Genomic DNA, 56,162 nt, shown 5'->3' on the forward strand with positions numbered 1-56,162 from the left:
TGGCGGGCCACCCTGCTGGTCCGCGAAACCGCCTGCCTCACCGCCGAGGACCGACGGCTCGTCGACACCCGCCTCTGCGCCGACCCCGCCACCCTCACCGGCCAGGGCGACAGCACCGTCGCGGCGATGGCCGCACGGCTGGCCGCCGAACTCGACGCCGCCGCCGTGGTCCGCCGCAAGGCCCGCGCCCCCAAGAATCGCCGCGTCACCGTCCGCCCCGCCCCGGAGTTCATGGGCCACCTCGGCGCCCTGCTGCCGATGGACCGCGCCGTGTGCCTCTGGGCCACCCTGCGCCGGGATGCGGACACCATTGTCGCCACCGGCGACGCCGACGGCCGCACCCGCGATCAGGTCATGGCGGACCTGCTGGTCGAGCGGACCATCGGCCTCGCCCCTGTGACGAGCCCGCCCGTGGCGGTGCAGGTCGTCCTCTCCGACGAGACCCTGCTCGGCGGGAGCGACACTCCCGCCGAGGTGCCCGGGTACGGGCCGATCCCCGCCGCCGCAGCGCGGGAATGGATTGCGGGCGCCGTCGACTCCGACGCGACGGTCACGCTCCGCAAGCTCTACGCCACACCGGACACCGGACAACTCACTGCGGTCGAATCGGTGGCTCGCTGCTTCCCCACCGGCCTGGCCCGGCTGATCGACCTGCGGGACCGCACCTGCCGCACCCCCTGGTGCGACGCCCCCATCCGCCACCACGACCACATCCGACCGCACGAGGACGGCGGCCCCACCACCGCCGACAACGGCCTCGGGTTGTGCGCCGCGTGCAACCACGCCAAACAGGGCGACGGCTGGACCACCACCAGAACCGAGAACCCCGACGGGACCGACGTGCACACCGTCGAGTTCCGCACCCCGACGGGCCATACCTATCGATCCGTTCCTCCCGCGCTTCCGACGCCCTGGAAACGGGCGGGCTGAATGACGAAGGAAAACGTCCTGCCCGATTCCGCCGGATACTGCGCGCGACGGCGGGATGCCGTTCGGCGAGACGTCGGTCACATCCACCGACGGGCTACACTGGGTCTCGCTGCCGCGCTCTCGTTCGCGGCGTACGTCGTGGAATCAGCACGAACTTTTCTTACGGCGATCGATACTGCCCACCGGCAGTCTCGCCATTCTGTGCCCCGTCAGCGGGGCGCTCCGATGCCCGAAAGGCACTCGAACTCTTCATGACTGTCACTTTTGCCGACCTCGGCGTGAACGACCGCCTCGTCCGCGCCCTCACGGCCGCGGGTATCACCGCGCCGTTCCCCATCCAGGCCGACACCCTGCCCGACACCCTGCGTGGTCGCGACGTCCTCGGACGCGGAAAGACCGGCAGCGGAAAGACTCTCGCGTTCTCCATCCCCATGGTCGCGCGGCTGTCCGAGACCGCGTCGCGGTCGCGCACCCCCAACCGTCCGCGGGGCCTGATCCTCGCCCCCACCCGAGAGCTCGCCACCCAGATCGCGGCCACGCTCGAGCCGCTGGTGCTCGCGTCGAATCTTCGCGTCACCACCATCTTCGGTGGGGTGTCGCAGAACCGTCAGGTGACGGCCCTCGATCGCGGCGTGGACATCGTCGTCGCCTGCCCGGGCCGCCTCGAGGATCTGATGAAGCAGCGCCACGTGTTCCTCGACGAGGTCGAGATCACCGTGCTCGACGAGGCGGACCACATGGCCGATCTCGGCTTCCTGCCCGGCGTGACGCGCATCCTCAAGGCCACCCCGTCGCAGGGGCAGCGTCTGCTCTTCTCCGCGACGCTCGACAACGGCGTCGACAAGCTGGTCAAGCAGTTCCTGTCCAACCCGGTCCAGCACTCGGTGGACGAGGAGAACTCCCCCGTCGCGGCGATGACGCACCACATCTTCGAGGTCGGCGGCGCCGATGCGAAGAAGGTCCTGGTCCAGCGCCTCGCGTCCGGTGAGGGCCGCCGCATCCTGTTCATGCGTACCAAGCACCAGGCACGCAAGCTCGCGCGGCAACTCACCGAGGCCGGCATTCCGTCGGTCGATCTGCACGGCAACCTCTCGCAGGCCGCCCGCGACCGGAACCTCGCCGCCTTCTCGGTCGGCGACGCCCGCGTCCTCGTCGCCACCGACGTGGCCGCCCGCGGCGTGCACGTCGACAACGTCGAGTTGGTGGTCCACGTGGATCCGCCCGCCGAGCACAAGGCGTACCTGCATCGCAGCGGTCGTACGGCCCGCGCCGGCAGCGCCGGTGACGTGGTCACCGTCGTGCTCCCGGAGCAGCGTCGTGACGTGGCGGTGCTGCTGCGCAAGGCGAAGATCGACGCCGCACCGCAGCGCGTGACCGTCGACACCCCCGCCGTGGCGGAGCTCGTCGGCCCCCTGGCCGCGTACGTGGCACCGGCCCCCAAGGAGCCGGCCCCCGCGCCCAAGGCTCGCGGTCCGCGTACCGGCGGCGGCCAGCGGTCCGGTCAGCCGCGCACGGGACAGCAGCCGCGGTCGCGCTCCTCCCGCGGCGGGCATGCCGGCAACTCCGGTCGCCGCGGCGGACGTCCGACGTCGGCGCGCAGCGAATCAGCCGGTTACCGGGGCTGATCGCCGCGCGATTCCGACGCTGAGCACCGCCGCCACGGCGCAGAGCCCTGCGGCGCCGAACCAGGCGGCGGTGTACTCACCGGTGGTGTCGCGGATCGCGCCCGCAGCGACGGACGCGGCGCCCGCGCCGATCTGGTGCGCGGCGAAGACCCACCCGAACACCAGGGGCCCGCGGTCGCCGAACACCTCGCGACACAACGCGATGGTGGGCGGCACCGTGGCCACCCAGTCGAGCCCGTAGACCACGACGAAGACCACGATCGACGGGTGCAGCGCGTCCGACAGCAGGGTGGGCAGGAACAGCAGCGCCACCCCGCGGAACGCGTAGTACGCGCCGAGGAGCAGCCGCGGATCCACCCGATCGGTGAGCCATCCCGACGCAATGGTCCCCGCGATGTCGAAGATGCCGACCACCGCGAGCAACGTCGCCGCGGTGGTCTGCGGCATGCCGTGATCGTGCGCGGACGGCACGAAGTGCACGCCGACCAACCCGTTGGTGGTGGCCCCGCAGATCGCGAACCCGACGACCAACGCCCAGAACGTCCGCACCCGTGCGGCGTCGAGCAACGCCCGTACCGCGCGTCGGGCCGGGTTGCCGACGACGGCCCGCGCGGGCGGCTCCTCCGTCGCCCCGTACGGCAGCACCCCGACGTCCGACGGACGGTCGCGCAGGAACCGCGCGACGAGAGGAACGACGGCGAGCGCACCGCCGGCCACCACGAGCGAGGCGGTACGCCACCCCGCTCCCTCGGCGAGCCAGGCGACGACGGGCAGGAAGATCAGCTGGCCGGTCGCGCTGCCCGCGGTGAGGATGCCGGAGACCAACCCGCGCCGGGCGACGAACCATCGGTCGGTGACCATCGCCGCGAACACCAGAGCCATGGAGCCGGTGCCCAGCCCGATGAGCAGCCCCCAGGTCAGCAGAATCTGCCACGGCGAGGTGACCAGCACGCTCAGCGCGCTGCCCGCGGCGACGACCGTCAGGGCGATCGTCGTGACCCGGCGGATGCCGAAGCGCTCCATGAGGGCGGCCGCGAAGGGCGCCGTGAGCCCGAACAACAGCAGGTTGATACCGACCGCCGCGGACAGGACCGACCGCGACCACCCGAACTCGTCCGTGATCGGCACCATGAGCACGGACGGCGCCGCGCGGAAGCCGGCCGCACCGACCAGGGCGAGGAACGCGACGGCGGCGACGATCCACGCGGGATGGAGGCGTCGGTCGGTGCCTCGGCGGGCGACGACGGTCACACACCGCTCCTTCCAGCTCCGGCGATTCGGACACTCGGTGGCACACTCGACGGAGTGACGGTTCGGGCTGACAGGAGACTACATCCGGAAGAAACGGCCACCGGCTCGGTCATGACGGCCCTCGCCGTCGCGTTCACCGTCATCGGCGCCGTGATTCCGGTGGCGGGTGCCCTGCAGATCGTGGCCATCGTGCCGCTCGCCGTCGTCGCCCAACGCCATCGCCTGCGTGCGCTCGCCGTCGCGGGAACCGGCGGGGCGCTGGTGGCGTTCGTCGCCGGCGGGTTCTCCTCCGCGCTCACCATGACGGTCACCGCCGTCCTCGGCGGTGTGGTGGGCAGCGCCGTGCGTCGCCGTCGAGGATTCGGCACCGTGCTGCTGTGGTCCACGGTCACCGGCACGGTGGTCGGCGGGCTCTCCGTCCTCATGCTCCTCCTGCTGTCCGGACTGCGCGACCTCTTCCTCGGCGTCCTCGAGAACAGCATCCGGGGCACGGCCGACGTTCTCGGCCGGGTGCTGTCCGCCGACCGGGTGTCGCAGATCGTCGGCGACGCGGTCGCGGTCGGCATCGGCTACTGGTGGGCCTTCGTCTTCACCTCCGCGGTCTTCTCCACCGCCGTCAGCGGCGCCGTCGCGTGGTGGGTCCTGCGCGCCACCCTGACCCGACTCGGCGAGTTGGAATCCCGCGGCGTCCTGCCCGACGCCGCCACCGCGGAGTCCACGCCCGATCCCGTGCCGCTGCGCCTGACGGGAGCGACCTACCGCTATCCCGGCCACGACGTCGACGCGCTCGGTCCGCTCGATCTCACCGTGGTGCCGGGCCGCTTCTACGCGGTGGTGGGCGCCAACGGTTCCGGCAAGTCGACCCTGGCGCGCATCCTCGTCGGGGCCGCGCCCACCGGCGGCCGCGCCGATCGGCCGGGATCCACCGGGCTGGGCGCCGTCGGCGGGACGGCGATGATCCTGCAGCATCCCGAATCGCAGATCCTCGGCACACGCGTGGCGGACGACGTCGTGTGGGGACTCCCGCCGGCGTCCGCGCCGTCGCGCGAGCGTGTCGACGCCCTCCTCGCCGAGGTCGGTCTGGCCGGCTACGGCGATCGCGACACCTCCGGGCTGTCGGGCGGCGAACTCCAGCGACTCGCCGTCGCCGCGGCCCTGGCCCGTGAGCCGAAACTCCTCGTGGCCGACGAGGCCACCGCCATGATCGATCCCGCCGGCCAACGCGAGTTGGTCGCGCTCCTGGCCGAGCTGCCGCGGCGTCGACACCTCGCCGTCGTCCTGATCACCCATCGCGCCGGCGAGGCCGCATTGGCCGACGAGGTGGTGCGACTGCATCGCGGCCGCCGCGTCGTGCACGATCCGACCTGGATGTCCGGCACCGCACCCCCCTACGGCGCCGTTCCGGTTCTCGGCCCCGACGTGCTGGTCCTGCGCGGCGTCGGGCACGTCTACAACCGCGGAACCCCGTGGGAGCGCCGCGCGCTGGCGGGTGTCGACCTCACCGTGCGACGGGGCGAGGGCCTGGTCGTCGTGGGCGGCAACGGATCCGGCAAGTCGACGTTGGCGTGGATCCTGGCCGGCCTGACCACGCCCACCGAGGGCACGTGCGAGGTGAACGGCAAGGCCACGTCGAAGGCGGTGGGGACGGTGGCGCTGTCCTTCCAGCACGCGCGATTGCAGCTGCAGCGTCGCACGGTCGCCGAGGACATCGAGGCGGCGGGCGGCGCCGGCACCAGCGGGACCGACGTCTCGGCGGTGCTCGACACGGTGGGACTGCCGCGGGAGATCGCGGGCCGACGCGTCGACGAACTCAGCGGCGGTCAGATGCGGCGCGTCGCACTCGCCGGCCTGTTGGTGGGCAAGCCCGACGTGCTGGTTCTCGACGAGCCGCTGGCCGGACTGGATCCACCCGGCCGCCGCGAGATCACGTCGCTGCTGGCCCATCTGCGGTACCGCGGCCTGACTCTGGTGATCATCTCGCACGATCTGGAGATGCTGGACACCGTGCGCTCCCGCACGGTGGTCCTGGACCAGGGCGTGCTGCGATCCGCGGGTCAGGAGGCGCGTCGATGAAAGGCACGCTGCTGCGGGAGCTTCCGCTCTCGACTCCGATGCACCGACTCTGGGCGGGCACCAAACTGGTGGCCGTCGCCGTGATCTCGGTGTCGCTCCTGGTGTGGCCGACGTGGCCGATGGTGGGCGCGATCGCCGGACTGCTGCTGGTCGCCGCGGTGGTGGCACGGGTTCCGTTGCGCGCGGTACCGATTCCGCCGTGGTGGCTGTGGGGACTGGTCGCGTTCGGCGCGGCGGTGAACGCCGTCGTCTCCCCCGAGGCGGTGTGGCTCTACGCCCGCGGCATCCTGTTCGCGGTGGTCCTGCTGTGGGCGACGATCACGATGGCCTGGACGACGGCGATGGCCGACGTCGCTCCCGCGTTCGCGACCCTGCTCGCACCGCTCCGTAAACTCGGTGCGCCGGTGGACGATTGGGCCGTCTCGACGGCCCTGCTGCTGCGAGCCCTGCCGATGCTGCTCGACGACGTCCAGGTTCTGGTGGCCGCCCGACGCCTGCGTCCCCGGAAGGGAACGCGCAACGGCAAGGCCCAGGACACGTTCCTCGTCGACATCATGGCGGCGATCGTCTCGGTGGCGATCCGGCGGTCGGCGGACATGGGCGAGGCCATCGCGGTGCGCGGCGGCACGGGATCGATCACCGCGACCCGCGCACGGCCCGGTCTTCGCGACGCCGCGGCCACGGCGATCGTGATCGCGGTCTGCGTCGCGGGAGCGGTGTCGTCCTAGAGCCGGACCCTCCCGACGGCGGGTCAGGCGAACAGGCGCTCGAACGTGTCGAGCGACGAGTCGATGTCGCCCTTCAGCGCGCGTGCCACACCCGATCCGACGGGGCCGAACAGCGGTGCGCCGCCGAGGTCGATGCGCATGGCCAGTTCCGTACCCGCGCTCTTCTCCGCGACGGTCAGCGTGAGCGAGACCTTGACCCCGCCCTTGCCGGACCCCTTCAGCGCCAGTTCGCGAGGGGGCGCGTACTCCTGGACGGTCCACGCCACCCGGTTGCGCAGACCCTTCACCGAGACCACGGACGAGATCTGCGTGCCCTCACCCAACTCGTCGGGAATGTCGCTGCGCCAGCCGTCGTGAATGGAGAGCCACTCCTCGTACCGGGAGAGATCGGACGCCGCGGCCCAGGCCGCGTCGGGGGACAACGGAACGACGCGGACCACCTCGAGTTTCGCCACGGCCGCAACACTAGCCGGTGGGGAACTCGCGGTGGCCCGCGTCGCGAGAACTCGAGCTAGTGCGCCACGACCTTCTCCACACCGACACCGGTGAACGAGCGCACCTCCATCTCGGCGGCCTTTTCCTTGCTCTCGTTGTCCTTGCTCGTCAGCGTGCCGATGGCACCGAGCAGGAACGCGAGCGGGATGGACACGATGCCGGGGTTCGACAGCGGGAACCAGGCGAAGTCGGAGCCGGGGATCATCGCGGTCTTCGAGCCGGACACGGCCGGGGAGAAGACGATGAGCACGATCGTCGAGATCAGGCCGCCGTACATGCTCCACAGCGCGCCGCGGGTGGTGAAGCGTCGCCAGAAGAGCGAGTACAGGATGGTCGGCAGGTTCGCTGCCGCCGCCACCGCGAAGGCCAGGGCCACGAGGAACGCGATGTTCTGACCGTTGGCCAGGATGCCCAGGCCGATCGCGAGGAGGCCGATCACGACGGCGGTGATGCGCGAGACCTGGACCTGCTTGCGGTCGTCCACCTCGCCCTTCTTGATGACGCTCGCGTAGATGTCGTGCGCGAACGACGCCGAGGCGGTGATGGTGAGGCCGGCGACCACGGCGAGGATCGTCGCGAACGCGACGGCCGAGATGATGCCGAGCAGGATCACCCCGCCGAGCTCGAAGGCGAGCAGCGGTGCGGCGGAGTTCTGACCACCCGCCGCGGCGAGGATGCGGTCCGGGCCGACGATGGCCGCGGCGCCGTAGCCGAGGACGAGCGTGAACAGGTAGAAGGCACCGATGAGGGCAATGGCCCAGACCACGCTGCGTCGTGCTTCCTTGGCCGTGGGCACGGTGTAGAAGCGCATGAGCACGTGCGGCAGACCGGCGGTGCCGAGCACCAGGGCCAGGCCGAGCGAGATGAAGTTCAGCTTGGAGGTCTCGGATCCGCCGTACTGCGCACCGGGAGCAGCGACGTCGCGGGCGGCGACGGCCTCGCTCGCGGAGCCGGACACCATCTCCTGTGCACTGCCGATGATGGTCGAGATGTTGAAGCCGAACTTGGCCAGCACCAGGATCGTCATCAGTCCGGCGCCGGTGATGAGCAGCGCGGCCTTGATGATTTGCACCCAGGTGGTGCCCTTCATGCCGCCGACCAGGACGTACACGATCATGAGTACGCCGACGACGGCGATGACGATGGACTGACCGGTGCGGTCGGAGATGTCGAGCAGCAGTGCGACCAGACCGCCCGCGCCGGCCATCTGGGCCAGCAGGTAGAACAGCGAGACGGTCAGCGTCGACAGTGCGGCCGCGGTGCGGACCGGGCCTTGCTTCAGACGGAAGCTGAGCACGTCGGCCATGGTGAATCGGCCGGTGTTGCGGAGCATCTCGGCGACCAGGAGCAGGGCCACGAGCCACGCGACGAGGAAGCCGATGGAGTAGAGGAAGCCGTCGTACCCGTAGACGGCGATGGCGCCGGCAATACCGAGGAAGCTCGCCGCCGAGAGGTAGTCACCGGCGATGGCGACGCCGTTCTGCGGGCCGGAGAATCCGCCGCCGGCGGTGAAGAACTCGGCGGAAGTGGAGTTCTTCTTGCTGGCCCGGATGACCACGACCATCGTGACGATCACGAAGACCGAGAAGATGGAGATGTTGACCAGGGGGCTGCCGACGGTCTCGGCGGCCGGCGCCTGCGCGAGCAGACCCACGCGATCGGAGAGTGTCACTGGGGGGTTCCTTCGAGTTCGGCGCGGATGGCGGCCGCCTTGGGATCGATCTCACGGTTGGCGAACCGGACGTAGATGCCGGTGATCACGAACGTCGTGACGAACTGAGCGAGGCCCAGCAGGAGCCCGACGTTGATGTTGCCGAACACCTTGGTCGCCATGAAGTCGTGCGCGTAGGCGCCGAGGAGAACGTAGGCGAGGTACCAGACGAGGAAGAACGCGGCCATCGGAAAGACGAAGCCGCGCAGACGGTTCCGCAACTGCTGGAACTCCGGGGAGTTCTGCATGTCGACGAAATCCTGCGGGGTGGGGGTGCGGCGCTCGGGCGTCGCTCCGGGTCGAGCATCGGCGGCTGTCACAGGGACTCCTACGGGTGAGGAAAGCTACTGCGCAGAACCTAGTGAGACCGCGGTCACACGAACAAGACCGTGGCCCGTGTCTCACGCCGAAGGGCAGCGCGGTGCGCCGAGCGGTCGGCGAGCCACGGTGAACGGTCACCGTCACCGTCTCCGTCCCGTCTCCGTCAGGAGAGCCGCTCCTCGCCCAGACCGAGTCGCTCGGGAGCGTGCATGGCGGACATGATGCGACCGATCCCGGCCGGCACGGTCCGCCGCGTCAGCACCGACACCGCCACCATCACCGCAAAGGCCGTGGGCACGCTGACGGCCGCGGGGTAGTCGACGACGGCCCGCGCCCAGCCTCCCAGCACGGTGTCCGGCACTCCGCCGAGCACGGCCGCCGTGGCGGCGCCCGTCGAGAGCAGCCCGCCCACGACCAGTCCGGCCGCGGCGCCGGCGGGCGTCAGGCCTCGCCACCAGATACCGAGCACCAGCAGCGGACAGAGCGTCGAGGCCGCGACCGCGAAGACGAGCCCGACCGTGCGGGACAGGTCCAACGTCACCAGTCCCACCGACAGGGCGAGCGGCCCCGCACCAGCGACGATCGCGGCGATCCGAAAGTCCCGCACTCGTCCGCGGAGCACGTCCGTGCTCAGCACGCCGGCGATGGTCACCAACAGACCCGACGACGTCGACAGGAACGCCGCCATCGCCCCCGCCGCCACCAGCGCGGCGAGGGCCGTGCCGACCGCCCCGCCGACCGCCGCGGACGGCAGCAGGAGCACCGCCGCGTCGGACGCCCCGGTGATGAGCAGCTGCGGGACGTACAGGCGGGAGAACACGCCGAGCAGGGTCGGGAAGAGATAGAAGAGCGAGAGCAACCCGACGACGGTGAGGGCCGTGCGCCGCGCCGCCGGGCCGTCGGGATTGGTGTAGAAGCGCACCAGCACGTGCGGCAGACCCATCGTGCCGAGGAACGTCGCGAGGATCAGCGAATAGACCTGATAGAGCGGGAACGGCCCGCCGAAACCGTTGCCCGGAGCCAGCCACGAGGACCCTTCGACCGGTGCGCCGGAGACCACCGGCACCGGCGATCCGGCCGGCAGCTCCAGCGTGGTGCCCGAGGCCAGCGTGTGGTCGCCGTCCGCGAGGGTGATCGGGCCGTCGACCGCGACGTCGTCGATCGTGCCCCGCACGACGACGGGAAGGTCCGACGCCACCTGCACCACCACGTCGGTACTGATCTCGACGGTGGTGGCCGCCTCGACGGACGGCGGTGCGGGCGTGCCCATCTGGCGTGCGTCGCCCACGAAGTGGACGGCGAGGACCAGCGCCGGAACGGCGACGGCGGTGAGCTTGAGCCAGTACTGGAACGCCTGGACGAACGTCACCGACCGCATCCCGCCGCCGACGACGTTGGCGATGACGATCAGGCCGATGGCGGCCGCCCCCACCCAACTCGGCACGCCCAGAAGGATGTTCAGCGTCAGACCCGCACCCTGGAGCTGCGGGACCAGGTACAGCGCGCAGATGCCCGCGACCACCAACATCGCCAACGTGCGCACACGCCGTGACTCCAACCGGAACTCGGCGAAATCCGGCACCGTGTAGGCGCCGGACCGGCGAAGCGGCGCCGAGACGAAGAGCAGCAATCCGAGGTAGCCCGCCGTGAAACCCAGTGGGTACCACAGCGCGTCGGCGCCGTACTTCGCGATCAATCCGGCCACGCCGAGGAACGACGCCGCCGACAGGTACTCCCCCGACACCGCGGCCGCGTTCCAGCGGGCACCGACACTGCGGGAGGCGACGAGGAAATCCGACGTCGTCCGGGCGAGCCGCACCCCGTACACACCGACGGCGACGGTAGCGACGGCGGACGCGATCACCGCCGCCACGGTCGCGGCGCTCACCACGTCAGGGCCACCGGTCGTCGACCAGGTCGGCGAACTCCTGCTCGTTGCGTCCCGCCGCCCGCACGAACGCCACCCCTACCGCGAGCAGCACGGGATAGGCCGCGACGGCGAGGATCCACCAGGGCACCCCCACACCCCACAGGCGCGCGGTCCCCGCCGCCGGCGCGACCACCCACAGCAACGGAATCAGCCCGACGAGCAGCACCACCACCGCGGCCATGCGCAGGGCGAGCGCGAGCTGGGCACGGATCAATCCGCGCACCATCGCCTCGCCGACGGCGGTCTGCTCCTCGACCTCCACCCGGGTGCGCACGATGCGAGCACCACGGCGCGTGGCGAGCACGACGCGTTCGCGCGGCGGCGGCACGTCAGCTCCCGCGACCGACGAGCGCAGCACGCGGCCCCCGCACCACGCGGTCGCGCAACTCCCGGGTGTGCCGCCGACTGACCGGCAGCTCGACGGGCGGGCACTCCCCCTGACCGCGCAGGCACACCACCACGCCGGAGCCGACCGTTCGGGTGCCGCCGATGCGAGCCACCGACACCAGGTACGAGCGGTGCACGCGCAGGAACCCGTGATCGGCCCAGCGCGCCTCCAGTGCGGACAGTGCGATGCGCACCAGATGTGTGCCCGTCGTGGTGTGCAACCGGGCGTAGTCGCCCTCCGCCTCCACCCACAGGACCGTCGACCGCGGCACCATCGTGGTCACGCCGCCCAGTTCCACCGGAATGACGTCGTCCGCGTCGGCGGCGGGCGCTGTGGAGGTGGGCCCGGGCGCGGACCCGGCACGCTCGACGATGCGGCCGACCGCCTCCGCCAACCGGGCGTCGCGAAGGGGCTTGAGCAGGTAGTCCACGGCGCCGATCTCGAACGCGGCCACTGCGCGATCGTCGTGCGCGGTGACGAACACGACGGCCGGCGGCGTCGCGAAGTTCCGCAGCACCCCGGCCAGCTCGAGACCGTCGAGACCGGGCATGTCGATGTCGAGGAACACCGCGTCGACGGGCTCGTCCCGCAGGAGTCGCAGCGCGGTGGTCGCGTCGGACGCACCCTGCACGGCCTCGACCGACGGGTGCCGACGCAGCAGGTACAGCAACTCGTCGAGGGCGGGCCGTTCGTCGTCGACGGCGAGCAGGCGAAGTCCGTGATGGTCGGTCACAATGCGTCGATCGTGCCATGTCCTCTCGTACCGAGTGAGTGACTCGGCGGGTTTGCCGTGCGCGCTCGGACGGTCGGCGGATCAGGGCGCGCGACGACCCAGCAGGGCAATGCCGATTCCGGCGACCAGGACGGTCCCGACGACAATGCCCAGCGGCAGCACGACGTCGCCGAGCAGCGAGGTGGTCGGGGCGTCGAGTGGGGTGTAGGCCGTCCACCCGACGTCGCGGACGGCGGGAACGGAGACCGCGAGCGGGACGGCCAGGCCGAGCGCCCATCCTGTCGCCGTCGGCGTGCGCACGACCGAGGCGAACAGGAAGGCCGCCGCCGCGGGGAGCACCAGCAGGCCCGCGACGAACCAGAGGTTGTCCCACGGCGGGCCGTCGGCAAGCGAGGTCAGGCAGACGAGGACGAGCACCCCGATACCGACACTCGGACGCGGCCACCGCCGGCCCAGCGCCGCCCCGAGCACGATCAGTGCCAGCAGCACGACGATGCTGCCGATCGTCCATGCCGGGCCGGCCGCGACGTCGATCGCGACACCGGCCGCCGTCGACGCTGCTGCGAGCACCGCCGTGCCCGCCAGGATCGGCACGACGACACGGCCCGGAATCGGAGTGGATCGTCGGTCGGGAGCCGCCGGAAGGTCCGACCGCAGCGTCGTCCACACCCACGCCACCGCGGTCAGCGCGGCCACAATCGGCACGACGACGGGCGTCGGCTGTTCGGAGGCGAGGACGTACTCGGCGTAGCGGCCCGGGACCTCGCGTCGGCCGGGGTCCAGGCTCTCGACGAGTCCCCCGACGAACAGCCCGCCGACGGTCGCTGCGGCGAGCCAGGCGCGCCGAGCGGACGTCGCCCCGGCCAGGACCGACGCCGCGCCCAGCAGTACGCCGCCGGCAATCGTGCCGATCGGCACCGCCATGTCCGGAGACGCGGCCAGGAGCGACGCTCCGGCCGTCAGTGCTGCGCCGATCCCGGTCGCACTCGCCAGCGCCGCCCGCCGGACGAGTGCAGCCACCACACCGGCGGCGATCACGGCGCCCGCGAGGACGACGACACCCGAGTCCACCCCGCCGATCGATCCGGCGGCGACGACTCCAGTCGTCGGCTCCCGCGTCAGCAGAACGGCCGCGAGGAATCCGGACAGGACGAGGGCGACCGTCGCTCTCACGCGCGCACCCCGGGACGGAACTTCGGCACTCGCATGCTCACCTTCGTCCCGGCGTCGGGCGCCGTCTCCACGACCAGGCCGTAGTCGTTGCCGAAGGCCGCGCGCAGCCGGTCGTCGACGTTGGACAGGCCCACGTGCACACCGTCCGCGGCACCGAGGTCGCCCGAGCGCAGAAGTTCGGGATCCATGCCCACCCCGTCGTCCTCGACGCTGATCGCGGCGTCCGTGCCGGCGTCGGCGGCGACGATGGTGATGCGCCCTCGCCCGCGTCCGGCCACACCGTGCCGCACGGCGTTCTCCACCAGCGGCTGCAACGCGAGGAACGGCACGACGACGCCCAGGACCTCCGGCGCGATCTGCAGAGTCACGTCGAGCGAGTCACCGAAGCGGGCGCGCTCGAGGGTGAGGTAGCGATCGATGTTGCGCAGTTCGTCCGCCAACACGGTGTATTCACCGGCGGAGCGGAAGGAGTAGCGGGTGAAGTCGGCGAACTCGAGCACCAGCTCGCGTGCGCGATCCGGATCGGTCCGGACGAACGACGCCACCGTGGTCAGGGCGTTGTAGATGAAGTGCGGGCTGATCTGCGCCCGCAGCGCGCGGACCTCGGCGCGGTCGAGGCGCGCCCGGCCGGCGTCCAGCTCGGCCAGTTCGAGCTGCTCGCCCACGTAGCGCGCCACCTCGGTGCAGACGCCGAGGAGGCCCGGTCCCGGTTCGGCCGCCGTCACGACGCCCAGCACGCACACCACCCCGGCCGACTCGGTGAGCACCGGCTGGACGACGACGGACCGCGTGGTTCGTCGGACCAACACCCGACGTTCGGTGTCGATCGCCCGACGTGCGGTGGTCGGGAAGTCCGAGGTCTCCTCGTCGGCCGGCCCGTTCAGCGCCAGCACCGTGCCGTCCGGGCCGGCGACGATCACCGCGTGGGCGCCGGTCAGGGTGCGCAGGTGGGGCGCCGCGTCGGCGGCGGAATCGGCGTCGAGTCCGCGGCGCAGCGGGCGCGCGGCGGACGACGCTGTGGACAGGGCCGCGTGGACGGCGCGTTCGGTGGTCGTGGTGAGCGGCCGCGTTCCTCGCCGCGTGATGACGACGACGGCGGCGACCACCGCCGCGACGATCGCGACGAGCACCACCGCCGTCGTCGCGGTCACGAGAGCAGGTCACACGTGTTCGCCGACGGCGTCCCGACGAAGCGGTCGGTCACCCACGACACCGCCTCGTCGGTGGCGGCGGAATCGGCGTGGCCCTGATCGGGTCGGAAGCGGAAGTCCAGACGGTCACCCCCCGCGCACGCGGCACGCGACGCCTCCTCGGTCCACTCGGGTTCGATGAGATTGTCCCGGCCGCCGACCAGCACCATCATCGGGGCGGTGGCACCGGACTGCGGAAGTGCGTTGCGACCCAACCACTCCCGCATGGCGGCGTAGGCCTCCGGCGAACTCGGGCGAACGTCGTCGGGACCGATGGCGGCCACGGCCGTCAGCTTCTCGGCAGCGAGCGGACCGGTGCAGGCGAGCAGGACGTCCTTGCCCGCGAGCAGCCCACCGGAGAGGAAGTCCGAGTCCCGGAATTGCGGGTAGGACACCAGGAATCCCTCGACGACGAACGGCAGGATCCCGCGCTGCGGCAGCGTGAGGTCGCCGAGCCCCTCCGGCGGGGCGATCGCACGGAGGTCGGCCGCGGGAGAGAGGTTCGCCGTCCCCACCAGCTCGAGGCCGTCGCCGTACGTGGCGGCCATCTCGTTGGCCGCCCACGAGGCCTGTCCACCCTGCGAGACGCCGACGGCCGCCCAGCGAGTCCCGGTGCCGGGCACCACGTTCCGCGCCGCACGCACCGCGTCGATGACGTCGTACCCGGCGGAGGGCGCATCGAGGTAGGGATGCGGTCCGGGGCTGCCGAGTCCCTGGTAGTCGCTCACGGTCACCACGGCGCCGCGCTCGAGGAACGGCGTCACCATGCCGATGGCGCCCAACAGGTTCGGGTACAGGGACGGCGCGCACTCGTCCGTCACGCCGGTGGTGCCGTGCGCGACGGACACCACGGGCCATCCGCCCGCGGGGGGCAGACCACCGGGGACGAAGACGGTGCCCGTGACGTCCACGCCGCTGCCGTCGATCCCGAAGGTCGACCGATAGGTGATGCGATGCGCGGTGGCGCCCAGCGCCGTGACGCTCTGATCGACCTGACCCAGCACCACGTCGGAGGTGACGGCTCCGCGCTCGTCACCCTGCGGCGCAGGAGTGGTGGGGGCGGCCGTGGTCGTGCCGGAGGACGACCCGGCGGCGGACGACGACGTCGAATCCGCCCCGCATCCCGCCACGGCCAGCACCGCGGCCGCCGCGATCGTCCCGAACGTCCGGCGGTACCGCACTTCCGTCAGCCCCTCTCGGTGGTGAATCGCTGCAACCGGGTCTCGGTGGCCGCCTGCTCGATGTCGAGCCCGTCCAACACGGTACGCAACACCTCGTCGTCCAGTTCGCCGCGATCCCGCGCGTCGAGCAACGCCTCGCGCTGACGGACCAGCACCGTCCGTCGCCAGCGATCGAACGCGGCGCTGGTGGCCGAGAACCGGTCCGCGGGCTGCTCCTCGTCCTCCGTCTCGTCGGCCTCGAGGCGGGCGAGGGTGACCCGTCGCACGCGGTCGACCACGCCCTCGGCGTCGGTGCCCTTCAGCGATCGCCGTGCCTCGTCGAGGCAGTCGACGACGGCCCGTCGGGAGATGCGGCGCGCCAGGGCGCGTTGCTCCTCGACGTACCGGATCTCGGCGGGGTCGGCGATGTCGAGGCGCCGGATGACCATCGGCAGGGTGATGCCCTGGATCAGCAGGGTCCCCACCGCCACGGTGAACGCGATGGCGGAGATGACACCGCGGCCGGGAAAGTCCGCGCCCGAGGCGGTCACGAACGGCACACCGGCCGCCGCCGCCAGGGTGACCACCCCGCGCATGCCGGCCCAGGACAGCACCAGGGTCTGCGTCCAACTCAGCTCGGAGTGCGGTCGAGACCGAATCCTGCCCACCACCCGTCGCAACGCGGTGCCGACGAACAGCGCGAGGGGCCGGACCGCCATGACCAGGAGCAACACGAGCAGGCCGTAGAGGAAGACGTGATGGACGGGGAGTCCTTCCCCGCGCAGATCGTCGACGACGAACTTCAGCTGCAGACCCATGTACGCGAACACGAACGTCTCGAGCACCAGGTCCAGCGTCCGCCACACGTGCCGTTCCTGGATGCGGGTGGGGATGGCGTCGGAACTGCGCGCCGACCCCAGAACGAATCCCGCCGTGACGACGGCGAGCACACCGGAGGAGTGCACCTGCTCCGCCGCGAGGTATGCCGCGAAGGGAACGATGATGCCCAGGACGGTCTCGAGGGCGCTGTCGGCCAGATGCCGACGCACGAAGCGCACGACCCGCCCGACGATCCACCCGACTCCGATACCCGCGGCCACCTCGTAGGCGAAGAACAACACCGGCGGTTCGAGGTCGATGCGATTGCCCGTCACGGACGCGACGGCGATGGTGAACAGCGTCAGCGCGGCGGCGTCGTTGACCAGCGACTCCCCCGTGAGAATGGACATCATGCGGTGCGGGAGGCCGAGCCGCCGCCCGACGGCCACGGCCGACACTGCGTCGGGAGGCGCGACCACCGCCCCCAGGACCAGGGCGGCGCCCAGCGTGAGTTCGGGAACCAACCAGGACGAGAAAAAGCCGACCGCGACGGTGGTGATCACCACCAGGCCGACGCCGAGTCGCACGATCGCCCGCAGGTTGCGACGGAAGGACGCGAAGGAGAAGTCGATCGCCGCCGAGTACAACAACGGCGGAAGGATCACGCCCAGAAGCAGTTCCGGGTCCAGAGCCGGCCGCGGCAGGCCGGGGACGAACGAGGCGACCGAGCCCACCGCCACCAGGACCAGCGGCGCCTGGAGGTCGAGCCGACGCGCGAAACCCGCGACGACGACGGCACCCGCGACCACGAGAAGCAGGAGCCAGCCGTCCATGCGGATCGACTACCCGAGCGCCGGTGATCTACCGGGTCACTTGTCCGGGATCGCCTTCTTCGCGGCGTCCTGCACCTTGTCGATCTGCTGGGCGTACTTGCCGCCGGTCTTCTTGTCCGCGAAATCGGCGGCCTTGTCCACGGCCTGCTCGATCTTGTCGGAGTTCTGCGCAGCGGCCTGCTTGCCCTTGCCGATCAGCTTCTTCAACTCGTCCGCGAATGCCATGGCGCCCAGTTTACGTCGTCCACCACCGGCGACCCGGTTGCGGCCGGATCAGATCCACGCGCTGGCCCACCATCGGAACCACCACGGGCGTCGACACCGGGTCCGCCGCGGCAAGCAGCCGCTCCACCGGCTCGGCCCAGGAGTGGAACGCCAGGTCGAACGTGCCCCAGTGGACGGGGAGAAGGACACCGACGTCCGATCGACCGCCCTGAAGGTCTGCGTGCGCCCGGACGGCCTCCTCGGGGTTCATGTGGATGTCCGGCCACCGCACGTCGTACGCACCGATGGGCAGGAGCGTGAGATCGAACGGTCCGAGGCGGGATCCGATGTCGCCGAACGCCTCGGTGTACCCGGTGTCCCCACCGAAGAACGCGCGATGCTCGGGACCGACCACCGACCACGACGCCCACTGGGTGGTGTCGCGCGCGAAGGTGCGGCCGGAGAAGTGCCGGGCCTCGAGACAGGTGATGCGCAGCCCGGCGACTGCACTGCCGTCGTTCCAGTCCAGTTCGACGATCCGGTCCTCCGGCACCGCCCACCGCCGCAGGTGCGCGCCCACGCCCAGGGGAACCAGGAACGGCGCCTGCTGGGTTCGGACCAGCGTGGTGACGGTGTCGCGGTCCAGGTGGTCGTAGTGGTCGTGGGAGATCAGGATCGCGTCGATCGGGGGAAGCGCTTCGAGCGCAACGGGAACGGGATGCAGACGCGAGGGTCCCACCACGCGCGACGGGGACACGCGGCGACTCCACACCGGATCGGTCAGCACGCGGCGGCCGTCGATCTCGACGATCACCGACGAGTGCCCGAACCAGGTGGCCGCGAGATCCGCGGCGTCGGCCGGTGCGAGCGGGGTGGCCAGTGGGACCGGACGCGGAGGCTTGCCGCGATCGCCGCGACGCAGCATCGCCATGCCGATGCTCGCCTGCTCGGCCGGATCGACGACGGACGCGGGCGCGGTGTTGTGGAATCTGCCGTCCCGATAGTGGGACGACGCGGCCGCGTAGGGCCGCACCGCCGCCCGGCTCGCCCCGAGCGACGACGGCACTCCCCGCGCCGCCGATGCCACCCATGCCGCGCCTGCCGCCGCCACCGCGGCGGCCACGGCCGTTGCGATCCTCACCTGCTACCTCCCCTGGAACACCGGGTCGCGCTTCTCCCGACGTGCGGTGCGCGCCTCGACGGCGTCCTCGCTGGCCCAGGCGGCCCGATACGCCTCCTGCTGGGCCTCGGTGTCCGGGGCGCGGGTGCCGTCGTCGTTGAACACGAGCTTGAGGTGCCGCAGCGACAGCGGCGCGAGGGTCGCGATGCGGTCGGCCCACTCCTGCGCGTCGCTCGGCTCGCCGAGGCGGTTGGCGAGTCCGCAGGCCAGGGCCTCCTCCGCGGTGAGCCGCTCCGCCCCCAGGAGCACGGTGCGCGCCGGGCCTCCGCCGGCCAGCGACGTCAACCGGCGCACCGTCCAGGAATCGACCGCGATCGCGAGCCGGGTGGAGGGAATCGCGAAGAACGCCGACGGCGACACCACCCGCAGATCCGCCGCCAGTGCGAGTTGCGTGCCCGCGCCCACCGCCGGTCCGTTCACGGCCGCCACCACGGGAATCGGCAGCGTCTCGATCGAACGGTGCAGCGCCACCAGTGCTTCCGGGAACTCGGTGGCGGCGATGTCCCCGCTCAGGTCCGCTCCGGCGCAGAAACTGCTGCCCTGACCGGTGATCACGACGACACGGACCCCGTCCGCCGGCGCGGCTTCGACCGCCGCGCGCAGTTCCCGGCACAGCTCGGCGTTCAAGGCGTTACGCCGCTCCGGCCGTTGCAACTCCACCGTCAGGACGCCTCCGCGCCGACTCGTTCCGATCACGTGCCGAACCTACCTGCTGTACTGAACGCATGCAGGAGGCTGTGCGCGAGGTCGAGGTGGCGGTGATCGGCGCCGGGCAGGCAGGACTGTCGGCGTCGTACTTCCTGCACCGCGCGGGCCTGACCGGACCGGACGGCCACGTCGTCCTCGACGGCTCGCCGGGGCCGGGCGGGGCGTGGCAGTTCCGGTGGCCGTCCCTCACGCTGGCCACCGTCAACGGCGTGCACGACCTGCCCGGGCTGCCGTTCGCCGAGACGCTCGGCGAGCACGACGATCCCGCCGCCGTCCCCGCGTCCAAGGCGGTTCCCCACTACTACGCCGAGTACGAGCGACGGTTCGATCTGCCCGTCCGGCGGCCCGGCCGGGTGTCGGTGGTCTGCGAGCGCGGATCCCGCTACCGCGTCGAGGCCGAGGGTGGGGTGGTGTCGGCCCGCGGGCTGATCAACGCCACCGGAACGTGGGAGCACCCCTTCGTTCCCGTCTACCCGGGCGCGGCGACCTTCCGCGGACGCCAGCTGCACACCAAGGACTACGACACCGCCGAGGAGTTCGGCGGACAGCGCGTCGTCGTGGTCGGCGGGGGAATCTCGGCCGTCCAGCTGCTCGACGAGATCTCGCAGGTCGCCACCACCACGTGGGTCACCCGCCGCGAACCGCGGTTCACCGAGGGCGAGTTCGGCCCGGAGCAGGGGCGGGCCGCCGTCGCCCGGGTGGAGGAACGTGTGCGCGCCGGTCTGCCTCCCGGGTCCGTCGTGTCGGTGACAGGTCTGCTCCTCACCCCGGCACTGCGCGCGGCCCGTGATCGCGGTGCGCTGCAGCGGCTTCCGATGTTCGACGAGATCACGCCGACGGGGGTGCGGTGGGCCGACGGATCGACGCGCGACGCCGATGTCATCCTGTGGGCCACCGGGTTTCGCAGCGCGCTCGACCACCTGGCGCCGCTGCGACTCCGGGAACCCGGCGGGGGCATCGTGCTCGACGGGGCCGTGCCCACCCGCGTCGCCACGCGACCGACCGTCCATCTGATCGGCTACGGCCCCTCCGCGAGCACCATCGGCGCCAACCGCGCCGGACGGGTCGCCGTCCGAGAACTACTGACCGAGTTGGGGATTCGATGACCGCCGTTCTGCGCCTCGACGGACTGACCGCGTACCGCGGCGAGCGCACCCTGTTCTCGGGACTCGACCTGACCGTCGGACCGGGTCAGGTGGTCGGACTGGTCGGCGCCAACGGTGCCGGCAAGTCGACCCTGCTGACCATCGCGGCGGGGGTGTCCGACGCCGAGTACGACGGCAGCGTCATCCTCACCCCGTCCGACGCCACGGTGGGCTACCTCGCCCAGGAACCGGGCACCGTTCCGGACGAGACGGTCGCGGCGTTCCTGCAGCGGCGCACCGGCGTTCGCGGCGCCGAGGATGCGATGAACGCCGCCGCCGACGCGCTGGGCAGCGGCGACGGCGAGGACACCTACACGCCCGCGCTGGAACGGTGGCTCGCGCTCGGCGGAGCCGACCTCGCCGAGCGGACGGACGCGGTGCTCGACGAACTGGGCCTCTCGGTGGACGTCGACGCGCCGATGGCCTCGCTCTCCGGCGGTCAGGCCGCTCGGGTGTCGCTCGCGGCGATCCTGCTCGCCCGCTACGACGTTCTCCTGCTCGACGAGCCGACCAACGATCTCGACCTCGCAGGACTAGACCGGCTCGAGCGATTCGTGGCCGACGCACGGTGCGCCGTCATGATCGTCAGTCACGACCGAGAGTTCCTCGCCCGCGCCGTCACCGGCATCGTCGAACTCGATCTCGCCCAGCAGCGCATCGCGGTGTACGACGGCGGGTACGAGGCCTACCTCGTCGAACGCGCCGTCGCGCGTCGTCACGCCCGCGAGGAGTACGAGGCGTACGCGGACACGCGAGCGGGACTCGAGGAACGCGCACGCATGCAACGTAACTGGCTCGAGCACGGCGTGCGCAACGCCCGTCGTAAAGCATCGGACAACGACAAGGCCGGACGCAAGGTCCGAGCCGAGTCGACCGAGAAGCAGGCGGCGAAAGCCCGTCAGACCCAGCGCCGCATCGAGCGACTCGAGGTGGTGGAGGAGCCGCGCAAGGAATGGGAACTGCGGATGGAGATCGCCGCCGCGCCCCGCAGCGGATCCGTGGTGGCCACGCTGCGCGACGCGGTGGTCGCGCGTGATCGATTCCGGCTCGGGCCCATCACCGCGCAGATCGACGCCGGCGACCGCATCGTCGTCACGGGCGCGAACGGATCCGGGAAAACGACTCTGCTGCACCTCATTCTGGGGCGGGTGGCCCCGACGTCGGGCTCGGTGAGTCTCGGATCGGGTGTCGCGATCGGGGAGATGGACCAGGCGCGGTCGGCCTTCGCCGGCGATCGGTCGGTGGCCGAGGTGCTCTCCGCCGCGGTGCCGGAGTGGCCGGACGCGGACGTCCGCACGCTCGTCGCCAAGTTCGGGTTGCGAGGCGATGCGGCGCTGCACCCGGCGCACACCCTCTCCCCCGGTCTGCGGACCCGGGCGAGCCTCGCCCTGCTGCAGGCGCGCGGGGTCAACCTGCTGGTGCTCGACGAGCCGACCAACCATCTGGACGTTCCCGCGATCGAGCAGCTCGAAGCGGCACTGGCGTCGTACGAGGGCACGCTGCTGCTGGTGACCCACGACCGTCGGATGCTGGACGCGGTGACCAGCACGCGGCGCTGGGTCGTCGACGAGGGGCAGCTGCGCGAGAACTGACCGTTTCGCCGCACTGGTTGACAAGTCGTTGTGTTTTTACAACACTTCGATACATGAGCCCGGTCAAACGGGGAACAACCCTCCCCATTCACAACCGCATCGGCGTCCTGCGCGCCGAACGGCGCATGACGCGAGCGCAGCTGGCCGACCTGGTGGAGGTCAATCCCCAGACCGTCGGCGCGCTCGAGCGCGGTGATCACTACCCGAGCCTCGACCTCGCCCTGCGCATCTGCGACGTCTTCGACCTCCCCGTCGAAGCCGTCTTCTCCCGGACCGAGTTCGGCCCCCTGTCGGCCGAGGTCTATCGACGCCCGACCACGACGGAAGGTGACCGATGAGCGACACCGCGTTCGAGCGCTACCAGGCTAGACGCACTCGGAAGTACCTGCAGCGCCAGGAACAGACCGCACGCTGGCTGCCCGGGTGGCGAACGCACGCCCGGCGTCGGCTGCTCGTCGTCCTGCTGGGCGTCGTGTTCGCCGCCATGATCGCCGCGGGGGTGGCGACGGCATTCGCCCCCGGCGCCGGTGTCCTGGCCTTCGCCGCACTGTGCGTCGTCTTCATCCCGGTGTGGACGACCCTGCAGATCGTCTCCGAGCGCGGAGACAGTCCCACCGGTGCACTCGACGAGCGAGAACTGGCTCAGCGCAACGAGGCTCGGTCCCTCGCCCTGACCGTCACCCAGACTCTCACCCTCGTCCCCACGTTCTACCTCTACCTCGGATCGCAGTGGTCCTCGATGGACGGGACCACCCTGGCGGCCTCGGGCTCGATCCTCGTGCTCGCGTGCTTGATGATCGGCGGCTGCAGTGCCACCGCCGTGTTGGCGTGGACGCGACCCGATCCGGACCCCGAGGATGAATCGGACACCTATCGAAAGGGCACGGCATGAACGGCTCCACCCTCGAGATCGACGGACTGCGCAAACGTTACGGAGACACCGTGGCGCTCGACGGCGTCGGCTTCACCGTCCACCCCGGCGAGGTTTTCGGCTTCGTCGGCAGCAACGGCGCCGGCAAGACCACCACGATGCGCATCACCCTGGGCGTCCTCTCCGCCGACGCGGGCGAAGCTCGGATCGACGGGCGACCCATCGACCTCGAGGTGCGCCGCACCGTCGGCTACATGCCCGAAGAACGCGGTCTCTACCCGAAGATGAAGGTGGGCAACCAACTTCGGTACCTGGCCGAGCTGCACGGACTGTCCCGGTCCGACGCCACCGCGGCCGTTCAGCGGTGGACCGAGCGCCTCGGCATCGAGGGCCGCGTGAACGACACCGTCGACTCGCTGTCCCTCGGCAACCAGCAGCGCGTCCAGCTCGCCGCCGCCCTGGTCCACGACCCGGCCGTCCTCGTGCTCGACGAGCCCTTCTCCGGACTCGACCCTGTCGCCGTCGACACCATGAGCGACGTCCTGCTCGAGAAGGCGAACGCCGGTGTGCCCGTGCTGTTCTCCAGTCACCAACTCGACCTCGTACAGCGTCTCTGCCACCGCGTCGGCATCATCGGCGGCGGACGCATGAAGGCCGTCGGGCCCGTCGACGAACTGCGCGGCCGGGACGGCACCACCCTCACCGTCCACGCCCCGCACGCCCCGGCCGGCTGGGCCGACCACCTGCCCGGCGTCACCACCGTCTCCCACGAAAACGGGCGCACCGCACTGGCACTCGGCGAGAACGCCGACGACCAGGCGATCCTCGCCGCCGCGCTCGCCACCGGACCCGTGCACGAATTTGCCCGCACCCTGCCCTCCCTCACCGATCTGTACCGAGAGGTCGTCGCATGAACGAGCAACTGTCGTCGGGCCGCGCGATCGCCCTGGTCGCCCGTCGTGAATTCGACGTCCAGGTCCGCAAGAAGAGCTTCCTCGTCTCCAACGCCATCGTGCTGCTCGTCATCATCGGCGGCATCGTCGCCTTCTCCTTCTTCTCCGGTGGCGACGACGCCCCGGAGCGCACCCCCGTCGGCGTCGTCGGCACCACTGCCCTCGGCGACACCATCACCGCCGTCGGCGACCAACTCGGCACACCCGTCGACGTCCGCGCTCTGACCGACGCGGACGACGCCCGCACTCAGGTCGAGAACGGCTCCGTCGACGTCGCCGTCGTTCCCGGACAGGCCGGGGCCGTCACCGCCGTCACCAAGGAGGACGTGACCGGCGGCCTGAAGACGGTGCTGGACACCGCCGTCGCCACGCAGGCGCAGAACGACGCACTCACCGCCGAGGGCGTCGATCCTGCCACCGTGGCGAGAGCAGCCGCCGGAGCCACCGTCACCGTCGACGCGCTGAACCCGCCCGACGAGGACCGCGGCCAACGCCTCGCCCTCAGCTTCGTCGCCGTCATCCTGCTCTACACCCAGATCATCACCTTCGGCATGTACGTCGCCATGGGCGTGGTCGAGGAGAAGTCGTCCCGCGTGGTCGAACTGCTGCTCTCCACCGTGCGGCCGCTGCAGCTGTTGTGGGGCAAGGTGCTCGGCATCGGGGCCGTCGGCCTGGTCCAACTCGCCGCGTACGGTGCCGCGGGCCTGATCGCCGGCACCGCCACCGGAGTCCTCACCGTCACCGGCGCCGCCGTCGGCGTGTTCGTCTCCACCCTTGGCTGGTTCGTCCTCGGCTACGCGTTCTTCGCGGTGCTCTACGCCGCCGGTGGGTCCATGGTGTCCCGGCAGGAGGACGTCAACTCGACCACCATGCCGTTGCTGATCGTCATCCTCGCCATGTTCTTCGCCGCCTTCACCTCCATCGACGACCCCTCCGGCACCCTGCCGACCGTGCTGTCCTGGATCCCGCCGTTCTCCGCCATCCTCATGCCGCTCCGCATCGCCGCCGGGGTGGCCGAGCCCGTGCAGATCGTGGGCACCATCGCGCTGATGATCCTCGCGACCCTCCTTCTCGCCGTCGTTGCGGCGAAGGTCTACCAGCGCTCCATCCTGCGTATCGGGCGGACCGTGTCGTGGAAGGAAGCACTCGGGCGCTGAGCCGTGTGGTCGGGTCGCGGTCGGTGGTGCCGGCCGTGGTCCGGGTGGGGGTCCCGCGCAGGTTGCAGTCACCTTCACCGGTTGCAACCCGCGCACCTGACCACAACCCGCGCAGGTTCCCGCCACCCCCGGTGGCTGTGGTTCAGTCTCAGCAGGGCGCACCCGGCGCCCGGATCGGAGGCATGGTGGTGAGGCCCACCGTTCTCGTGGTGCAACCCGACCCGCGGGTCGGCCTCGACAGGTTCGAGGCGTGGCTGCGGCAGTCGGGGGTCGACCTCGACGTGGTGCGCCCCTGTGACGACGAGGTCGTCCCGGTGGTCGCGGAGCACGACGGCATCATCGTGCTCGGCGGGTACATGAATGCCCTCGACGACGAGCACTACCCGTGGCTGACGAACATCCGCGCGCTGATCCGTGACGCCGCGGCGACCGACGTTCCCACCCTGGGCATCTGCCTCGGTGGTCAACTGGTCGCGGACGCGCTCGGCGGGCAGGTGACGGTGGGCGACGGGCCGTCGGAGATCGGGGCGGTGCGGCTGGACCTGACCGACACCGACGACGATCCGCTGTTCTGCGAGTCGGGGCCGTCGATCCTCGTCGCCGAGCACCACTACGACCGCATCGCGCGACTGCCCGACGGCGCCCAGCTACTGGCCTCGTCCGACCGGTACGAGAACCAGGCGTTCCGAGTGGGTCGGGCCGTGTGGGGGGTGCAGTTCCATCCGGAGGTCTCGCCCGGGCGCTTCGAGCGCTGGGTCGCGGACTCCCGCGCGGCGGCACCGGACGACGCGGACCGGCTTACTGCCGCGTTCGCGGACCTGGTGGCGCACGACGCGCTGATCGAATCGGGTTCGGCGATCCTCGCGCGCCGGTTCGCCGACGTCGTGCGAGCACACCGGCGGACCCCGGCGGCCGCCATGATCGGAGCGGAGCGATGACCGGACAGAAGGCGCGGATGCTCGCGGGTGAGCCGTACCGCGCGGACGATCCCGAACTGCAGGCCGACGCACTGCGCGCAGCGGAACTGCTGCACACCTACAACCACTCGGCACCCGGAGATGCCGCCGCACGACGAGCGCTTCTCGAGGAACTGCTCGACGAGGTGGGAGACGGTGTCGAGATCCGGCCACCCCTGCAGGCGGACTACGGATACGGAATCCGCATCGGCGCAGGCACGTTCGTGAACTTCGGTGCCGTGCTGCTCGACGTCGGCCGGATCACGATCGGGGCGGACTGTCAGATCGGGCCGAACGTGCAACTCCTCACCGCCACTCACCCCCTCGAACCCGAAGCCCGACGGGCGAAGTGGGAGTCGGCGGAGCCGATCACGGTGGGCGACAACGTGTGGCTGGGCGGCGGCGTCATCGTGTGCGCGGGCGTCACGATCGGGGAGAACACGGTGGTCGGGGCCGGGGCCGTCGTGACGACGGACCTGCCGCCGAACGTGGTCGCGGTCGGCACGCCGGCGCGGGTGGTCAAGAACCTCCCGACGGACTGATCAGGACCCGCGGAGCGACGCCACCACGGCCTCCACGCGGCGGGCGCGGGTATCCGCCCGCTTCGCGTCCGCGACGGAGCGGGCGTGTTCCTTGCGGGCCGACGGGGCGAGCGCGTCGAACGCCGCCCGCAAGCCTTCCGCGTCCAGGGCCTCGGCGAGCTCGGTGGGGACGTCGACCTCGCGCGGCTGCTCGTCGAGTTCGACGAGGACGTCGACGGTCTGCCCCGCCTCGACTCCGAGTTCCGCACGCACGGCCTTGTTCAGGCCGACGAGGTTCTCCCCACCCATCCGGCCGATCCGGACGCGCACGGTCACTCCCCCGATGGTCACCCGCACCGGCGGGGTCTTGGCGGAGCCGAGCGTCGCGACCTGATCGTCGGTCAGGACGATCGCTGCGGCCGGACCGCGGCGGGCGAGTTCGGTGGTCAGACGGAGGCCGGTCACGCGGCACAACGTAGCGGAGCCGAGGCCGCCGCGCGCGGGATACTGATTCCCGTGACGGTCTCCGCGCGCGCACTGATCGACCTCGTGGTCGACCCCGGCACCTACGTGTCGCTCGACGAGCCCCCGACGTACGGGCCCGTGTCCGACGCCTATCGCACCGACTTGCGACGCGCCCGCGAGCGCAGCGGGGTCGACGAGTCCGCCCTCACCGGCGACGCGACCGTCGGCGGGACGGCGGTGACCCTGATCGTCGGCGAGTTCTCGTTCCTCGCCGGCTCGATCGGGCACGCCGCGGCCGAACGCATCACCGCCGCGATCGAGCACGCCACCGCCCGGGGTCTGCCACTCATCGCCTCGCCGTCGTCGGGCGGGACCCGAATGCAGGAGGGCACGGTCGCGTTCGTCCGGATGATCACCGTGTCCGCCGCGGTGACCGCGCATCGGGCCGCCGGGTTGCCGTACCTGGTCTATCTCCGCCATCCGACCACCGGCGGGGTGTTTGCCTCCTGGGGGTCGCTGGGGCATCTGACGTTCGCCGAACCCGGTGCGCTGGTGGGCTTCCTGGGTCCCCGCGTCTACGAGGCTCTGTACGGCGCGCCGTTCCCCGAGGGCGTGCAGACGGCGGAGAACCTGGCCCGGACGGGCGTGCTCGACGCGGTGATCGAGTCGGCGGCGCTCCGCGACACTCTCCGCCGCGTCCTGGCCGTGACGACGCCGGGCGGGCTGCCATCGGCCGATGCGACACCGCCGCCGACAGACGACACCGTGCACGCCGCCTCGGGGAGCGCCTGGCAGTCCGTGCTCGAGAGTCGTCGACCCGACCGTCCCGGGCTGCGGGAGTTGCTCGCCGTCGCGGCCGACGACGTGACCCTGCTCAGCGGCACCGGCCACGGCGACGTCGACAGCACCGTGGTGTCCGCGCTGGCACGGTTCCGCGGCCGTCCGTGCGTCGTCTTCGGGCACGACCGCGCGGGCCAGACACCCGAGCGCACGATGGGTCCGGGCGCGCTGCGCGAGGCTCGCCGCGCGATGCGGCTGGCGGAGGAGCTGCGGTTGCCGCTGGTCACGGTGATCGACACGCTCGGCGCGTCGCTGTCCCGCGAGGCGGAGGAGCGCGGACTGGCGCCGGAGATCGCCCGGTGCATCGCCGATCTGGTCACCCTGCGCACGCCGACGGTGTCGGTCCTGCTCGGACAGGGCACGGGCGGTGGGGCCCTCGCCCTGCTGCCGGCGGACCGCACCGTGGCGGCCGCCCACGCCTGGCTCGCCCCGCTGCCGCCGGAGGGGGCGAGCGCGATCGTCCACCGGGACACCGCCCATGCCGCGGAACTGGCGGAGGCGCAGGGCATTCGGGCCACGGACCTGCGGGCGACCGGGATCGTCGACACCGTCGTGGACGAGGGCACCGACGAGGGCACGGCCGCAGGGGACTTCCTCACCCGGATGGGCGACGCGGTGGCGCGTGAACTCGCCGCGACGACAGCGCTGGGCGAGGACGCGCGCGCGGCGTCACGACGACGACGCTTCCGGCACCTCGGCGTCAGGCCCGCGCCCGGTGGCGCCTGACGGCGTCTCGGTTGGAACACACGGTGCCGCAATACCGTTGGCGGCCGGTCCGGGAGAAGTCGGCGTAGACCCGGGTGCAGTCGGCCGCGGCGCAGCGCCCCAAGCGGTGCATCCCGCGGCCCACCAGGTGCAGCGCGGTGCCGACGCTGACGAGCGCGCGGACCACGTCGGCGAGCGGTAGATCCGGATCGCGGTAGTGCAGATGCCACCCGTCGCCGGCGTGATCGGTCAGGCGCGGGTATGCCGAGGTCTGCGCGAGCAGGGCGTTGAGCGCCTCGGCGCGCCGGGTGTCCGTGGGGGCGTCGACGACGCCAAGCCACTCGGTGAGGAACGCGCGGGCGCGGCCCAGATCGGTGTGAGCGGAGACCGTGTCGTCGGACATGCCGGCGGCGAGACACCGCTGTTCGAAGTCGGCGACCGTCGCGGGCGGGTCGTTCACCAGATCGACGGCCATCCGCACCGCGTACTCGCCGTAAGGGTTGAGATGCACAAGACCATTACAGCAGACTCGGCGTCATGACCACCATCGCCTGCCTGCATCGTTGGACCGAGCTGTCCCGGCACCCGACCAGCGAGGGTGTCGTGATCTACGAACGGTGCCACTGCGGCGAGAACCGCATCGTGACAGCAACTCTCGTGCGGTCGGTCACGACGGCGTAGGACCGGTTATGAGGACGTCGTGGCACGACAGATCAGGACGACGTGGTCACGATGGTCGGGACCATCACCGCCACCGCCACGGCCGACCAGACGTCCTCGACGGCCTTGCGCACGGCCTCGGACGCCCATTGCCCCTCGGCGATCTCCGCCGCCCGCTTCTTGATGGACCGCTTGTCCGCACCCGGGAAGACCTTCGGCACCGCGTCGATGGACGACAGCAGTGCCACCAGCGCGCAGGTCCGCGCGTCGGGGTCCCGGCCGTCCACCAGCACCCAGTGCAGCGTCTCGCGAACCTGCGCCTCGTGCGCCGTGTCCCGGGCGGGCCAGGACGTGGTGGGGAAGAGCCCGAGCACCCGCCCCTTCTGCTCGTCGACGAAGCCGCGGTCGATCACCCGCGTCAGCACTCTCTCGTGCATAGCCTTGTGCAACTTCTCCACGGCGCTCTTCGGCGTCATGGGCCGTTTGGCCCCGTCGATCGCGGCCACGGCCTCCTGGAGGATCGGCTCGTCCGGTCGCGGACCCCGCACGGCGAGGCGCCCCTTCTTCACGTCCTCGCTGTCCTGCGCGACCGTGACCACGCCGGACATCGCGAGTTCGAGGATCACGGCTCCCGCCACCGCCCGCGGAAGCTTGGTGCTGTCGACCACGGGCTTTCCCGAGCCGTCGTCCAGCAGAAGCAGCAGCAGATCCTCGGCGATCAGGGTCATGGCTCGACCATACGGACCCCCGACGCGGAACGGGAGGACCCGACGCGACGGACCGGCCGGCGCGATCCGGACGACGCCCGCGCGAAACGGATAGTGCCCCCGCCGGGCCGTCCGTAACGTCCGCCGCCATCAGTGATCCACGACACGTGATCGGCCCCGATCGCGACGTCACACGGATGGAGGAGGACGAATGACAGCAGTCGATCTCACCGGGCGGACCGCCGTCGTCACCGGCGGCGCCACCCTGCTCGGGCGGGGCGTGGTCGCCGCCCTCGCCGAATCGGGTGCCACCGTCGTGATCGCCGACATCGACGACGAGAACGGCGAGCACGCGGCGGCGGAGGCCGGTGAGTCGGTGACGTTCCGGCACCTCGACGTCACCGACGACGCGGCGGTGACGGCGTTCATCGGCGCCGTCGTCGATGCGCACGGAGGACTCGACATCGTGGTCAACCTCGCCGCCGTCTACCTCGACGACGGGTTCGCCACCCCGCGGGCCGACTGGTTGACCGCCCTCGACATCAACGTGGTGTCCATGGTCGCGCTGGTCCAGGCCGCCCACCCGCACCTGGCGGCCTCACCGCACGCCGCCGTCGTCAACTTCACGTCGATCTCGAGTTCGGTCGCGCAGACCGGGCGCTGGGTCTATCCCGCGTGCAAGGCCGCGATCGCGCAGCTCACCCGCTCGATGGCCATGGATCTCGCCCCCGACGGCATCCGCGTCAACTCGGTCAGCCCCGGGTGGACGTGGTCGGCGATCATGGACGGCCTCTCGGGCGGCGACCGCGCGAAGACCGACCGCGTGGCCGCACCTTTCCATCTGACCGGGCGCGTGGGCGATCCGCGGGAAGTCGGCAACGTCGTCGCCTTCCTCGCCTCCGACGCCGCCTCCGTCGTCACGGGGGCCGACTGGGCCGCCGACGGCGGCTACTCCGCCATGGGCCCGGAACGTGCCGTGCCCGCCATTCCCCAACTCGCCGAACAGGATCCCGCATGACCACCACACCTCGACTGCTCGTCGGCGTCGTCGGCGCCGGTTTCGCCGGCCTGTCCTCCGCGCGCGTCCTCTCCGAGCTCGGCCACGACGTCGTCGTCTGGGAGAAGGCCCCCGACGTCGGCGGCGTGTGGAGCGCCACCCGCCGCTACCCGGGTCTGAAGACCCAGAACAACAAGGGCACCTACGCCCTGTCCGAGATGCCGATGCCGAAGCACTACCCGGAATGGCCCTCTGGAGAACAGGTTCAGGCCTACCTCGAGGACTACGCCCGGAAGTTCGGCATCCTCTCCGCCGTCGAGTGCGACACCGAGGTGGTCTCCGCAACCCCCGCGGCGACCGGCGGCTGGGACGTGACGACGGCGAGCGAGAGAGGCAGCGACACACGCCACGTCGACCACCTCGTGCTCGCCAGCGGCATCTTCTCCGAGCCGTTCGTCCCGCCGTTCGAGGGCCGGGAGGACTTCCTCGCCGCCGGCGGCGAGATCATGCCCGCGGGCGATCTTCACCACCTCGATCAGGTGGCCGGCAAGCACGCGATGGTGGTGGGCTACGGGAAGTCCGCCTGCGACATCACCGTCGAGGTCGCCGGCGTCGCCGCGTCGACCACCGTCGTCGCCCGCGAGCTGCTGTGGAAGCTCCCCCGCAAGATCAAGGGCGTCCTGAACTACAAGTACCTCATGCTCACTCGACTCGGCGAAGGCATCTTCCGGTACCACACCGTCAGCGGGGTGGAGCGCCTGCTGCACGCGCGGAACTCCCTGATCGCCGGCGGCATGGTCGACAGCGTGGGCTCGGTGACCACCAAGCAGTTGCAGCTCGAGAAGCTCGGCCTGATACCTCTGGGCACGTTCGCCGACATCGCCCGCGCCACTGTGTCGTTGGTCAGCGAGGGCTTCTTCGAGGGCGTCGCCGACGGGCGCATCGACGTTCGTCGTGACACCACCGTCATTCGACTGCTCGAGAAGGACGGACACCCGCACGCCGAACTCTCCGACGGCTCGGTGATCCGCACCGACGTGATCCTGGCCGCGACGGGGTGGCGCCAGACCATCCCGTTCCTGCCGGACGAGGTGTTGAACCGGTTCACCGACGAGCGTGGCGATTACGTGCTCTACCGCCAGATCCATCCGGTGGGGGTGGAGGATCTGAGCTTCGCCGGCTACAACTCGTCGTTCTTCTCCCCGCTGTCCGCCGAGGTGTCGGCGCTGTGGATCGGCTCCTTGCTCGGCGGCAACCACACCTTGCCGAGCGACGACGACATGCGTCAGCAGGTGGCCACCCGTCTCCGGTGGATGCGCGAACGCACTCGTGGGAACCACGCGCGTGGCACCAACGTCATTCCGTTCTCCGTGCACAACATCGACGAGACGCTGTCCGACATCGGCCTCGGTGTCTCGCGGCTGACCAAGGCGAAGGAATGGCTCCTGCCGGTGAACCCGAGTGACTACCGTGACATCGTGCAGAAGCTGAAGAAGCGAGTGCGGCGGTGACAGCAGCCCGGACCGGTCCCGCGGCGGCGGAGACGGTCGACGCCGTCGTCGTCGGGGCGGGCATCAACGGCATGGTCGCCGCCGCGGAACTGGCGGGCGCCGGATGGTCGGTGGCGCTGGTCGACGAGCGAGATCGGTTGGGCGGCTTCGTCGCCTCCGACGAACTGACGCTCCCCGGTCACGTCCACGACACCTTCAGCTCCTGGCATCCGCTGTTCGTCACCGGCGGTGCGTACGCGGACCTCGGACCCGATCTGCACCGCCACGGCCTGGCGTATTCCAACACCGACGGTGCGGTCACCGCCGGGATCTCCGACCGCGGCACGGTGGTGGCCCACCGCGATCCGACGGTGACGGCGCAGTCCTTCGAGCACGACGACGACCGACGCGCGTACGCCGACATGCTGGCCGAGCTGGAGTCGTGGGCACCGCACGCGTTCGGTGCGCTGGGATCGGAACTGCGGCCGGTCGACCTGGCCCGGCTCGGCGCCGGCGCAGTGCGCGCGCTCGGACGCGACGGCAGCACGGACTTCGTCCGGGTCGCGCTGCAGAGCGGACGAGGTTACGTCCGAGAACGGTTCTGCGGCTGGGAAGTCGACCAGTTGTGGTCGCCGTGGCTCCTGCACGCAGGCCTGTCCCCCGATCACGCGACCGGCGGGCTGATGCTGCCGATCATGGCGTTCAGCATGCACGCCGCCGGCCTCCCGGTGGTCACCGGCGGCGCCGGGGAGTTCACCGCCGCGTTCGGACGGCTGCTCGCCGAGCGGGGAGTCACCGTGGTCACGGGAGAGCCGGTGTCGCACATCGACGTCGCCGACGGCCGGGCCGTCGGGGTCCGCGTCGGCGACCGCCGCATCGCCGCCCGGCGGGCCGTGCTCGCGTCGTCCTCCACGCCGCGTCTGTACCAGGAGATGCTGGGTGCCGACATCGCTCCGGCCGCCGGCCGACGCGCCGCGGCGCGCCATCGTCCCGGCCGGGCCGCGATGCAGATCCACCTCGCGCTCGACCGCCCGGTCGAGTGGACGGATTCCCGCCTTCGGGAGGTTCCGCTGATCCACGTCGGCGACGGCGCCGGGAGTACCGGAATCGCCTGTGCTCAGGCCGAAGCCGGGCTGCTGCCCGCCGAACCCACCGTGGTGGTCGGTCAGCAGGACGTGCTCGATCCGTCTCGCAGCCCGGCCGGCGCGGCCACCCTGTGGGTGCAGCTGCAGGAGGTGCCGTGGGCGCCGATCGGCGACGCCGCCGACTCCGTCGCCGCCGACGGGACCTGGACCGAGACCGTCACCGCCGCCTACATCGACCGGGTTCTGGGCCGCATCGAGCGGTACGCCCCGGGCCTGCGGGACTCGGTGATCGGCAGGACGGTCCTGACCCCCGCGGACCTGACCGCGGCCAATGCCAATGCCGTCCACGGTGATCCGTACGGCGGCGCGGCCGAGATCGACCAGTCGCTGCTGTGGCGGCCGGGGACCGGCACCGGGCACCGCACCGGCATCGACGGGCTGTTCCACATCGGGGCGTTCACCCACCCGGGTCCCGGATTGGGCGGGGGCTCCGGCCACCTCGTCGCCCAGCAGCTGATCGCCCCCTCCCCGACCACCCGCGTCGCCACCCGGCTGCGCGGTCTGACCGAAAGGTTCCGACCATGACCACCACCCTGGACAGCCTGCTCACCGACCTCGCCTCGGGTGCCGTCCACGTCGTCGACCTCACCGCCCCGCTGTCGCCCTCGACGCCGGTCCTGCAGTTGCCGGCGCCGTTCGCGAACACCATCCCGCTCTCCCTCGAACCGGTCAGCAACTTCGACGACGACGGTCCCGGCTGGGGCTGGAACAACATCCACACCGGTGAGCACACGGGAACGCATGTCGACGCGCCGGCACACTGGGCGACGGGCCGCGACGGACACACCGTCGACACCATTCCGCCCGGCCGATTGGTCGGCCCCGCGGTGGTGCTCGACTTCCGTGACGAGGTCTCCCGCGATCCCGACTTCCTGCTGGAGCCCGCTCATCTCGACGCGCACGTCGCGGAGCACGGTCCGTTGCCGGACGGCGCCTGGCTGGTCTTCCGGACCGGCTGGAGCGCCCGCAACCACGACGCCGACGCGTTCCTCAACGCCGACGACTCCGGTCCCCACACCCCCGGCGTCTCCGTGGCGGGCGCCGAGTGGCTGGCGGCGTCGTCGATCACCGGTTTCGCCGTCGAGACCGTCGGGGTCGACGCCGGCCAGGCGGGCGGCATGGACCCGATGTTCCCGGTGCACTACCACCTGCTCGGCGCCGACAAGTACGGCGTGACGCAGCTGCAGAACCTCGACCGTCTGCCCGCCACCGGCGCCGTCCTGGTGGTCTCCCCGCTGCCGATCGTCGGCGGAACCGGTTCGCCTGCACGCGTTCTCGCGTTCGCGCCGGGGGCGGCGTGAGCACCGCGACGACCCCCGCGACGTCGGCCGTGAAGCCCGCCGTGTCCACCGCCACGGTCGCCGACGTCGTCGCGGAGGTGCTGACCGAGTTGGGGGTCGGCCACGCGTTCGGGGTGGTGGGCAGCGGCAACTTCGCCGTCACCAACGCCCTCATCGCGCGAGGCGTGCCGTTCACCGCCGCCCGGCACGAGGGCGGCGCGGCGTCGATGGCCGACGGCTACAGTCGCTTCGCCGCCCACCCGGGCGTTCTCACCCTGCACCAGGGATGCGGATTGACCAACGCCGTCACCGGAATCGGCGAGGCGGCGAAGAGCCGCACACCGATGATCGTGCTCACCGCGGACGTGGCGGCGTCGTCACGACTGTCGAACTTCCGCATCGATCAGGACGCGCTGGCCCTGTCGGTGGGTGCGGTGCCCGAGCGCGTGCATTCCGCCGAGACGGCGGTCGCGGACGTCACCCGGGCCTGGCAGACCGCCGTGCACGGACGCCGCACCGTCGTGGTGAGCCTGCCGCTCGACGTGCAGGCGGCACCGGCCCCGGCGTCGACGACGGTGCGCCGACCCGTCGCCCCCGCCCCGGTGCGGCCCGCGGAGTCGGCCGTCCGGGAATTCGCCCGGCTGATCGCGGAGTCGGAACGACCGGTCTTCGTCGCCGGCCGCGGCGGGCGGAACGCGGGAGACGAGATCGCCGCGCTGGCCGATCACGTCGGCGCGCTCGTGGCCACGTCGGCCGTCGCGAACGGCCTGTTCCGCGGGCACGAGTTCGATCTCGGCATCTCGGGCGGGTTCTCCGCGCCGCTGACGGCCGAGCTGATCTCGAACGCCGACCTGATCGTGGGGTGGGGGTGCGCGCTGAACATGTGGACGATGCGGCACGGATCGCTCATCGGGACGAACACGGCGGTGGTGCAGATCGACGACACCGCCGAGGTTCTCGGTGCGCACCGCCCGGTGACGCTCGGCATCCACGGGGACTGCCGGACGACGGCCGTCGACGTTCTGGCTGCCGTCGGCGACACCGCGCGGCGCTATCGGACCCCGGAGGTATCGGCTCGCCTCGCGGAACGACGCTGGTGGAACGACACCCCCACCGAGGACCTGTCCACCGCGGACACGATCGACCCGCGCGTGTTCTCGGCCGAGTTGGACCGGCTGCTGCCGGCCGAGCGCCTGGTCGCGATCGACTCGGGCAATTTCATGGGGTACCCGTCGACCTACCTGCGCGTGCCCGATCACCACTCGTTCTGCTTCACGCAGGCCTTCCAGTCGATCGGGCTGGGGCTGGCCAGCGGGCTCGGCGCGGCGCTCACCCGTCCCGACCGGCTGCCCGTGATCGGCACCGGTGACGGCGGGTTCCTCATGGGAATCGCCGAGCTCGAGACCGCGGTGCGGCTGGGCACCCCGCTGGTGATCGCGGTGTACGACGACGCCGCGTACGGCGCCGAGGTCCACCACTTCGCCGGGCCCGAGCACGCCGACGACGACGTCGACCTGTCGACCGTCACGTTCTCGGACGTCGACCTCGCCGCGGTGGCGCGCGGCTACGGCGCCACGGGCGTCACCGTGCGGACGACGGCCGACCTCGCCGCGGTGGCCGCATGGCTGCAGTCCCCGCAGGGTGTCCTGGTGATCGACGCGAAGATCGCGCCGGACGGCGGCGCCTGGTGGCTCGCGGAGGCGTTCCGAGGGCACTGACCACGCGCTGTATGACAGTTTTTCGACGATCGAAACATCGACGCAACAGTCGCTTGGTATGATCGGGGTCACACTCGAGTGGATCGAGGGAGGACCATGACCACGCTGCTGCGTCGCCACCCGGTGCTGGCCACGACCGATCTGGACGAGGCCCGCACCTCCGTCGGCGAAACCTTCTGTCCGCACGGTCTCACCGTCACCGACCGACGCGGCGCCTTGTCGCTCGTGCACAACGCCGCGTCGGTCGGCTGCATTGGTATCAACTACCTCCGCTACGGCGACGAGGTCCGCATCACCCCGGGCACCTTCGGCTCGTTCTACCTCGTCCAGATCCCGCTCGGCGGTCGCGCTCGGGTGCGCGTCGGCGACACCGACGTGGTGTCGGACCGACGGTTCGCGTCCCTTCCCTCGCCCACCCTGCCCGTCGACATGGTGTGGTCCGCCGATTGCGAGCAACTCCTGGTTCACATTCCGCGCGACGCCGTGCAGTCCGCGGCCGGCACGGACGAACCGGTGGTCTTCCACCCGCTGGTGGATCTGGCCGCGCCGACGGTGGCGAGCTGGATGCGATTGGTGCGCTACGCCTGCGACGAGGTGGACAGCGAATCGGGGCTGCTGCACTCACCCCTGGCCGCCCGACATTTCGAGCAGGTGATGGTCGGCGGCTTGCTGGCCGCTCAGCCCAACACCAGCACGCACGGGCCGCGAGCGGAGGAGACCGTGGTGACCTCGCGGGCGGTCCGGCACACCCTGTTCCTCATCGAGGAGCATCCCGAGAAGTCGTGGCGCGTCGCCGATCTGGCCGCCGAAGCGGGGGTGAGCGCCCGGACGCTCCAGGCGTCCTTCCATCGGGAGCGCGGCACCACCCCGCTCGAGGAGCTGCGCCGCGTCCGGCTGGCCAGAGCCCACGAGGACCTCGTCGCCGGCGGACCCGGCGCGGAGAGCGTCACCGAGGTCGCGGCACGGTGGGGCTTCTTCCACCTCGGCCGGTTCTCGCAGGCCTACCGGGCCGAGTTCGGCGAAAGCCCCTCGCGCACACTGGCGAGCTGACCGCCGAAGCGTTCCGCCCACTCGGGCGGCCAGGCGCACGCCTGCCCGGTGGACCGATCGATGTGCACCACGACGTAGGAGCCCCGGGCGGCAACCACGGCCTCGCGGCCGTCGAACGCCGCACCCCGCACGGTGAAGTCGAATCGCAGGGACGACGATCCGACGCGGGCGACGGAGAGCTCCGTGGTCACCTCCTGCCCGAAATACAGCGGGGCGAGAAAGTCGACCTCGTACCGCACCCGCGGCACCCGCGGGAAATACACCGAGCCGAGGCCCCACTCGCGAACGAGTGCGGCCTCGGCGGATTCGACGAATCGAACGACGGTGCTGTTGTGGTAGATCCCGGCGGCGTCGGTGTCCATCCACTCGACTCGGGACCGGTAGGAGAACGTCACGGCACGTTCCTACCCGACGGGGACGGCCGTTCGCTCCTCGGCCACCGTGTGCTCCCCGGCCACCGTGCGGTCCGGGGTCCACCGCACGTGCGTCGTGTCGTCGGCACCGTCTCGCAGCAGCGACAGCCGCGGGGGCACCTTGTCGGTGCGCGACGTCGGCGGCCGGCGCCGGCCCGCCTTCCACGGCAGCGGCCACGACGCACCCGCCCCCGTCCAGTCCTGTTCGGCCGCCGCGTGCAGCGTCCAGTTGGGGTCGTAGAGATGCGTCCGCCCCAGGGCACAGAAGTCGGCGCGACCCGCCAGGAGAATGGAATTGACGTCGTCGTACGACGAGATCGCCCCGACGGCGATCACCGCCACGCCCGCCTGCGCGGCCACCTCGTGGCGGATCCGATCCGCGAACGGCGTCTGGTACGAGCGTCCGAACGCGGGCGTCTCGTGCTTGATCACCTGACCGGTGGAGACGTCGATCGCGGCGGCGCCGTGCGCGACGAACGCCCGCGCGATCTCCACGGCGTCGGTGACGGTGTTGCCGTCCGGCGCCCAGTCCGTCGCGGACACGCGGACCGTCACCGGGATCGACGACGGGACCGCGGCGCGGACTGCGTCGAACACCTCGAGCGGGAAGCGGAGTCGATTCTCCAGCGACCCACCGTAGGAGTCGGTGCGGTGGTTGGCGATCGGCGAGAGGAACGACGACAGCAGGTAGCCGTGCGCCGCGTGCACCTCGATCAGATCGAAGCCGGCCGCGACGGCCCGCTCGGCCGTGGCGACGAAGTCCCGCACCACGGCGTCGAGATCGGCACGCGTGGCCTCCCGCGGCACGTGGCACCCGTCGCCGTAGGGCAGAGCGGACGGGCCGATCACCTCCCAGTTGCCGTCCTCGAGCGGCTGGTCGATGCCGTCCCACATGAGCTTGGTCGAGCCCTTGCGGCCCGAATGTCCGATCTGCACACCGATCTTCGCGGCGCTGTTCTCGTGGACGAAGCGCGTCACCCGCGCCCACGCGTCCCGCTGCTCGTCGGTCCAGAGGCCGGGGCACCCGGGGGTGATGCGTCCCTCGGGCGAGACGCAGGTCATCTCCGTCATCACCAGTCCCGCGCCGCCGAGCGCCTTCGAGCCCAGGTGCACCAGGTGGAAATCGGACGGCACACCGTCCGTCGCGACGTACATGTCCATGGGCGAGAGCACGATCCGGTTCGCCAGCTCGAGCTCGCCGATCCGGCCCGGGACGAACATGGCGGGGGCGGACGCGACTCCGTTTCCGGCCGCGAACCGCGACTGGACCAGCGCCGCGAAGTCCGCGTCCCGCTCCCGCAGGTTGTCGAACGTGATGCGGCGTGAGCGCGTCAGCAGGTTGAAGACGAATTCCGTGTCCGCCTGATCGGCGTACAGGCCGATGTTCTCGAACCACTCGAGCGACGCCTGCGCCGCGCGCTGCGTGCTCTCGACGACCGGTTTGCGCTCCTCCTGGTAGGCGGCGAGCGCGGTCTCGATGTCGGCGTGCTCGTGGACGCACGCCGCCAGGGCCAGGGCGTCCTCCATCGCGAGCTTCGTCCCGGAGCCGATGGAGAAGTGCGCGGTGTGGGCGGCGTCGCCAAGCAGCACGACGTTGCCGTCGAACCACCGCTCGTTGCGCACCGTGTGGAAGTTCAGCCACTTCGAGTTGTTGGTCAGAATCTCGTGGCCGTCCAGCGTGTCGGCGAAGATCTCACGGATGCGCTCGACCGCGTACTCGTCGGAGACCCCGGGCGGGAAGTGCTCGTGCTCGGTGCGATCCAGACCCGCACGGCGCCAGACGTCCTCGTGCATCTCCACGATGAACGTGGAGCCCTGGTCGGAGTACGGGTACCCGTGGATCTGCATGGTGCCGAACTCGGTGTGGGCGACGATGAACTGGAACGCCTCGAACACCTTGTCGGTGCCGAACCAGATGTACTTGTTGTTCCGGCGGTCGAGGGTGGGCCGGAAGACGTCCTCGTACCGCGTGCGGACCGCGGAGTTCAGTCCGTCGGAAGCGATCACCAGATCGTAGGTCCGCCGCAGCGTGTCCGGATCCGGTGCCTCCGTCGAATACTGCACGGTGACACCGAGATCGGCGACCCGCCGCTGCAGTACCTTCAGCAGTTCCTTGCGGCTCATCGCGGCGAAACCCTGGCCGCCGACGGTGTAGGACCGGCCGTCGACCTCGACGTCGATATCGGTCCATCGAGCGAAGAGTCGCTCCATCTCGTCGTGGACCACCGAGTCCGCGCCCTCGATGCTGCCGAGCGTCTCGTCCGAGAACACGACGCCGAAGCCGAAAGTGTCGTCGGGAGCGTTGCGCTCCCACACGTCGATGCGGTGGGTGGGGTCGAGCTGCTTGGCGAGAGCGGCGAAGTAGAGCCCACCGGGCCCGCCGCCGACGATGGCGATCCTCATGACCGTGCCTCCTGGTCCGCCGGCGCCTCGAGGGCCTGCCGGAGCTTGAAGTGTTGGAGTTTGCCGCTCGAATTGCGCGGCAGGGTGTCGACGAAGCGAATCCGGCGCGGGTACTTGTACGGCGCCAGTTCGGCTTTCACGTGATCCTGGATGGACCGCACCGTCTCCTCGGTGCCCGATACGCCGTCGCGCAGGACGACGAAGGCACTGACGATCGATCCGCGATCCGGGTCCGGCTCGCCCACGACGGCCGCTTCCATCACCGCCGGATGGCCTTCGATGCAGGCCTCCACCTCGGGTGCGCCGATGTTGTACCCGGACGAGACGATCATCGAATCGGTACGGGCGCAGTAGAAGTAGTACCCGTCCTCGTCGCGATAGAACGTGTCCCCGGTGATGTTCCACCCGTTCTCGACGCGCTCGAACTGACGGTCGTCGGCGAGGTACCGGCACCCGACGGGCCCGATCACCGCGAGCCGACCGGGCGTTCCGTCCGGCACCGGCTCGCCGTCGTCGCCCAGGATCGACGCGCGGTACCCGGGCAGCGGCTTGCCGGTGGAGCCGGGGCGAGGCGCGTCGGCCGCCGCCGTCGACAGGAAGATATGCAGCAGTTCGGTGGCCCCGATGCCGTCGATCACCTCGAGGCCGATCTCGTCGCGGATCCGGGTCCACACGCCGGTGGGGATGTGCTCGCCGGCGCTGACGGCGACGCGCAGGCCGGCCAGCCTGGACAATCTGTCGGCCTTGATGATCTGACGGTAAGCGGTGGGCGCGGTGGCCAGCACCGTGACCTTCTCCGACTCCACCAGATCGGCGAGAGCCGGCGGGGTGACGGCGTCGGTCAGCAACGCGCACGCCCCCGCACGCAACGGGAAGACGACCAACATGCCGAGGCCGAAGGTGAACGCGAACGGCGCGGTGCAGGCCACCACGTCGTCGCTGCGCAAGCGCAGACCCCGAGCCCCGAACGTGGCGTCGATGGCCAGGACGTCGCGATGGAAGTGCATGCAGAACTTCGGCGTTCCGGTGCTGCCGGACGTCGGGGCGAGCAGGGCGACGTCGTCCGCCGCCGTCTCGACCGGCACGAAACCCGTGGGCTTACTCGCCGCTCGGGCCACCAGATCGTCGGCGTCCGGTCCACCGACCGGCACCACCACCAGATCGGGAGCGGAGTCGTCACGCACCGTCCGGACGTCGTCGACCGCCCGGTGGTCCACCAGTGCCACCGTGGGGCGCGTCTTCTCGACGATCGGCCCGAGCTCACGCGCTCGAAGGGCGCTCATGACCACGACGGCGACGCCGCCGGCTTCGAGCACCGCCAGCCAACAGGCCACGGCCAGAGGGGTGTTAGAAGATCGGAGGAGAACGCGGTTGCCGGGCTGCAGGTTCAGGTCCTCGGTGAGCACCCGCGCGATCCGATGGGTGTGGTCACGCAGGTCGCCGAGTGTCCACGCGATGCCGTCGGGAGTCCGCAGGGCCGGGCGGTCCGCACCGAAGCGCTCCACGGCGCGCTCGATCAGTTCCGCCCCGGCGTTGAGCCGATCCGGGAACTGCAGCTCGGGCGTGGTGAATTCGAGCGTCGGCCACAGCTCGGCGGGGGGCAGGTTGTCGCGAGCGAAGGTGTCGACGTACGCGCTCGGCGACAGCGCGTCGGGGCCGGTGGTCCCGGTGGGAACGGTCACTGTCGGGTCGGTAGCGATGTCCGTGCTCATGTCACGGCTCCTTCCGAGTCGGGTCGATCATGCCTTCCTGGACGACAGTGGCCAGGTGAATACCGTCCGGGGTGAAGAATCGTCCGAGTCCGACACCGCGACCGGCGTCGGCGGACAGGGCCTCCTGCGTGTAGAGCAGCCACCCGTCGAGATCGCCGGGGGCGGGAGCGCGGTGGAACCACATGGCGTGGTCGAGGCTGGCGGTGACCAGACCCGGCTCGGCCCACGGATGACCGAGAGCGCGCAGGACGGGCTCGAGAATCGTGTAGTCGCAGGCGTACGCCAGGGCCGCGACGTCGCGCTGCGCGTCGGTCAGGCCCGGCACCGGACGCAGTGCGTCGAACGGACGAATCCACAACGCCTGGTGCGGATCCCGTCCCCCGTCGACCTCGAGGTAGATCGGCCCGGGCACGTGGCGCATGTCGACCCCGCGCCCGCCGCTCCAGTACTGCTTGCTCACCTCGGTCATCGACGCGTCGTGGGTCACGGGGCGGTCCGCGAGGTACTGCGCGGACGACGGGAGGTCGTCGGGAGACGGGAGGTCCACGGGGGCGACGCTCGCCGTCGAGCCGCTCTCGCCGCCGGCGGCGAACGAGGCCAGCGCCAGATACGCCGTCTTACCGTTCTGCAGTGCCCGCACCTGCCGCGTGGCGAATCGCCGTCCGTCGCGCACGATCTCGACGTCGTAGTGCACCGGTGCCCCGATGTCGACCGGGCGCAGGAAGTACGAGTGCATGGAGTGCAGCGTCTTGCCGTCGGTGACCGAGCGGAGCGCCGCCGCGGCTGCGGCCGCGACCATGTCGCCGCCGTACGCCTTGGGCCACGGGCACGGTTGCGTCACCGCGGTGAACGCCAGATCCGCCGCGACCGGGTCCGCCGGCGTCAGGGTGATGGCGTCGGTGACGACGGCGGAGGTCGGGGTGGTCCCGGTGACGAGCGGGCCGCTCACGGTGGTCACGGCCGGTCCAGCCAGTTCGGCAGCGACTCGTCGGCGACGGCGGGGAGGTTCACCACGATGTTGTCGGGGGTGCGGGTGGTGAGCCAGTGCAGCGGCTCGGTGCGGGAAAGGTTGCATTCGATGTGGGGCATGAAGGGCGGCACGAAGACCCAGTCGCCTTCGTCCATGTCGATGTAGTCCTGGTAGTCCTCGCCGAAGTAGATGCGGGCGCGGCCCGAGAGGACGTAGCCGCCGGTCTCGGCCTCACCGTGGTGGTGGGCGAGGGAGCGGTAGCCCGGCTCGTTGCTGACCTTGCCGTACCAGATCTTGGTGGCGGGGGTGTGCTGCGGGCCGACGCCGGAGATGCGCGTCGCGCCCTCCGTCTGACCGGTGCGGCCGTCCTCCTCGCCGGCACGGGTGACGACGGGAATCACGCGCCCACCTTCGCTCGCGTACATCGAGTTGTCGCCCTCGAGGATGTAGTAGGTCTGTGCGGTCATGGCTGGTCTCCTTCGGTCGGCGAATTCTGTCGGGTGGTGCGAATGACGTTGCGGAGCAGTCCGATCCCTTCGATCTCCGTCTCGAGGACGTCGCCGTCGGCGAGCCAGCGGGCCGGGTCGCGGGACATGCCCACGCCGCCCGGCGTGCCGGTGAGGATCAGATCCCCCGGCCGCAGCACGGTGAAGGTCGAGGCGTACGCGAGGAGATCGGCACTGTCGAAGACGAGGGTCTTCGTCGAATCCCGTTGCACCTCCTCACCGTTGACCCGGCAGGTGATGGTCAGGCCGGCGGCGGGATCGACTTCGTCGGGAGTGGCGACGACGGGCCCGACGGGCGTGGTCGCGTCCCAGGCCTTGCCCTGGAACCACTGGAGGGTGCGTCGCTGCCAGTCACGCATCGAGATGTCGTTGGCCACGGTGTATCCGAGGATCGCGGCCTCGGCCTCGGCCCGGGAGGCATGCCGAATCGGTCGGCCGACCACCACGGCGAGCTCGGCCTCCCAGTCCACCTGCGCGTCGTCCGGCACGACGATGTCGTCCGTCGGGCCGATCAGCGTGTCGGCGAACTTCGCGAACAGGGTGGGGTACTGCGGGCGATCGCGGCCGGTCTCGGCGATGTGGTCGCCGTAGTTCAGGCCGCAGCAGATCACCTTGGTGGGAGTCGGGACCGGCAGCGTCATGGCGTCTCCCGGTCGATGGGGTCGCGGCGGTTCATGTAGCGAGTTTTGCACGACCGTCGCAAGTACGCAATAGATCGGTTAGGCTCGATCCGACGGCACCCACCGAGACGAAGGATCGACATGACGCACCTGCCCGTGAACCCCGCCGCCCTTCCCGCCCCCAGCGGCTACTCGCACGGCACCCTCGCCGGCAACACCCTCTACCTGGGCGGTCAGACGGCGCTGGACAAGGACATGCGCATCGTTCCCGGCGGCATCGTCGAGCAGTTCCGGCAGGCGTTCGGCAACGTCCTCACCACGCTCGCCGAGGCGGGCGGACAGCCCGAGGACCTCGTCAGCATCACGATCTTCCTCACCGACATCCCCGATTACCAGGCGCACGGCCGGGAGATCGGACGCGTGTGGCGGGAGCTCGCCGGCCCCGTCTACCCCGCGATGGCGGGCATCGGCACCACGGGGCTGTGGCAGCCCGAGGCCCTGATCGAGATCATGGGCACCGCCGTCATTCCCGAGGAGCGGCTGCAGCGGCCCAGCAGCTGAAGATCGCCTCCCGAGCGCAGCTCTCGTCGGCGAGGCCGACAGCAGAACCTCGTCGGCCACGGCGTGAAGGTCCTCATCGATGGTCGGCTGCACTGACACCGGCACCGAACCACTCACGGCCGCCGAGCGACTCTTGTGGCGCCTACCGTTCGCGGCGCGTGCGCACGACCCGCACTCGCGCCAGGGCAAGCAGCGTTGCGACGACGGCACCCGTTGCCGCGCCGATCAGCGGGAAGCTCCACCACGGCAACCACAGCTGGGTCCACCAGTTCGTTGCGTCGCGGAAGAACGGATTCAGTTCGATGAAGCTCGGGCCGGTGAACGCCTCGTTCGCCTCGGCAACCGAGCCCTCGTAGACGACAGAGTCGTTCCGGCCCGTGGCGTAGAACGCCACTCCCAAAGCACCGAGCAGCACCGCTCCGAGGACCGCACCGAACAACGCCGTCCACCCGACCAGCTTCGTCACAGACGCAAGACAATCACGGCGCTGCACCATCGTCCCGCTGCGCTATCGGTTACGGCTCGCGGCTGCAGGTGTGAGAACGAACGGCGCAGCCACGCCGACACCCGCCGCGGTGTCGTCGGGTTCGTCGCCAACGCACTCGTCGTGATCGGCGCGCTCGCCGTCGGCGCTGTCGTCATCCGCGCACTCGTCGCGGGCGCGGCGGTACTCGCGCTGATCGCGGCCGTGTGCCTGTTCGCCATCCCGCTCGCGTTGCTCGGCGGATCGGTCGGCAACGGCAGCAAGGGCACCTACACGCGCCGCCACTACTGACCCTCGCGCCGCCACCCCACCACATGGCGCTTGTCGAACAGGTCCCGTGAGTAGATCGCGGACGCGAGGACCGCAACCACACCGATGCTTACTGCGAACGGCCAGTAGTCGGCCGCCGTATTGCCCGCGAAAAGCACTTGCGTCATGAAAACCATGACCACGGCCGCAACACCGGCACCGGTCGGAACCGCCAACACGACGGCCTGCACCCACCGCGGCGCGGTCGGGGCCAGGACGCGCATCACCGCCCGCACGGCGAGCGCGACGAGAATAGCCGCGCCCCCCCCAGCAACGTGCACACCACGACCACAGTGATCGGCACGCCCGCGAGAACCCAGGCCACGAGTCCCACAAGGTTGAGTCCGTCTTCGGAGATGTCGATGGCGATCACGACGACCCAGGTGGCGATCGTGCAGAACGCCGGCCAGAGCATCGCCTGCACCCGCCAGCTCAGCCCGGTGCGTCGATAGCGAGGGTCGTCGGGGTCGGGCACGCCTTCGAGCCTCCCACGCCGCCGAGCGGTGTCGTCGGTGTTCGACCGTCGGCGAGTGTCACGGTCGAGCGCCATACGACGCGGCAGGCGGCGAGACGACGCGCCCGCCCGGTGAGGTACATACCATCACCCTGCAATCCCTGAAAGTCGGTTACACTTTTGGGCGTGCGGATCGCGGTGATACCCAGCGCCCGAGCGCATGGCATCACCGACAACGAGATCCGCGCCGTGATGCCGTTCTACGTCGCGCGGATCGCGTTGACGCCGCGAATGGTGGGGGCACAGCCGTTTCTCTACATCACACCCGCGGCCGACGGCGAACCCTGGATCGAGGTCATCGCCGACCTCCGCGACCCCGAGGTAGCGGTGGTGTTCCACGCGATGATGCTGCGCCCCGCTCTCGTCGCCAACCTCGAGCTTGACCAGTTCATCACCCCGATCTACAGCCGCCAACGACGATGACGAGGAGAAAGCTCATGGCAGACCCGGTACGCGAAGAGGACTACGGGGCAATGGCCGACGACTACGCCACCACCCCACCCACCTCCGACGAAGTCGTCGCCATCGACGTCAACCCAGCAGCACTGGCCATGGGGCGCCCCCGTGCCGGCGCCGGCAAAGGCCGCAACACGCCGGCCATGTCCGTCCGATTCCCCGCGACCATGCGCGCCGACATCCACCGCCGCGCACAAGCCGACCGCGTCCCCGACGCCGACGTCATCCGACGGGCCGTCGCGGAATACCTCCACCGCCACCCCGTCACCTGAGACGCCACAAAAGTGTCGTTCACCAGGTCACCGGCCACGTACCCGCACCGCACCCGCGGCGGCCGGCGGGTGCTGATGTGACAGGGCGGCCTCGGCTCGGGACACCGTTGCGCGTCGCCGCGGTGACACCGGCCATCGTGGTGGCCCTGCTTCTCTGGGTCTACTTCCGCGACATCGTCGGCAACGGCCTGAACCCGGGTACGTGGTGGTGCATCGAGCACTACGGGTTCCCCGCGAACTTCGACTACATCGCGCACACCGGTGCGGAGCGAATCCGGTCCGGTGTCACCGACTGGTGAAGCTGGACACGGCCGGGGATGACGTTCAAGTTCACCGACGTCGTCACCAAGTCCTCGGTCGAGGTTCGACCACCCGCGTCGCGGAGCGTAGCGGCGGCGGGGCTCTGGCTCGCCCTGGCCGGCGCCACCGCTGTCCTCATCGTTCTGCGGCGGACGCGACGGAGCTGATGTGTCGATCCGATACGGCACCTGCCAAGCGCATCGGGCTGTGCGGCCATCATCGGCACCACATCGTGAGGAGTGCAACGCATGACCGAGAACATGCCGCCCATGCGGCCCGTGCACGACAACGCCCCGGCCGAGACCAAGCGCTCACCGCTGTACTACGCGTACGGGGTGCTCGTCGGACTGGGAGCGTCGACGACCACTTTCTCGTGGTCGTCGGTCGGGCTCTACCCGTTGGCGGGGGCGCTCGTCCTCGTCGGCGCGATCGCATTGGGACGCGAGTTCGTGCAGCGGCGGTCACGCCGCCGAACCGCTGATCGTTGACCGTTTCGGCAGGTGCAGACCCCACGCGGGTCCCCCTGCATCGCAGAATCGCACCATGTCCGCGTAACCGAAGGGTGTTCTACCGTAAGGGAACGTGCCTGCCAGCAGTTCCGCGCGGCGGGACCTCAGATCTGCAATCCGTATCGCCGGCAACTGCACTGAGCGAGAATTGGGATAGACGCTAAACGTATTCTCAAGGTCACTGCGCAACAACTCCAATGTCTCGGCGCCCGGCGACTCGGGGATCGCGTCCAGGATTTGCCCCTTCTCGATGTGCCGCTGCTCCACAGTGACGCGAAAACCGCGAAAGACTCCGTCAGCGTCCGCAGCAGAACGAAACTCGGCGAAGTCCACGTTGGCGGTCGCCAGATTGCTCTCCACATCACCTAACTGATACGAAGCCACGCGGACGGTCGCCGGCGAATCAGCCTGCGAGTCATCGAGATCGACCACCAATACCGGGTGCTCGGGATCGGTTAGCGTAATCCGGTCCGCCAGGAACAGGTACGAGGACGAGTGCGACCGCGCCGCCTGTATTACCTGGCCGGTCGTCGCACCGTCGAAGTCCCGGTCGTCGACTGCGGTGAACGGAGAGGTTCCCGACTCCTTTGCCGGGTCATCTCCGTCTCCGCGAGTCTCGGCCACTACGGCATTCCAGGCGGCGTCGTCACCGAACCAGGTCCTCACGAGAACAGACCCGTCATCCGGTATGTCGTGAGGCATAGTCACGAGCCTAGCGACCCTGCCCCTTCGGAGAAGCCGCAAATGCGGCGCGAAATATGGTGCTCTCCCTCGCGACCCGCGGATCAACAGCTCGACGACTACGGCGTCGGGTGGAACGGTACTCGCCCGTGCACCTCGCGGCGGGTGGCCGCTCGTGGCGGCGGAGGGGTGGTACCGGGCATTGGAACGGAACACAGTCAATTTCCCGAACGGTGGCGGTGCCGGAGGAATTCCGGTGTCGTCGGCTGCAAGGGCCCGTGTGTGATTGGGTGACGCGCATAACGACGCTGATGGCGTGGGCCGCCATCGCAGGTGCGGTGATCGGTCTGGTGTTCCCGGGCGCCGAGCACTTCGCCATGACCGCCGACGATGGGTCCGTCGTCATCTACGAAGGTTCGTACGAACCGCTGTTCGGTGCGGACTTGGCAAGGCCGTCGGATGAGTGGAACCGTGCATTCGAGGATTTACTGAAGTGGTGGAACCAGATGGTTCTCCCCTGGTGGGCGTATCCGCTGATCGGCGCCGCCTCAGCGGCGGTGCTGGCTGCGCCGTTCGCGATCGCCGGTGTACGTGTCGTCCGCGTCCGACGCTGACGACGGGCGATCCCTTGCCGTGACGCTGCGTGGGCCCGCTCCGGTGTGAGGCGTCCTCGACGAGCATCCGAGACGCGAACCCGGCGACCGCAGTGTCGACTTAAGACACTCACTTGGTCTGTGCGGTCGAACGATGCCACGAGGCACCGACTCGAAACAGGCCGCCGACAACGACGCGCACGCCCGTCGGGAGTCGAGGACTGCGCCTGTCAGGTGTTGACGAGACGGCTGACGCGGTGGAATGTCACCCCGAGCAGGGTTGCGATGTCGCGGACGGGAACCCGAGCGGCGGCGAGTTCGCGTGCGAACGTGGCGGTGTCGTCACGGACCTTCGCCTCCTCGACCTCGATACGCTCGCGACGGGCACGAAGGTCGGCCACGCGGGCGGTGAGGTCACCGTCCCCGGCGGTGAGTTCGACGTGCACGTCGATGCTCACCTCGTCGAGTGCGGTGCCGGTCTCGAGGGCCACCAGTTCGCGGGCGGCGGTGTCGACGTCGCCGAGTCGGCGGGCCTGGGTGAGGGCGTCCAGCTCGGGGACGGCGACCATCCACCACTCGCCGTCGCGGGTCACCGACACCGTGTAGGTCGTGCTCACTGCTCTCGCTCCTCCTTCATGGCGGCAGGGCGTGGCGAAAGGCGCACAGTTACCGCGGCGCGGGAGCCTCGTCCACGTACGCGTGCGCCGGCTTCTCCAGCAGCTCCCGGATCGACCCGAAGAGGTCCCTGGCCGCGGCGCCCGGCCACGGGTCGGGGAGCAGGCTCGCGGGCAGGCCCGGATCGCGGTAGGGCAGCCGTCGCCACGCGGTGAGCACGCGCACGTAGTCGGCGAACGCGGAGGCGGGGTCCGCGGCGGGATCCGCAGCACGCCACCGCTCCGCGATCGGGGTGACACGGGAGACGAAGCGTCGATAGGACGAGGCGAGCTCGTCCAGGTTCCACCACTGCCCGACACGGTCGGCGGCCTCACCGGAGATCAGACTGCTGCCGGTGAAGACGTCGGCGTAGCTGTCGAGTCCCGCCCGCGTGAGGACGACGCGGCAGTCCTCGGCCAAGTGGACCGGGGCGATCCACACTCCCGACGTGACGTTGCCGAAACCCATGCCGGACAACCGGGTTCGGAGTGCGTGCCGGTTCTTGCGTTCGCTCTCGGGCACCGAGAACACGACCATGACCCACTCCTCCCCCGTCTCGGGGGGCGGGGTGAAGATGCGGCGATCACCGAGGGCGAGGATCTCACGCGCGACGTCGGACAGCGCGTAGCCGGCGGTGGTGCCCCGCTTCTCGGCCACGAGGATGCCCCGTCGCTTCAGGCGCGAGACGGCCGAGCGCACCGCCTGGGCGTCGACCCCGAGCGGTTCGAGCAGCCGGATCAGCGTGCCGACCCCCACCCAACCGCCGAACTCGCGCACGTAGAGGCCGAACACGGTGACGATGAGGGACCTCGGAGGCGCCCCCTCGGGGCTGCCGTAGGCGCCGTCGATGTCGGCAGCGAGGTCGGTCGCGAGATCGTCGGCGGCGGCGAACTCGGCCTCCGCAGCGCTCTCTCGGACACCGGTCATGCGAACATCGAACCACGCGCGCTCCCGGCAATTACAGTCGGAGTCATGACCGAATCGGGTGCCTACCGCCGGGCGTACGACGCCGCCGCCACCGATCCGGACGCCTTCTGGCTGGACGCCGCGACGGCCGTCGACTGGGACGTTCCGCCCACCCGCGCCCTCGATTCGTCGAGGCCGCCCTTCTACCGCTGGTTCCCGGACGGCCGGCTCAACACCTGCGTCAACGCCCTCGACCGCCACGTCGCCGGTGGTGCCGGTGACCGCGTCGCACTGATCCACGATTCGGCGATGACCGGCACCCGGGCGTCGTACACCTACGCCGAGTTGCTGGACCTCGTCGCCCGCTTCGCCGGCGTGCTGCGCGAGCACGGTGTCGGCACCGGTGACCGCGTGGTGATCTACCTGCCGATGATTCCGGAGGCGGTGATCGCCATGCTGGCGTGCGCCCGCCTGGGCGCCGTGCATTCCGTGGTCTTCGGCGGATTCGCCGCCAAGGAACTCGCCGCCCGTCTCGACGACGCCGCCCCGGTCGCCGTCGTCACCGCCACCGGCGGCCTCGAACCGGGCCGCACCGTCGACTACGTCGAGCCCGTCCGCACCGCGCTGGACCTGTCCACGGCCTCGCCGTCGGCGGTGATCGTGAAGCGTCGCAGCGAGATTCCCGCAGACGTGCCGGCCGACTGGGTGGACTTCGACGACGCCCTCGCCGCCGCGGCGCCCGCCGATCCGGTCTCCGTGGCGGCCACCGATCCGCTCTACGTGCTCTACACCTCCGGCACCACGGGCAAGCCCAAGGGCGTCGTGCGGGACAACGGTGGTCACGCCGTGGCGCTCACGTGGTCGATGCGGGCTATCTACGACATCGGCCCGGGGCAGGTCATGTGGACCGCCAGCGACGTCGGGTGGGTCGTCGGCCACAGCTACATCGTCTACGGCCCGCTGTTCGCCGGGGCGACGACGGTGCTGTACGAGGGCAAGCCCGTCGGCACCCCGGACGCCGGGGCGTTCTGGCGGGTGATCGCCGATCACGGTGTGCGCGTGCTGTTCACGGCTCCGACCGCACTGCGGGCGATCCGCAAGGTCGACCCCGATGCCGCCTTGCTGGCCGACCACGACACCAGCTCGCTCGACGCACTGTTCGTCGCGGGCGAGCGCCTCGACCCGGACACCTTCGCGTGGGCGTCGCGGGTTCTGGACCGACCCGTCGTCGACCACTGGTGGCAGACCGAGACCGGGTGGCCCATCTGCGCGAATCTTCGTGGCCTGGAACCCATGCCGATCAAGGCCGGCTCGCCGACCGTGCCGGTGCCGGGTTTCCGGGTCGCCGTGGTCGACGCATCGGGCGACCCCGTGCCCGCCGGAACCGAGGGATCCATCGTGGTCGAACTCCCCCTGCCGCCCGGCACGCTCACCGGGCTGTGGAACGACGAGAGGCGCTTCGTCGAGTCGTACCTCTCGGCGTTCGACGGGTACTACCTCACCGGCGATTCCGGGCTGATCGACGAGGACGGGTACCTGACCGTCCTCGGCCGCACCGACGACGTCATCAACGTGGCCGGGCACCGATTGTCCACCGGCAGCATCGAAGCCGTCGTCGCCACGCATCCGGCCGTCGCGGAGTGCGCGGTGATCGGCGTGCACGACGAGACCAAGGGGCAGAAGCCATCGGCGTATGTCGTGCTCAAGGCGGGCGCCGACATCACCGAGGACCAGCTGCGGACCGACCTGATCGCGGCCGTCCGGGCGGACATCGGCGCCGTCGCCTCGTTCAAGGACGTCACGGTCGTGGCCGCCCTGCCGAAGACGCGCTCGGGGAAGATCCTCCGCAAGACCATGCGCCAGATGGCCGACGGCGCGGAAGTGGTGGTGCCGTCCACCATCGAGGACGCCTCCGTACTCGACGCCCTCGCCGAGGCGTTCCGCGGACGGGTCTGAATTCTGTGCAGTAATCGGCGTACAGCGCCGATTACTGCACACGATCGGTCGGTACCCTCGGTCGCCATGGACACCTCGTGGTGGGAGCTGCCGGACGTCGTCCCGGTCACCGTGGACGGGGCATCGGTCGCCACCGTGGTGCTCGGCCCGAGCACGGAGGACGCCGCGGGCGACGTGGTGTTATGTCACGGCACCCCGTGGTCCTCGGCGGTGTGGGGAGCGGTCGCCCGTCGCATCGCCCGCACCCACCGGGTGTTCCTCTGGGACATGCCCGGTTACGGCCGATCGACGATGCACCCCGACACCCCGATCGACCTCGCGGCGCAGGGATCGAGACTCGCTGCGCTGCTGGACCACTGGGGGCTCCATCGCCCGCACCTGGTGGCGCACGACGTCGGCGGCGCCGTGGCCCTGCGCGCGCATCTGCTCCACGACCGAGACGCCGCGTCCGTGTTCCTGTGGGACGTGGTGACGCTGGACCCGTGGGGCTCACCGTTCTTCGCGCTCGTCCGCGACCACGTCGACGTGTTCTCCGCCCTTCCCGAGCGACTGCACGGCGCGCTGGTCCGCGAGTACATCGCGGGGGCGGGCGCCCGGCTGACGACGGAGTCGATCGAGCGTCTGGCCGCCCCGTGGCTCGGTGACGCGGGCCGACTCGCCCTCTACCGCCAGATCGGCGCGTTGCGTCCCGAGCACACCCGCCCGGTGGTCGCGCGGCTGGCGGACACGCGGTGCCCGGTGAGCATCGGGTGGGGCGAGGACGATCCGTGGATCCAGGTCGAGCAGGCGCAGCGCCTGGCGGACGCGCTGCCGGGGGATCCGCCGGTGACCATCCTGCCCGGCGTGGGGCACCTCGCCCCGGTCGAGGCGTCCGAGCAGGTGGCCGAGACCCTCCTGGCCCACCTGCGCCGCGTCAGTCCTTGATGGCCGCGAACCGCCGCAGCGCCTCCTCGCGCTCGTGCTTGTGGTCGACGATCGGCTCCGGGTAGTCCTCCGGCCGCCCGTCCTTCAGGGCGTGGACCGCCTTGCCCTCGACGCCGCGCAGTTCGGGCACCCACCGGCGCACGTAGTCACCCTGCGGGTCGAACTTCTCCCCCTGCGTGGTGGGATTGAACACGCGGAAGTACGGCGAGGCGTCGGTGCCCGTGCCCGCCGTCCACTGCCACCCGTGCTGGTTGCTCGCGATGTCACCGTCCATCAGGTGCTGCAGGAAGAATCGCGCCCCGCGCCACCACGGCAGGTGCAGATCCTTGACCAGGAACGACGCGACGATCATGCGTACGCGGTTGTGCATCCAGTTCTCCGACACCAACTGGCGCATCCCGGCGTCGACGATCGGGAAGCCCGTGCGGCCCTCGCACCACGCGTCGAACAACTCGTCCGCGTGCTTGCCGGAGTCCAGTTCGATCTTGTCGAACCGCTTGTCGTAGTTCTCGCGGGCGCTGTCGGGACGCTGGAACAGCACGTCGGCGTAGAAGTCGCGGAAGCACAGCTCGCGCCGATACGGTTCGGCCGCTTTGCCTTTCAGGTCCGCGAGCAACGTTCGCGGGTGGATCATCCCGTACTTGAGGTGCACCGACATGCGGCTGGTGCTGTCGAGATCGGGCCGGTTGCGCTCGTCGCCGTAGCCGCTCGCCCGATCGTCGACGAAGTCCTTCCACGCCGAGAGCGCCTCTTTCTCCCCGATCTCGGCGTCGACGTGATGCTTCTCGCTCGGAACCTTCACGCGCCGAGGCCCTCCCGAGACGTCGTCGGGGTCGATCCACGACGCCGTCGAGGCCGACGTGTCCGCCGGGTCCCGCCAGCCGTGTTCCTGCCACCGCTTGTAGAACGGCGTGAACACCTTGAAGGGGTCGCCGTCGTCCTTGGTGATCCGCCCCGGGGAGACCGTGTACGGCGAGCCGGTGAAGACCAGGTCCACCTTCTCCCCCACCTGCTCGTCCCGACGTCGTCCGTACGGTCCGAAGTCCTCGCTCGCGTGGACGGCCTCGGCCCCGACGGCCTTCGCGACCTTCGGCACCGCCGTCACCGGGTCGCCCTTCACCACCAGCAATCGGCCGTCCAGCGCCTCGTCGAGGGACCCCAGGGCGCGGTAGAGCACGTCGCGGCGCGCGGCGCCGGCGGGGTTCAGCAACGCAGGGTCGAGCACGAACAGCGCCAGCACGTCGCCTCCGGCCTCCGCGGCGTGCGCGAGAGCGGGGTGGTCGCCCAACCGAAGGTCGCGGCGAAACCACAGGACGGTGGGCGCGGTGCTCATGATCGGAGTTCGTACCCGAAATCCCCGCGCGACGAACACGGCAGAATGGCCCCGTGCCCGATTCCGCCACCGTTCTCGTCGTCGACGACGACGCCGACGTCCTCGCCTCCCTCGAACGCGGACTCCGCCTCAGCGGGTTCACGGTGATCACCGCCCCGGACGGCGCCGTGGCACTCGACCTGGTCGAGGCGCGGCGACCCGACGTGGTGGTCCTGGACATGAACATGCCGGTGCTCGACGGCAGCGGGGTGGTCTCCGCGCTGCGCGCCCGGGGCAACGAGGTGCCGGTGTGCGTGCTCAGCGCGCGCAGTTCGGTCGACGATCGGATCGCCGGGCTCGAGGCGGGTGCGGACGACTATCTGACCAAGCCGTTCGTTCTCGCCGAACTCGTCGCCCGCATCAACGCGATGCTCCGGCGCCGGACGGTTCCGGCCGAGGAGCCCGACGGCGCCGTCGTCGTCGGACCGCTCACCGTGGACGAACCGGGTCATCGCGCGATCATCGCCGGTCGCACCCTCGACCTGACCAAGCGGGAGTTCGAGCTGCTCGCCGTGCTCGCCCGCAACCACGGCGTCGTCCTCAGTCGCGAGCGCCTGCTGGAACTCGTCTGGGGCTACGACTTCGTGGCCGACACCAACGTCGTCGACGTCTTCGTCGGCTATCTGCGCCGCAAGATGGAGGCGGACGGCACGCCGCGCGTCCTGCACACGGTCCGCGGCGTGGGGTTCGTGCTGCGGCCCGGAGCATGAGGCGCGCCTTCTCGCTGCGCGCCCGTGTGGCGGCGGCGACCGCCCTCGGGGCGATCATCATCGTCTCGCTCATCGGCTGGTACGTGGCCGCGGCGATCTCCCGGAACAACGTGCTCCAGCTGGACCGGCGGCTGGAACTGGCGTCCGACGTCGTCGTGCCGCGAGCGCAGACGTTCGAGATGTTCCTCGGCTTCCTCGGGGAGTCCGAGGCGTTCGGGATCACCATCCGGCAGAACGGCACCGTCCGGGCGAGCACGCAACCGGAGCTGCCGGCACTCGGGCCCGGATCGACGACGGTGGACGTCGACGGGGTGCCGTTCCGCGTCTACACCGCCGACGTCCCCACCCGCGCGGGCGCGACGGTCTCGATCGCGGTGCCCCTGTCGGAGGCCCAAGACATCACGGACGACCAGCAGTGGCAGGTGCTGCGGGCCGGCGTCCTCGCCGTCGGCGCGTCGACCGTGCTGGGCTGGTTGCTCGGCGGCCGCGCCGTGCGGCCGCTGATGCGGCTGACCCGCGACGTCGCGCGCGAACCTCCCGTCCCGCCGCGGCGGTCCACCGGGGTGCGGGAAGCGGACGAGCTCGCCGCCGCCGTGGCGGACATGCTTCAGCGCGTGGAGGACGCCCGCGCGC

Annotated in this window: 62 protein-coding genes (1 of these 62 running past the window's edge); 32 read left to right on the plus strand and 30 right to left on the minus strand. The window is 70.7% G+C overall.

Annotation, left to right across the window (positions count from 1 at the left end):
• Together BMZ18_RS12995 and BMZ18_RS13000 are read left to right on the plus strand one after the other, a co-directional pair.
• Positions 1-930 (plus strand): HNH endonuclease (locus BMZ18_RS12995; protein ID WP_074922238.1); only part of this gene is annotated, 930 nt, incomplete at its 5' end.
• A 251-nt stretch (positions 931-1,181) separates the two neighbouring features.
• On the plus strand, positions 1,182-2,555 hold the full coding sequence (locus BMZ18_RS13000) for a DEAD/DEAH box helicase (protein ID WP_082895148.1): 1,374 nt from the start codon (positions 1,182-1,184) through the stop codon (positions 2,553-2,555).
• On the opposite strand, the gene BMZ18_RS13005 is transcribed toward BMZ18_RS13000, so the two are convergent.
• Positions 2,535-3,806: an MFS transporter gene (locus BMZ18_RS13005; protein ID WP_068365188.1), complete on the minus strand. Its 1,272-nt coding sequence runs from the start codon at positions 3,804-3,806 to the stop codon at positions 2,535-2,537. The genes BMZ18_RS13000 and BMZ18_RS13005 overlap by 21 nt on opposite strands.
• Positions 3,807-3,860: 54 nt before the next feature.
• Between BMZ18_RS13005 and BMZ18_RS13010 the strand changes: the two genes are divergently transcribed.
• Positions 3,861-5,879 (plus strand): ABC transporter ATP-binding protein, encoded by a 2,019-nt coding sequence (locus tag BMZ18_RS13010; protein ID WP_244516528.1) that lies wholly within the window; start codon positions 3,861-3,863, stop codon positions 5,877-5,879.
• Positions 5,876-6,607, plus strand: a complete 732-nt coding sequence (locus BMZ18_RS13015) for a CbiQ family ECF transporter T component (RefSeq protein ID WP_068365191.1) — start codon at positions 5,876-5,878, stop codon at positions 6,605-6,607. Before BMZ18_RS13010 ends, BMZ18_RS13015 begins: the two co-directional genes overlap by 4 nt.
• Before the next feature lie 23 nt (positions 6,608-6,630).
• On the opposite strand, the gene BMZ18_RS13020 is transcribed toward BMZ18_RS13015, so the two are convergent.
• The 13 genes from BMZ18_RS13020 to BMZ18_RS13080 all read right to left on the minus strand — a co-directional run bounded on the left by BMZ18_RS13020 (position 6,631) and on the right by BMZ18_RS13080 (position 19,440).
• Complete coding sequence (locus BMZ18_RS13020) at positions 6,631-7,062, minus strand: type II toxin-antitoxin system Rv0910 family toxin (protein WP_068365194.1); 432 nt, start codon at positions 7,060-7,062, stop codon at positions 6,631-6,633.
• A 56-nt stretch (positions 7,063-7,118) separates the two neighbouring features.
• Positions 7,119-8,756, minus strand: coding sequence for a monocarboxylic acid transporter (locus BMZ18_RS13025; protein ID WP_068106195.1), 1,638 nt, complete (start codon positions 8,754-8,756; stop codon positions 7,119-7,121).
• A 14-nt stretch (positions 8,757-8,770) separates the two neighbouring features.
• Complete coding sequence (locus BMZ18_RS13030; RefSeq protein ID WP_068102802.1) at positions 8,771-9,133, minus strand: DUF485 domain-containing protein; 363 nt, start codon at positions 9,131-9,133, stop codon at positions 8,771-8,773.
• Between the two features lie 164 nt (positions 9,134-9,297).
• On the minus strand, positions 9,298-11,022 hold the full coding sequence (locus BMZ18_RS13035; RefSeq protein ID WP_244516529.1) for a sodium/solute symporter: 1,725 nt from the start codon (positions 11,020-11,022) through the stop codon (positions 9,298-9,300).
• 4 nt (positions 11,023-11,026) lie between these two features.
• Positions 11,027-11,392 carry a hypothetical protein gene (locus BMZ18_RS13040; RefSeq protein WP_068153369.1) on the minus strand — a complete coding sequence of 122 codons (366 nt, stop codon included), beginning with the start codon at positions 11,390-11,392 and terminating at the stop codon, positions 11,027-11,029.
• 1 nt (position 11,393) lies between these two features.
• A complete protein-coding gene (locus tag BMZ18_RS13045) occupies positions 11,394-12,185 on the minus strand; it encodes a LytR/AlgR family response regulator transcription factor (RefSeq protein WP_235606301.1) in 792 nt (263 codons plus the stop codon).
• An 81-nt stretch (positions 12,186-12,266) separates the two neighbouring features.
• Positions 12,267-13,358 carry a hypothetical protein gene (locus BMZ18_RS13050; protein ID WP_068365200.1) on the minus strand — a complete coding sequence of 364 codons (1,092 nt, stop codon included), beginning with the start codon at positions 13,356-13,358 and terminating at the stop codon, positions 12,267-12,269.
• On the minus strand, positions 13,355-14,509 hold the full coding sequence (locus tag BMZ18_RS13055; protein WP_082895149.1) for a sensor histidine kinase: 1,155 nt from the start codon (positions 14,507-14,509) through the stop codon (positions 13,355-13,357). The genes BMZ18_RS13050 and BMZ18_RS13055 overlap by 4 nt, the downstream gene beginning before the upstream one ends.
• The gene (locus BMZ18_RS13060; RefSeq protein ID WP_068365203.1) at positions 14,506-15,729 is read right to left on the minus strand and encodes a lipase family protein; all 1,224 of its coding nucleotides are present in this window, start codon (positions 15,727-15,729) and stop codon (positions 14,506-14,508) included. Before BMZ18_RS13060 ends, BMZ18_RS13055 begins: the two co-directional genes overlap by 4 nt.
• Positions 15,730-15,734: 5 nt before the next feature.
• Complete coding sequence (locus BMZ18_RS13065) at positions 15,735-17,360, minus strand: Na+/H+ antiporter (protein WP_068365205.1); 1,626 nt, start codon at positions 17,358-17,360, stop codon at positions 15,735-15,737.
• Between the two features lie 36 nt (positions 17,361-17,396).
• Positions 17,397-17,585 carry an antitoxin gene (locus tag BMZ18_RS13070; protein ID WP_068102814.1) on the minus strand — a complete coding sequence of 63 codons (189 nt, stop codon included), beginning with the start codon at positions 17,583-17,585 and terminating at the stop codon, positions 17,397-17,399.
• A 10-nt stretch (positions 17,586-17,595) separates the two neighbouring features.
• A complete protein-coding gene (locus BMZ18_RS13075; RefSeq protein WP_068365208.1) occupies positions 17,596-18,705 on the minus strand; it encodes an MBL fold metallo-hydrolase in 1,110 nt (369 codons plus the stop codon).
• Positions 18,706-18,708: 3 nt separating this feature from the next.
• Complete coding sequence (locus tag BMZ18_RS13080; RefSeq protein WP_068365210.1) at positions 18,709-19,440, minus strand: enoyl-CoA hydratase; 732 nt, start codon at positions 19,438-19,440, stop codon at positions 18,709-18,711.
• A 29-nt stretch (positions 19,441-19,469) separates the two neighbouring features.
• Here BMZ18_RS13080 and BMZ18_RS13085 point away from each other — a divergent pair, with 29 nt between their 5' ends.
• The 8 genes from BMZ18_RS13085 (at position 19,470) to BMZ18_RS13120 (ending at position 26,668) form a co-directional block, all read left to right on the plus strand.
• Positions 19,470-20,558: an NAD(P)-binding domain-containing protein gene (locus BMZ18_RS13085; protein WP_068365213.1), complete on the plus strand. Its 1,089-nt coding sequence runs from the start codon at positions 19,470-19,472 to the stop codon at positions 20,556-20,558.
• A complete protein-coding gene (locus BMZ18_RS13090; protein ID WP_068365216.1) occupies positions 20,555-22,189 on the plus strand; it encodes an ABC-F family ATP-binding cassette domain-containing protein in 1,635 nt (544 codons plus the stop codon). The genes BMZ18_RS13085 and BMZ18_RS13090 overlap by 4 nt, the downstream gene beginning before the upstream one ends.
• 53 nt (positions 22,190-22,242) lie before the next feature.
• The gene (locus tag BMZ18_RS13095; RefSeq protein WP_068365219.1) at positions 22,243-22,527 is read left to right on the plus strand and encodes a helix-turn-helix transcriptional regulator; all 285 of its coding nucleotides are present in this window, start codon (positions 22,243-22,245) and stop codon (positions 22,525-22,527) included.
• On the plus strand, positions 22,524-23,081 hold the full coding sequence (locus BMZ18_RS13100) for a hypothetical protein (protein ID WP_068365222.1): 558 nt from the start codon (positions 22,524-22,526) through the stop codon (positions 23,079-23,081). The genes BMZ18_RS13095 and BMZ18_RS13100 overlap by 4 nt, the downstream gene beginning before the upstream one ends.
• Positions 23,078-23,974, plus strand: a complete 897-nt coding sequence (locus tag BMZ18_RS13105; RefSeq protein ID WP_068365225.1) for an ABC transporter ATP-binding protein — start codon at positions 23,078-23,080, stop codon at positions 23,972-23,974. Before BMZ18_RS13100 ends, BMZ18_RS13105 begins: the two co-directional genes overlap by 4 nt.
• Positions 23,971-25,170, plus strand: coding sequence for an ABC transporter permease (locus BMZ18_RS13110; RefSeq protein WP_068365228.1), 1,200 nt, complete (start codon positions 23,971-23,973; stop codon positions 25,168-25,170). The genes BMZ18_RS13105 and BMZ18_RS13110 overlap by 4 nt, the downstream gene beginning before the upstream one ends.
• Before the next feature lie 188 nt (positions 25,171-25,358).
• A complete protein-coding gene (locus BMZ18_RS13115; RefSeq protein ID WP_169817749.1) occupies positions 25,359-26,108 on the plus strand; it encodes a type 1 glutamine amidotransferase in 750 nt (249 codons plus the stop codon).
• Positions 26,105-26,668, plus strand: coding sequence for a sugar O-acetyltransferase (locus tag BMZ18_RS13120; protein WP_068365233.1), 564 nt, complete (start codon positions 26,105-26,107; stop codon positions 26,666-26,668). Before BMZ18_RS13115 ends, BMZ18_RS13120 begins: the two co-directional genes overlap by 4 nt.
• Here BMZ18_RS13120 and BMZ18_RS13125 read toward each other — a convergent pair whose 3' ends face one another.
• Positions 26,669-27,112: a YdeI/OmpD-associated family protein gene (locus BMZ18_RS13125; protein ID WP_068365311.1), complete on the minus strand. Its 444-nt coding sequence runs from the start codon at positions 27,110-27,112 to the stop codon at positions 26,669-26,671.
• Between the two features lie 45 nt (positions 27,113-27,157).
• On the opposite strand from BMZ18_RS13125, the gene BMZ18_RS13130 reads away from it, so the two are divergent.
• Positions 27,158-28,678, plus strand: a complete 1,521-nt coding sequence (locus tag BMZ18_RS13130) for a carboxyl transferase domain-containing protein (RefSeq protein ID WP_068365314.1) — start codon at positions 27,158-27,160, stop codon at positions 28,676-28,678.
• On the opposite strand, the gene BMZ18_RS13135 is transcribed toward BMZ18_RS13130, so the two are convergent.
• Complete coding sequence (locus tag BMZ18_RS13135; RefSeq protein WP_068365235.1) at positions 28,653-29,168, minus strand: CGNR zinc finger domain-containing protein; 516 nt, start codon at positions 29,166-29,168, stop codon at positions 28,653-28,655. The genes BMZ18_RS13130 and BMZ18_RS13135 overlap by 26 nt on opposite strands.
• A gap of 26 nt (positions 29,169-29,194) precedes the next feature.
• Here BMZ18_RS13135 and BMZ18_RS19745 point away from each other — a divergent pair, with 26 nt between their 5' ends.
• Positions 29,195-29,338: a hypothetical protein gene (locus BMZ18_RS19745; protein WP_167323051.1), complete on the plus strand. Its 144-nt coding sequence runs from the start codon at positions 29,195-29,197 to the stop codon at positions 29,336-29,338.
• Between the two features lie 32 nt (positions 29,339-29,370).
• On the opposite strand, the gene BMZ18_RS13140 is transcribed toward BMZ18_RS19745, so the two are convergent.
• Positions 29,371-30,045 (minus strand): GOLPH3/VPS74 family protein, encoded by a 675-nt coding sequence (locus BMZ18_RS13140; RefSeq protein ID WP_068365237.1) that lies wholly within the window; start codon positions 30,043-30,045, stop codon positions 29,371-29,373.
• Between the two features lie 190 nt (positions 30,046-30,235).
• On the opposite strand from BMZ18_RS13140, the gene BMZ18_RS13145 reads away from it, so the two are divergent.
• From BMZ18_RS13145 to BMZ18_RS13170, 6 genes are all read left to right on the plus strand, one after another.
• Positions 30,236-31,042 carry an SDR family oxidoreductase gene (locus BMZ18_RS13145; protein ID WP_068365239.1) on the plus strand — a complete coding sequence of 269 codons (807 nt, stop codon included), beginning with the start codon at positions 30,236-30,238 and terminating at the stop codon, positions 31,040-31,042.
• Complete coding sequence (locus BMZ18_RS13150) at positions 31,039-32,532, plus strand: flavin-containing monooxygenase (protein ID WP_082895151.1); 1,494 nt, start codon at positions 31,039-31,041, stop codon at positions 32,530-32,532. The genes BMZ18_RS13145 and BMZ18_RS13150 overlap by 4 nt, the downstream gene beginning before the upstream one ends.
• Positions 32,529-34,181, plus strand: coding sequence for a phytoene desaturase family protein (locus BMZ18_RS13155; RefSeq protein ID WP_074922240.1), 1,653 nt, complete (start codon positions 32,529-32,531; stop codon positions 34,179-34,181). Before BMZ18_RS13150 ends, BMZ18_RS13155 begins: the two co-directional genes overlap by 4 nt.
• Positions 34,178-34,957 (plus strand): cyclase family protein, encoded by a 780-nt coding sequence (locus tag BMZ18_RS13160; protein ID WP_068365242.1) that lies wholly within the window; start codon positions 34,178-34,180, stop codon positions 34,955-34,957. Before BMZ18_RS13155 ends, BMZ18_RS13160 begins: the two co-directional genes overlap by 4 nt.
• Positions 34,954-36,654, plus strand: a complete 1,701-nt coding sequence (locus BMZ18_RS13165; RefSeq protein ID WP_371828503.1) for a thiamine pyrophosphate-binding protein — start codon at positions 34,954-34,956, stop codon at positions 36,652-36,654. The genes BMZ18_RS13160 and BMZ18_RS13165 overlap by 4 nt, the downstream gene beginning before the upstream one ends.
• 96 nt (positions 36,655-36,750) lie before the next feature.
• Positions 36,751-37,704, plus strand: coding sequence for an AraC family transcriptional regulator (locus tag BMZ18_RS13170; RefSeq protein WP_068365248.1), 954 nt, complete (start codon positions 36,751-36,753; stop codon positions 37,702-37,704).
• Here the strand turns inward: BMZ18_RS13170 and BMZ18_RS13175 are convergent.
• Genes BMZ18_RS13175 through BMZ18_RS13200 form a run of 6 tightly spaced genes read right to left on the minus strand, consistent with a single transcriptional unit; the run spans position 37,656 to position 44,349 of the window.
• Positions 37,656-38,099, minus strand: a complete 444-nt coding sequence (locus BMZ18_RS13175; protein ID WP_068102841.1) for an acyl-CoA thioesterase — start codon at positions 38,097-38,099, stop codon at positions 37,656-37,658. The two genes, BMZ18_RS13170 and BMZ18_RS13175, sit on opposite strands and share 49 nt — an antisense overlap.
• A 9-nt stretch (positions 38,100-38,108) precedes the next feature.
• The gene (locus BMZ18_RS13180) at positions 38,109-40,520 is read right to left on the minus strand and encodes a bifunctional salicylyl-CoA 5-hydroxylase/oxidoreductase (RefSeq protein WP_068365251.1); all 2,412 of its coding nucleotides are present in this window, start codon (positions 40,518-40,520) and stop codon (positions 38,109-38,111) included.
• Positions 40,517-42,232: an AMP-binding protein gene (locus BMZ18_RS13185; protein WP_082895152.1), complete on the minus strand. Its 1,716-nt coding sequence runs from the start codon at positions 42,230-42,232 to the stop codon at positions 40,517-40,519. The genes BMZ18_RS13180 and BMZ18_RS13185 overlap by 4 nt, the downstream gene beginning before the upstream one ends.
• 1 nt (position 42,233) lies before the next feature.
• Positions 42,234-43,190 carry an acyl-CoA thioesterase gene (locus tag BMZ18_RS13190; RefSeq protein ID WP_169817747.1) on the minus strand — a complete coding sequence of 319 codons (957 nt, stop codon included), beginning with the start codon at positions 43,188-43,190 and terminating at the stop codon, positions 42,234-42,236.
• Positions 43,187-43,627, minus strand: coding sequence for a cupin domain-containing protein (locus BMZ18_RS13195; RefSeq protein ID WP_211267504.1), 441 nt, complete (start codon positions 43,625-43,627; stop codon positions 43,187-43,189). The genes BMZ18_RS13190 and BMZ18_RS13195 overlap by 4 nt, the downstream gene beginning before the upstream one ends.
• A 38-nt stretch (positions 43,628-43,665) precedes the next feature.
• On the minus strand, positions 43,666-44,349 hold the full coding sequence (locus tag BMZ18_RS13200; protein WP_082895153.1) for a fumarylacetoacetate hydrolase family protein: 684 nt from the start codon (positions 44,347-44,349) through the stop codon (positions 43,666-43,668).
• 120 nt (positions 44,350-44,469) lie between these two features.
• Between BMZ18_RS13200 and BMZ18_RS13205 the strand changes: the two genes are divergently transcribed.
• Positions 44,470-44,889, plus strand: a complete 420-nt coding sequence (locus tag BMZ18_RS13205) for a RidA family protein (RefSeq protein ID WP_068365257.1) — start codon at positions 44,470-44,472, stop codon at positions 44,887-44,889.
• 142 nt (positions 44,890-45,031) lie between these two features.
• Here the strand turns inward: BMZ18_RS13205 and BMZ18_RS13210 are convergent, their stop codons facing one another.
• Entirely contained in the window at positions 45,032-45,355 is a 324-nt protein-coding gene (locus BMZ18_RS13210) for a hypothetical protein (protein WP_068365260.1), read from the minus strand.
• Between the two features lie 141 nt (positions 45,356-45,496).
• Here BMZ18_RS13210 and BMZ18_RS19750 point away from each other — a divergent pair, with 141 nt between their 5' ends.
• The gene (locus BMZ18_RS19750; RefSeq protein ID WP_156511643.1) at positions 45,497-45,664 is read left to right on the plus strand and encodes an ARID/BRIGHT DNA-binding domain-containing protein; all 168 of its coding nucleotides are present in this window, start codon (positions 45,497-45,499) and stop codon (positions 45,662-45,664) included.
• On the opposite strand, the gene BMZ18_RS19755 is transcribed toward BMZ18_RS19750, so the two are convergent.
• On the minus strand, positions 45,658-45,810 hold the full coding sequence (locus BMZ18_RS19755; protein ID WP_170851490.1) for a hypothetical protein: 153 nt from the start codon (positions 45,808-45,810) through the stop codon (positions 45,658-45,660). The two genes, BMZ18_RS19750 and BMZ18_RS19755, sit on opposite strands and share 7 nt — an antisense overlap.
• 95 nt (positions 45,811-45,905) lie before the next feature.
• The gene (locus BMZ18_RS13220; RefSeq protein WP_139203972.1) at positions 45,906-46,157 is read right to left on the minus strand and encodes a hypothetical protein; all 252 of its coding nucleotides are present in this window, start codon (positions 46,155-46,157) and stop codon (positions 45,906-45,908) included.
• A 165-nt stretch (positions 46,158-46,322) separates the two neighbouring features.
• Between BMZ18_RS13220 and BMZ18_RS13225 the strand changes: the two genes are divergently transcribed.
• From BMZ18_RS13225 to BMZ18_RS13235, 5 genes are all read left to right on the plus strand, one after another.
• The gene (locus BMZ18_RS13225) at positions 46,323-46,619 is read left to right on the plus strand and encodes a hypothetical protein (protein WP_068365269.1); all 297 of its coding nucleotides are present in this window, start codon (positions 46,323-46,325) and stop codon (positions 46,617-46,619) included.
• A 14-nt stretch (positions 46,620-46,633) separates the two neighbouring features.
• On the plus strand, positions 46,634-46,924 hold the full coding sequence (locus BMZ18_RS13230) for a hypothetical protein (protein WP_068365272.1): 291 nt from the start codon (positions 46,634-46,636) through the stop codon (positions 46,922-46,924).
• Between the two features lie 122 nt (positions 46,925-47,046).
• A complete protein-coding gene (locus BMZ18_RS19760; protein WP_156511645.1) occupies positions 47,047-47,223 on the plus strand; it encodes a hypothetical protein in 177 nt (58 codons plus the stop codon).
• A gap of 18 nt (positions 47,224-47,241) precedes the next feature.
• The gene (locus BMZ18_RS19765; protein ID WP_156511646.1) at positions 47,242-47,391 is read left to right on the plus strand and encodes a hypothetical protein; all 150 of its coding nucleotides are present in this window, start codon (positions 47,242-47,244) and stop codon (positions 47,389-47,391) included.
• Between the two features lie 81 nt (positions 47,392-47,472).
• Positions 47,473-47,712 carry a hypothetical protein gene (locus BMZ18_RS13235; RefSeq protein ID WP_068365275.1) on the plus strand — a complete coding sequence of 80 codons (240 nt, stop codon included), beginning with the start codon at positions 47,473-47,475 and terminating at the stop codon, positions 47,710-47,712.
• Here the strand turns inward: BMZ18_RS13235 and BMZ18_RS13240 are convergent.
• Positions 47,686-48,399, minus strand: coding sequence for a DUF6924 domain-containing protein (locus BMZ18_RS13240; protein WP_068365278.1), 714 nt, complete (start codon positions 48,397-48,399; stop codon positions 47,686-47,688). The two genes, BMZ18_RS13235 and BMZ18_RS13240, sit on opposite strands and share 27 nt — an antisense overlap.
• Before the next feature lie 326 nt (positions 48,400-48,725).
• Between BMZ18_RS13240 and BMZ18_RS13245 the strand changes: the two genes are divergently transcribed.
• The gene (locus BMZ18_RS13245) at positions 48,726-49,028 is read left to right on the plus strand and encodes a hypothetical protein (RefSeq protein WP_068365281.1); all 303 of its coding nucleotides are present in this window, start codon (positions 48,726-48,728) and stop codon (positions 49,026-49,028) included.
• Positions 49,029-49,237: 209 nt separating this feature from the next.
• Here BMZ18_RS13245 and BMZ18_RS13250 read toward each other — a convergent pair whose 3' ends face one another.
• Positions 49,238-49,624, minus strand: coding sequence for a HicB family toxin-antitoxin system (locus tag BMZ18_RS13250; RefSeq protein ID WP_082895154.1), 387 nt, complete (start codon positions 49,622-49,624; stop codon positions 49,238-49,240).
• A 49-nt stretch (positions 49,625-49,673) separates the two neighbouring features.
• Positions 49,674-50,588, minus strand: coding sequence for a PaaX family transcriptional regulator (locus BMZ18_RS13255; RefSeq protein WP_068365284.1), 915 nt, complete (start codon positions 50,586-50,588; stop codon positions 49,674-49,676).
• Positions 50,589-50,633: 45 nt separating this feature from the next.
• On the opposite strand from BMZ18_RS13255, the gene BMZ18_RS13260 reads away from it, so the two are divergent.
• Together BMZ18_RS13260 and BMZ18_RS13265 are read left to right on the plus strand one after the other, a co-directional pair.
• Positions 50,634-52,523, plus strand: a complete 1,890-nt coding sequence (locus tag BMZ18_RS13260; RefSeq protein ID WP_068365287.1) for an AMP-binding protein — start codon at positions 50,634-50,636, stop codon at positions 52,521-52,523.
• Positions 52,524-52,589: 66 nt separating this feature from the next.
• Positions 52,590-53,447: an alpha/beta fold hydrolase gene (locus BMZ18_RS13265; RefSeq protein WP_068365290.1), complete on the plus strand. Its 858-nt coding sequence runs from the start codon at positions 52,590-52,592 to the stop codon at positions 53,445-53,447.
• Here BMZ18_RS13265 and BMZ18_RS13270 read toward each other — a convergent pair.
• Positions 53,437-54,780, minus strand: coding sequence for a cryptochrome/photolyase family protein (locus BMZ18_RS13270; RefSeq protein ID WP_068365293.1), 1,344 nt, complete (start codon positions 54,778-54,780; stop codon positions 53,437-53,439). The two genes, BMZ18_RS13265 and BMZ18_RS13270, sit on opposite strands and share 11 nt — an antisense overlap.
• 53 nt (positions 54,781-54,833) lie before the next feature.
• Here BMZ18_RS13270 and BMZ18_RS13275 point away from each other — a divergent pair, with 53 nt between their 5' ends.
• Together BMZ18_RS13275 and BMZ18_RS13280 are read left to right on the plus strand one after the other, a co-directional pair.
• A complete protein-coding gene (locus tag BMZ18_RS13275) occupies positions 54,834-55,529 on the plus strand; it encodes a response regulator transcription factor (protein ID WP_068102868.1) in 696 nt (231 codons plus the stop codon).
• A protein-coding gene (locus BMZ18_RS13280; RefSeq protein ID WP_082895155.1) for a sensor histidine kinase crosses the window boundary here: on the plus strand, positions 55,526-56,162 show its beginning. The gene runs 701 nt beyond the window's last position; 637 of the gene's 1,338 nt are visible here — the first part of the coding sequence; it begins with the start codon at positions 55,526-55,528; its stop codon lies beyond the right edge, outside the window. Before BMZ18_RS13275 ends, BMZ18_RS13280 begins: the two co-directional genes overlap by 4 nt.

This window comes from Rhodococcoides kroppenstedtii (assembly GCF_900111805.1).
GTDB lineage: Bacteria > Actinomycetota > Actinomycetes > Mycobacteriales > Mycobacteriaceae > Rhodococcoides > Rhodococcoides kroppenstedtii.

Coding starts and splice junctions, on each gene's coding strand:
- BMZ18_RS13000 (WP_082895148.1), top strand. CDS start 1,182: ATGACTGTCACTTTTGCCGACCTCGGCGTGAACGACCGCCTCGTCCGC.
- BMZ18_RS13195 (WP_211267504.1), bottom strand. CDS start 43,627: ATGTACGCGAGCGAAGGTGGGCGCGTGATTCCCGTCGTCACCCGTGCC.
- BMZ18_RS13260 (WP_068365287.1), top strand. CDS start 50,634: ATGACCGAATCGGGTGCCTACCGCCGGGCGTACGACGCCGCCGCCACC.
- BMZ18_RS13100 (WP_068365222.1), top strand. CDS start 22,524: ATGAGCGACACCGCGTTCGAGCGCTACCAGGCTAGACGCACTCGGAAG.
- BMZ18_RS13230 (WP_068365272.1), top strand. CDS start 46,634: ATGGCAGACCCGGTACGCGAAGAGGACTACGGGGCAATGGCCGACGAC.
- BMZ18_RS13095 (WP_068365219.1), top strand. CDS start 22,243: ATGAGCCCGGTCAAACGGGGAACAACCCTCCCCATTCACAACCGCATC.
- BMZ18_RS13205 (WP_068365257.1), top strand. CDS start 44,470: ATGACGCACCTGCCCGTGAACCCCGCCGCCCTTCCCGCCCCCAGCGGC.
- BMZ18_RS13160 (WP_068365242.1), top strand. CDS start 34,178: ATGACCACCACCCTGGACAGCCTGCTCACCGACCTCGCCTCGGGTGCC.
- BMZ18_RS13170 (WP_068365248.1), top strand. CDS start 36,751: ATGACCACGCTGCTGCGTCGCCACCCGGTGCTGGCCACGACCGATCTG.
- BMZ18_RS13245 (WP_068365281.1), top strand. CDS start 48,726: ATGGCGTGGGCCGCCATCGCAGGTGCGGTGATCGGTCTGGTGTTCCCG.
- BMZ18_RS13085 (WP_068365213.1), top strand. CDS start 19,470: ATGCAGGAGGCTGTGCGCGAGGTCGAGGTGGCGGTGATCGGCGCCGGG.
- BMZ18_RS13150 (WP_082895151.1), top strand. CDS start 31,039: ATGACCACCACACCTCGACTGCTCGTCGGCGTCGTCGGCGCCGGTTTC.
- BMZ18_RS13120 (WP_068365233.1), top strand. CDS start 26,105: ATGACCGGACAGAAGGCGCGGATGCTCGCGGGTGAGCCGTACCGCGCG.
- BMZ18_RS13255 (WP_068365284.1), bottom strand. CDS start 50,588: ATGACCGGTGTCCGAGAGAGCGCTGCGGAGGCCGAGTTCGCCGCCGCC.
- BMZ18_RS13185 (WP_082895152.1), bottom strand. CDS start 42,232: ATGAGCACGGACATCGCTACCGACCCGACAGTGACCGTTCCCACCGGG.
- BMZ18_RS19765 (WP_156511646.1), top strand. CDS start 47,242: ATGACGTTCAAGTTCACCGACGTCGTCACCAAGTCCTCGGTCGAGGTT.
- BMZ18_RS13270 (WP_068365293.1), bottom strand. CDS start 54,780: ATGAGCACCGCGCCCACCGTCCTGTGGTTTCGCCGCGACCTTCGGTTG.
- BMZ18_RS13105 (WP_068365225.1), top strand. CDS start 23,078: ATGAACGGCTCCACCCTCGAGATCGACGGACTGCGCAAACGTTACGGA.
- BMZ18_RS13015 (WP_068365191.1), top strand. CDS start 5,876: ATGAAAGGCACGCTGCTGCGGGAGCTTCCGCTCTCGACTCCGATGCAC.
- BMZ18_RS13235 (WP_068365275.1), top strand. CDS start 47,473: ATGACCGAGAACATGCCGCCCATGCGGCCCGTGCACGACAACGCCCCG.
- BMZ18_RS13065 (WP_068365205.1), bottom strand. CDS start 17,360: ATGGACGGCTGGCTCCTGCTTCTCGTGGTCGCGGGTGCCGTCGTCGTC.
- BMZ18_RS13200 (WP_082895153.1), bottom strand. CDS start 44,349: ATGACGCTGCCGGTCCCGACTCCCACCAAGGTGATCTGCTGCGGCCTG.
- BMZ18_RS19755 (WP_170851490.1), bottom strand. CDS start 45,810: ATGACGCAAGTGCTTTTCGCGGGCAATACGGCGGCCGACTACTGGCCG.
- BMZ18_RS13145 (WP_068365239.1), top strand. CDS start 30,236: ATGACAGCAGTCGATCTCACCGGGCGGACCGCCGTCGTCACCGGCGGC.
- BMZ18_RS13180 (WP_068365251.1), bottom strand. CDS start 40,520: ATGAGGATCGCCATCGTCGGCGGCGGGCCCGGTGGGCTCTACTTCGCC.
- BMZ18_RS13110 (WP_068365228.1), top strand. CDS start 23,971: ATGAACGAGCAACTGTCGTCGGGCCGCGCGATCGCCCTGGTCGCCCGT.
- BMZ18_RS19745 (WP_167323051.1), top strand. CDS start 29,195: ATGACCACCATCGCCTGCCTGCATCGTTGGACCGAGCTGTCCCGGCAC.
- BMZ18_RS13070 (WP_068102814.1), bottom strand. CDS start 17,585: ATGGCATTCGCGGACGAGTTGAAGAAGCTGATCGGCAAGGGCAAGCAG.
- BMZ18_RS13265 (WP_068365290.1), top strand. CDS start 52,590: ATGGACACCTCGTGGTGGGAGCTGCCGGACGTCGTCCCGGTCACCGTG.
- BMZ18_RS13090 (WP_068365216.1), top strand. CDS start 20,555: ATGACCGCCGTTCTGCGCCTCGACGGACTGACCGCGTACCGCGGCGAG.
- BMZ18_RS13140 (WP_068365237.1), bottom strand. CDS start 30,045: ATGACCCTGATCGCCGAGGATCTGCTGCTGCTTCTGCTGGACGACGGC.